At 70.5% G+C, this 56721-nt stretch carries 51 protein-coding genes; 19 read left to right on the forward strand and 32 right to left on the reverse strand.

Annotated features, from left to right (window positions below):
- The first annotated feature begins 14 nt into the window (after positions 1-14).
- Both FHG89_RS08580 and FHG89_RS08585 read left to right on the forward strand, forming a co-directional pair.
- Entirely contained in the window at positions 15-1460 is a 1446-nt protein-coding gene (locus FHG89_RS08580; RefSeq protein ID WP_139583831.1) for an alpha-amylase, read from the forward strand.
- A gap of 74 nt (positions 1461-1534) precedes the next feature.
- Positions 1535-2446 (forward strand): L,D-transpeptidase, encoded by a 912-nt coding sequence (locus FHG89_RS08585; protein WP_139583832.1) that lies wholly within the window; start codon positions 1535-1537, stop codon positions 2444-2446.
- Positions 2447-2456: 10 nt separating this feature from the next.
- On the opposite strand, the gene FHG89_RS08590 is transcribed toward FHG89_RS08585, so the two are convergent.
- Genes FHG89_RS08590 through FHG89_RS08605 form a run of 4 tightly spaced genes read right to left on the reverse strand, consistent with a single transcriptional unit; the run spans position 2457 to position 5935 of the window.
- Positions 2457-3080 (reverse strand): response regulator transcription factor, encoded by a 624-nt coding sequence (locus tag FHG89_RS08590; protein ID WP_139583833.1) that lies wholly within the window; start codon positions 3078-3080, stop codon positions 2457-2459.
- Entirely contained in the window at positions 3077-4204 is a 1128-nt protein-coding gene (locus FHG89_RS08595; protein WP_139583834.1) for a histidine kinase, read from the reverse strand. Before FHG89_RS08595 ends, FHG89_RS08590 begins: the two co-directional genes overlap by 4 nt.
- Before the next feature lie 26 nt (positions 4205-4230).
- Positions 4231-5031 (reverse strand): ABC transporter permease, encoded by an 801-nt coding sequence (locus tag FHG89_RS08600; protein ID WP_139583835.1) that lies wholly within the window; start codon positions 5029-5031, stop codon positions 4231-4233.
- A gap of 1 nt (position 5032) precedes the next feature.
- Complete coding sequence (locus FHG89_RS08605; RefSeq protein WP_139583836.1) at positions 5033-5935, reverse strand: ABC transporter ATP-binding protein; 903 nt, start codon at positions 5933-5935, stop codon at positions 5033-5035.
- Between the two features lie 267 nt (positions 5936-6202).
- Between FHG89_RS08605 and FHG89_RS08610 the strand changes: the two genes are divergently transcribed.
- Positions 6203-7057, forward strand: coding sequence for an alpha/beta hydrolase (locus FHG89_RS08610; protein WP_139583837.1), 855 nt, complete (start codon positions 6203-6205; stop codon positions 7055-7057).
- 44 nt (positions 7058-7101) lie between these two features.
- On the opposite strand, the gene FHG89_RS08615 is transcribed toward FHG89_RS08610, so the two are convergent.
- The 6 genes from FHG89_RS08615 to FHG89_RS08640 all read right to left on the reverse strand — a co-directional run bounded on the left by FHG89_RS08615 (position 7102) and on the right by FHG89_RS08640 (position 17826).
- The gene (locus FHG89_RS08615; RefSeq protein ID WP_139583838.1) at positions 7102-9201 is read right to left on the reverse strand and encodes a DEAD/DEAH box helicase; all 2100 of its coding nucleotides are present in this window, start codon (positions 9199-9201) and stop codon (positions 7102-7104) included.
- A 1-nt stretch (position 9202) separates the two neighbouring features.
- A complete protein-coding gene (gene brxD, locus FHG89_RS08620) occupies positions 9203-10507 on the reverse strand; it encodes a BREX system ATP-binding protein BrxD (protein ID WP_139583839.1) in 1305 nt (434 codons plus the stop codon).
- The gene (gene pglZ, locus FHG89_RS08625; protein WP_139583840.1) at positions 10504-13218 is read right to left on the reverse strand and encodes a BREX-2 system phosphatase PglZ; all 2715 of its coding nucleotides are present in this window, start codon (positions 13216-13218) and stop codon (positions 10504-10506) included. The genes brxD and pglZ overlap by 4 nt, the downstream gene beginning before the upstream one ends.
- Positions 13219-13297: 79 nt before the next feature.
- Positions 13298-17128: a BREX-2 system ATPase PglY family protein gene (locus tag FHG89_RS08630; RefSeq protein ID WP_139583841.1), complete on the reverse strand. Its 3831-nt coding sequence runs from the start codon at positions 17126-17128 to the stop codon at positions 13298-13300.
- Between the two features lie 126 nt (positions 17129-17254).
- The gene (locus FHG89_RS08635; protein WP_139583842.1) at positions 17255-17509 is read right to left on the reverse strand and encodes a hypothetical protein; all 255 of its coding nucleotides are present in this window, start codon (positions 17507-17509) and stop codon (positions 17255-17257) included.
- Positions 17506-17826 carry a DivIVA domain-containing protein gene (locus FHG89_RS08640; protein WP_139583843.1) on the reverse strand — a complete coding sequence of 107 codons (321 nt, stop codon included), beginning with the start codon at positions 17824-17826 and terminating at the stop codon, positions 17506-17508. The genes FHG89_RS08635 and FHG89_RS08640 overlap by 4 nt, the downstream gene beginning before the upstream one ends.
- Before the next feature lie 368 nt (positions 17827-18194).
- Here FHG89_RS08640 and FHG89_RS08645 point away from each other — a divergent pair, with 368 nt between their 5' ends.
- The 3 genes from FHG89_RS08645 to FHG89_RS08655 all read left to right on the forward strand — a co-directional run bounded on the left by FHG89_RS08645 (position 18195) and on the right by FHG89_RS08655 (position 20243).
- Positions 18195-19073, forward strand: coding sequence for a helix-turn-helix domain-containing protein (locus FHG89_RS08645; RefSeq protein ID WP_208760908.1), 879 nt, complete (start codon positions 18195-18197; stop codon positions 19071-19073).
- Positions 19066-19266 (forward strand): DUF397 domain-containing protein, encoded by a 201-nt coding sequence (locus FHG89_RS08650; protein ID WP_139583845.1) that lies wholly within the window; start codon positions 19066-19068, stop codon positions 19264-19266. The genes FHG89_RS08645 and FHG89_RS08650 overlap by 8 nt, the downstream gene beginning before the upstream one ends.
- Before the next feature lie 554 nt (positions 19267-19820).
- Positions 19821-20243 carry a hypothetical protein gene (locus FHG89_RS08655; RefSeq protein WP_139583846.1) on the forward strand — a complete coding sequence of 141 codons (423 nt, stop codon included), beginning with the start codon at positions 19821-19823 and terminating at the stop codon, positions 20241-20243.
- Positions 20244-20503: 260 nt separating this feature from the next.
- Here the strand turns inward: FHG89_RS08655 and FHG89_RS08660 are convergent, their stop codons facing one another.
- The 9 genes from FHG89_RS08660 to FHG89_RS08700 form a co-directional block, all read right to left on the reverse strand.
- Positions 20504-21175, reverse strand: a complete 672-nt coding sequence (locus tag FHG89_RS08660) for an exonuclease domain-containing protein (protein WP_139583847.1) — start codon at positions 21173-21175, stop codon at positions 20504-20506.
- Positions 21176-21673: 498 nt separating this feature from the next.
- Entirely contained in the window at positions 21674-22288 is a 615-nt protein-coding gene (locus FHG89_RS08665; RefSeq protein WP_139583848.1) for a PIN domain-containing protein, read from the reverse strand.
- A complete protein-coding gene (locus FHG89_RS08670; RefSeq protein WP_139583849.1) occupies positions 22285-23151 on the reverse strand; it encodes an ImmA/IrrE family metallo-endopeptidase in 867 nt (288 codons plus the stop codon). The genes FHG89_RS08665 and FHG89_RS08670 overlap by 4 nt, the downstream gene beginning before the upstream one ends.
- A 15-nt stretch (positions 23152-23166) precedes the next feature.
- Positions 23167-23505: a helix-turn-helix domain-containing protein gene (locus FHG89_RS08675; protein WP_139583850.1), complete on the reverse strand. Its 339-nt coding sequence runs from the start codon at positions 23503-23505 to the stop codon at positions 23167-23169.
- Between the two features lie 121 nt (positions 23506-23626).
- Entirely contained in the window at positions 23627-27139 is a 3513-nt protein-coding gene (gene pglX / locus FHG89_RS08680) for a BREX-2 system adenine-specific DNA-methyltransferase PglX (RefSeq protein ID WP_139583851.1), read from the reverse strand.
- Positions 27136-29244, reverse strand: a complete 2109-nt coding sequence (locus FHG89_RS08685) for a prolyl oligopeptidase family serine peptidase (protein ID WP_244295278.1) — start codon at positions 29242-29244, stop codon at positions 27136-27138. Before FHG89_RS08685 ends, pglX begins: the two co-directional genes overlap by 4 nt.
- A gap of 61 nt (positions 29245-29305) precedes the next feature.
- Complete coding sequence (locus tag FHG89_RS08690; protein ID WP_139583853.1) at positions 29306-29716, reverse strand: type II toxin-antitoxin system VapC family toxin; 411 nt, start codon at positions 29714-29716, stop codon at positions 29306-29308.
- Positions 29713-29994: a hypothetical protein gene (locus tag FHG89_RS08695; protein WP_139583854.1), complete on the reverse strand. Its 282-nt coding sequence runs from the start codon at positions 29992-29994 to the stop codon at positions 29713-29715. The genes FHG89_RS08690 and FHG89_RS08695 overlap by 4 nt, the downstream gene beginning before the upstream one ends.
- Positions 29995-30082: 88 nt before the next feature.
- A complete protein-coding gene (locus FHG89_RS08700; protein WP_139583855.1) occupies positions 30083-30403 on the reverse strand; it encodes a hypothetical protein in 321 nt (106 codons plus the stop codon).
- A 218-nt stretch (positions 30404-30621) separates the two neighbouring features.
- On the opposite strand from FHG89_RS08700, the gene FHG89_RS08705 reads away from it, so the two are divergent.
- Both FHG89_RS08705 and FHG89_RS08710 read left to right on the forward strand, forming a co-directional pair.
- A complete protein-coding gene (locus FHG89_RS08705; RefSeq protein WP_167517361.1) occupies positions 30622-30912 on the forward strand; it encodes a hypothetical protein in 291 nt (96 codons plus the stop codon).
- On the forward strand, positions 30909-32372 hold the full coding sequence (locus FHG89_RS08710) for a magnesium transporter MgtE N-terminal domain-containing protein (RefSeq protein ID WP_139583857.1): 1464 nt from the start codon (positions 30909-30911) through the stop codon (positions 32370-32372). Before FHG89_RS08705 ends, FHG89_RS08710 begins: the two co-directional genes overlap by 4 nt.
- Before the next feature lie 17 nt (positions 32373-32389).
- Here FHG89_RS08710 and pglW read toward each other — a convergent pair whose 3' ends face one another.
- Complete coding sequence (gene pglW / locus FHG89_RS08715) at positions 32390-36532, reverse strand: BREX system serine/threonine kinase PglW (RefSeq protein WP_139583858.1); 4143 nt, start codon at positions 36530-36532, stop codon at positions 32390-32392.
- Between the two features lie 172 nt (positions 36533-36704).
- Between pglW and FHG89_RS08720 the strand changes: the two genes are divergently transcribed.
- The 3 genes from FHG89_RS08720 to FHG89_RS08730 are packed head-to-tail and all read left to right on the forward strand — an operon-like array spanning position 36705 to position 39944.
- Positions 36705-37469 (forward strand): hypothetical protein, encoded by a 765-nt coding sequence (locus FHG89_RS08720; protein ID WP_139583859.1) that lies wholly within the window; start codon positions 36705-36707, stop codon positions 37467-37469.
- Positions 37470-37510: 41 nt separating this feature from the next.
- Positions 37511-38779 carry a 7-cyano-7-deazaguanine synthase gene (locus FHG89_RS08725; RefSeq protein ID WP_139583860.1) on the forward strand — a complete coding sequence of 423 codons (1269 nt, stop codon included), beginning with the start codon at positions 37511-37513 and terminating at the stop codon, positions 38777-38779.
- A gap of 19 nt (positions 38780-38798) precedes the next feature.
- A complete protein-coding gene (locus tag FHG89_RS08730) occupies positions 38799-39944 on the forward strand; it encodes a site-2 protease family protein (RefSeq protein WP_139583861.1) in 1146 nt (381 codons plus the stop codon).
- Here FHG89_RS08730 and FHG89_RS08735 read toward each other — a convergent pair.
- Complete coding sequence (locus tag FHG89_RS08735; protein ID WP_208760906.1) at positions 39929-41203, reverse strand: FAD-binding protein; 1275 nt, start codon at positions 41201-41203, stop codon at positions 39929-39931. The two genes, FHG89_RS08730 and FHG89_RS08735, sit on opposite strands and share 16 nt — an antisense overlap.
- The gene (locus tag FHG89_RS08740) at positions 41200-41970 is read right to left on the reverse strand and encodes a hypothetical protein (protein WP_139583862.1); all 771 of its coding nucleotides are present in this window, start codon (positions 41968-41970) and stop codon (positions 41200-41202) included. Before FHG89_RS08740 ends, FHG89_RS08735 begins: the two co-directional genes overlap by 4 nt.
- A gap of 101 nt (positions 41971-42071) precedes the next feature.
- Here FHG89_RS08740 and FHG89_RS08745 point away from each other — a divergent pair, with 101 nt between their 5' ends.
- Positions 42072-42497 carry a hypothetical protein gene (locus FHG89_RS08745; RefSeq protein ID WP_139583863.1) on the forward strand — a complete coding sequence of 142 codons (426 nt, stop codon included), beginning with the start codon at positions 42072-42074 and terminating at the stop codon, positions 42495-42497.
- Between the two features lie 9 nt (positions 42498-42506).
- Here the strand turns inward: FHG89_RS08745 and FHG89_RS08750 are convergent, their stop codons facing one another.
- Complete coding sequence (locus tag FHG89_RS08750) at positions 42507-43436, reverse strand: LLM class F420-dependent oxidoreductase (RefSeq protein ID WP_139583864.1); 930 nt, start codon at positions 43434-43436, stop codon at positions 42507-42509.
- Between the two features lie 100 nt (positions 43437-43536).
- Here FHG89_RS08750 and FHG89_RS08755 point away from each other — a divergent pair, with 100 nt between their 5' ends.
- Both FHG89_RS08755 and FHG89_RS08760 read left to right on the forward strand, forming a co-directional pair.
- Entirely contained in the window at positions 43537-43848 is a 312-nt protein-coding gene (locus FHG89_RS08755) for an ArsR/SmtB family transcription factor (protein ID WP_244295280.1), read from the forward strand.
- 1 nt (position 43849) lies between these two features.
- Positions 43850-44368: an SRPBCC family protein gene (locus tag FHG89_RS08760; RefSeq protein ID WP_139583866.1), complete on the forward strand. Its 519-nt coding sequence runs from the start codon at positions 43850-43852 to the stop codon at positions 44366-44368.
- A 38-nt stretch (positions 44369-44406) separates the two neighbouring features.
- Here FHG89_RS08760 and FHG89_RS08765 read toward each other — a convergent pair whose 3' ends face one another.
- Both FHG89_RS08765 and FHG89_RS08770 read right to left on the reverse strand, forming a co-directional pair.
- Entirely contained in the window at positions 44407-45444 is a 1038-nt protein-coding gene (locus tag FHG89_RS08765; protein WP_139583867.1) for a hypothetical protein, read from the reverse strand.
- Positions 45444-45713: a hypothetical protein gene (locus FHG89_RS08770; RefSeq protein ID WP_139583868.1), complete on the reverse strand. Its 270-nt coding sequence runs from the start codon at positions 45711-45713 to the stop codon at positions 45444-45446. The genes FHG89_RS08765 and FHG89_RS08770 overlap by 1 nt, the downstream gene beginning before the upstream one ends.
- Before the next feature lie 551 nt (positions 45714-46264).
- Here FHG89_RS08770 and FHG89_RS08775 point away from each other — a divergent pair.
- Both FHG89_RS08775 and FHG89_RS08780 read left to right on the forward strand, forming a co-directional pair.
- Positions 46265-46744 carry a hypothetical protein gene (locus FHG89_RS08775; RefSeq protein WP_139583869.1) on the forward strand — a complete coding sequence of 160 codons (480 nt, stop codon included), beginning with the start codon at positions 46265-46267 and terminating at the stop codon, positions 46742-46744.
- 78 nt (positions 46745-46822) lie between these two features.
- Positions 46823-48019 carry an MFS transporter gene (locus FHG89_RS08780; RefSeq protein ID WP_139583870.1) on the forward strand — a complete coding sequence of 399 codons (1197 nt, stop codon included), beginning with the start codon at positions 46823-46825 and terminating at the stop codon, positions 48017-48019.
- Between the two features lie 5 nt (positions 48020-48024).
- Here the strand turns inward: FHG89_RS08780 and FHG89_RS08785 are convergent, their stop codons facing one another.
- Both FHG89_RS08785 and FHG89_RS08790 read right to left on the reverse strand, forming a co-directional pair.
- Positions 48025-48357, reverse strand: coding sequence for a hypothetical protein (locus FHG89_RS08785; RefSeq protein ID WP_244295282.1), 333 nt, complete (start codon positions 48355-48357; stop codon positions 48025-48027).
- Complete coding sequence (locus FHG89_RS08790; protein ID WP_139583871.1) at positions 48318-48872, reverse strand: Uma2 family endonuclease; 555 nt, start codon at positions 48870-48872, stop codon at positions 48318-48320. The genes FHG89_RS08785 and FHG89_RS08790 overlap by 40 nt, the downstream gene beginning before the upstream one ends.
- 109 nt (positions 48873-48981) lie before the next feature.
- On the opposite strand from FHG89_RS08790, the gene FHG89_RS08795 reads away from it, so the two are divergent.
- From FHG89_RS08795 to FHG89_RS08805, 3 genes are all read left to right on the forward strand, one after another.
- Entirely contained in the window at positions 48982-49674 is a 693-nt protein-coding gene (locus tag FHG89_RS08795; protein WP_139583872.1) for a hypothetical protein, read from the forward strand.
- A 52-nt stretch (positions 49675-49726) separates the two neighbouring features.
- Positions 49727-50671, forward strand: a complete 945-nt coding sequence (locus FHG89_RS08800; RefSeq protein ID WP_139583873.1) for an RNA polymerase sigma-70 factor — start codon at positions 49727-49729, stop codon at positions 50669-50671.
- Positions 50672-50754: 83 nt separating this feature from the next.
- The gene (locus FHG89_RS08805) at positions 50755-51942 is read left to right on the forward strand and encodes an NAD(P)/FAD-dependent oxidoreductase (RefSeq protein WP_139583874.1); all 1188 of its coding nucleotides are present in this window, start codon (positions 50755-50757) and stop codon (positions 51940-51942) included.
- 125 nt (positions 51943-52067) lie between these two features.
- Here the strand turns inward: FHG89_RS08805 and FHG89_RS08810 are convergent, their stop codons facing one another.
- From FHG89_RS08810 to FHG89_RS08835, 5 genes are all read right to left on the reverse strand, one after another.
- Complete coding sequence (locus tag FHG89_RS08810; RefSeq protein ID WP_139583875.1) at positions 52068-53264, reverse strand: serine hydrolase domain-containing protein; 1197 nt, start codon at positions 53262-53264, stop codon at positions 52068-52070.
- Between the two features lie 553 nt (positions 53265-53817).
- Complete coding sequence (locus FHG89_RS08820; protein ID WP_139583877.1) at positions 53818-54114, reverse strand: hypothetical protein; 297 nt, start codon at positions 54112-54114, stop codon at positions 53818-53820.
- A 128-nt stretch (positions 54115-54242) separates the two neighbouring features.
- A complete protein-coding gene (locus FHG89_RS08825) occupies positions 54243-54884 on the reverse strand; it encodes a hypothetical protein (RefSeq protein ID WP_139583878.1) in 642 nt (213 codons plus the stop codon).
- A gap of 252 nt (positions 54885-55136) precedes the next feature.
- On the reverse strand, positions 55137-55748 hold the full coding sequence (locus FHG89_RS08830; RefSeq protein ID WP_244295283.1) for an alpha/beta hydrolase: 612 nt from the start codon (positions 55746-55748) through the stop codon (positions 55137-55139).
- 240 nt (positions 55749-55988) lie between these two features.
- Positions 55989-56639 carry a Type 1 glutamine amidotransferase-like domain-containing protein gene (locus FHG89_RS08835; protein WP_139583880.1) on the reverse strand — a complete coding sequence of 217 codons (651 nt, stop codon included), beginning with the start codon at positions 56637-56639 and terminating at the stop codon, positions 55989-55991.
- Between the last annotated feature and the right edge of the window lie 82 nt (positions 56640-56721).

Here is a 56721-nt window from a genome sequence, read left to right on the forward strand (position 1 = left end):
CGTCAGGAGTCCCGATGCACCGACGTCGACGCGGCTCAGCGATCCTCGCCCTCGGCCTGATCGCCAGCCTGCTCGTCCCCACTGCCGTGACGGCGCCCCCGGCCGTCGCCGCCCCGTCCGGCGGCAAGAAGGTCATCGTCCAGCTCTTCGAGTGGAACTGGCCCTCGGTGGCCAGCGAGTGCCAGAGCACGCTCGGCCCGAAGGGCTACGGCTACGTCCAGGTCTCGCCCCCGCAGGAGCACGTGCGGGGCAACCAGTGGTGGCTGGCGTACCAGCCGGTCAGCTACCGGATCGAGTCCCGCAAGGGCACCCGCGCCCAGTTCCAGTCGATGGTGAACACCTGCCACGCGGCCGGGGTCAAGGTGATCGTCGACGCGGTGATCAACCACATGTCCGGTCAGGACAACGGCGGCACCGGCTGGGCCGGCTCGTCCTACTCGCACTACGACTACCCGGGCATCTACCAGAACCAGGACTTCCACCACTGCGGGCGTAACGGCGGCGACGACATCGCCAACTACAACGACAGGTACGAGGTGCAGAACTGCGAACTGGTGAACCTCTCGGACCTGAAGACCGAGTCGGACTACGTCCGTACGAAGATCGCCTCGTACCTCAACGACCTGCTCTCCCTCGGCGTCGACGGCTTCCGGATGGACGCCAGCAAGCACATGCCGGCCGCCGACATCGCCGCGATCAAGAGCAAGTTGTCCCGCTCGGCGTACATCGTGCAGGAGGTCATCTACGGCGCGGGCGAGCCGGTCCAGCCGACCGAGTACACCGGAATCGGCGACGTGCACGAGTTCCGCTACGGCAAGGACCTGGCCCGGGTGTTCCGCTCCGAGCGGCTGGCGTACCTGCGCAACTTCGGCGAGGGCTGGGGCCACCTGCCCAGCGGCCCGGCCTCGGTGTTCGTCGACAACCACGACACCCAGCGCGACAGCGGCGGGGTGCTCACCTACAAGGATCGCGGGATCTACGCCCTGGCGAATGCCTTCATGCTGGCCTGGCCGTACGGCTCGCCGACGGTCATGTCCAGCTACACCTTCAGCAACCGGGACGCCGGCCCGCCGTCGGACGGCGCGAACAAGACGCTGAACTCGACCTGCTACTCCGGCTGGGAGTGCGAGCACCGCTGGCCGGTGATCGCCAACATGGTCGGGTTCCGCAACGCCACCGAGGGCGCGGGCGTGTCCAACTGGTACGACAACGGCAACAACCACATCGCGTTCAGCCGCACCGGCAAGGGCTTCATCACCGTCAACGACGAGGACTCCGCGGTGAACGGCCGCTCCTACTACACAGGCCTGCCCGCCGGCCGGTACTGCGACGTCATCCACGGCACGTACGCGGGCGGCACGTGCAGCGGCCCGGTGATCACGGTGGACGGTAACGGGTGGTTCGCCGCCAACGTTCCGGCGCACGACGCGGTGGCCGTCCACGTCGGCGCGCGAATCTGATCGTCCGGGGCCTCCGGCCGGCGGGTATCGCCGAACCGGGGGCCCCGAGCCGTTCGCCACCATAGAGTGGTTTGGTGCCGTTTGACCAGATGTCCCCGTACCGCCGCCGCGCCGGCTGGATCGCCGCCGCCATCGCCGTACCCGCGCTGCTGGTCGCCGCGCTGCTGGTCGGCCAGGCCCTCACCCCACGCTCGACGGCCCCCGACGACCGACGCGTGGTGGCCGCCGACCCGACGCCGAGCAGCGTCGAGCAGAGCCCGGAGGAGTCCGTCCCGCCGGCGGCGCCCGCCCCGGACGGGCTGCCGGTGGTCGACTACGACCCCGCGCCCAAGGGCTTCCCCGCCGACCCGGCCACGATGGACACCACGCCGCTGACCGAGGGCGTGCACCCGACCCGGCGCATCGCCGCGTACGACGCGCCCGGCGGACGCCCGCTGGCCTTCTTCGAACCGACGCTCGCCGGTGTCGAGCTGACCGTGCCGGTCGCCCAGAAGCGGGTCGGCTGGACGGCCGTCCTGCTGCCCTCGGCCAACCGGCGCCTGGCCTGGCTGCCGCCGGGCGGGTTCGACACGGTGGCGCTGCGCGACCAGATCGTGGTGGAACGCAAGGTCCACCGGCTCACCTGGTACCGCGCCGGCAAGGCGGTGCGCTCCTGGAAGACAAGCCTCGGCCAGGAGGGGCAGGAGACCCCGCTCGGCCGCACCTTCATCCTGGGTCGCACACCGCCGCCGGGGCAGGTCTACGGCGGGGTGGACATCTTCGCCCTCGGCTCGGTGCCCGACGACCCCAAGGCGGTGCCGACCGGGCTGCGCGGCGCACACATCGGCCTGCACACCTGGTACAACGACGACGAGCTGGGCGAGAACACCACAAACGGCTGCATCCGGGTGACCCGCAGCGGCCAGCGGGAACTGCTCGCCGAGGTGCGTCCCGGCAGCAGCCTGGTGGTGGTCGACCAACTGCCCACGCCGCCGCCGACCGCCTGAGCGGCGCCGCTCACTCGCCGAGCAGCCAGCCGTTGCGCTCGGCGACACGGACGGCGTCCGCCCGGTTGCGGCCCCCGGTCTTGCCGATCGCCGCCGACAGGTGGTTGCGCACCGTCCCCTCGGACAGGTGCAGCGCCGCCGCCAGATCGGCGACGGTACCCCCGCCCCGGGCCGCCCGGAGCACCTCGGTCTCCCGTTCGGTCAGCGGACTGGCGCCGGTGGCCAGGGTCTCCGCGGCCAGCGTCGGATCGACCACCCGCAGCCCGGCGTGCACCCGACGGACCGCGTCGGCGAGCTGCCGGGCCGGGGTGTCCTTGACCACGAAGCCGTTCGCGCCGGCCTCCATCGCCCGGCGCAGGTAGCCGGGCCGCCCGAAGGTGGTCACCACCAGCACCCGGCAGGTCGGCAGCGCGGCCCGCAGCGCGGCGGTCGCGGCGATCCCGTCCAGGCCGGGCATCTCGACGTCCAGCAGGGCCACGTCGGGCGTGTGCCGTAGGGCCTCGGTCACCACCTCGTCGCCCCGACCGACCTCGGCCACCACTGTCAGATCCGGCTCCAGCGACAGCAGCGCGGCCAGCGCGCCCCGGACCAGCGCCTGATCGTCGGCGAGCAGCAGCCGGATCGGCCCGCTCACCGGCCCTCCCCCGGCGCGTGCACCCGCAGCAGGAAGCCGCCGGCCGGCCGGCGACCGACGGTCACCACGGCGTCCAGCCGGCGCGCCCGCTCGCGCAGGCCCACCAGTCCGTGGCCGGTGACGTCGGGAGTGGACGGACCGCGACCGTCGTCGCTCACCTCGACCCCGTTCTGGTCCACCCGGACCGTGCAGCGCCGCGCCCCGCTGTGCCGGACCACGTTTGTCACCCCTTCCCGCACCGCCCAGCCGAACAACCGGTCCCACTCCGCCGGCAGCCGCGGCACGTCGGCCGGCAGGTCCGCCGCGATGCCCGCCGCGGCCAGCGCGGAGCGGGCGCCGGTCAGCTCCGCGGCGAGGGTCACCTCGCGGTACGCCCCGACGGTCTGCCGCACGTCGGCCAGCGCCGCCCGGGCCAGCCGCTCCACATCGGCGATCTCGGCGGCCGCCCGGTCGATGTCCACCTCGATCAGACGCCCGGCCAGCTCGGCCTTGATCGCCACCACGGTCAGCGAATGCCCGAGGATGTCGTGCAGGTCGCGGGCGGCGCGGGCCCGTTCCTCGGCGACCGCGAGCCGGCCGATCTCCTGCTGAGCGGCCCGGAGCTCGCTGTTGCGCTGGGCCAGCCGGGACACGCCGAACATGGCGAACGAGGCGAGCAGCACCGCGAAGGTGACAGTGCTCTCCCCCGTCCAGGACGGCACCAGCCCGGCCGCCACCAGGGGGATCAGCGCGCAGAGCGCAACGATGATCAACGCCTGCACCGCCGACAGTAGGAACACCGCGGCCGCGGCCACGAACACAAGCGTGGCCGTCCAGTCCCCGGCGGTGCCCGGGATGCTGGCCAGACCCAGCACGACCAACCCCACAAGCGCGATTCCGGCGCGGCGTTGAGGGATCGGCCGGAGGTGCTCGCGCAGGTTGCGGGCCCACTGGAAGAGCAGCACGTAGCCGAGGCCGAAGGCGACAAGGGTGGCGACGCCGACGATCTTCCGCCACGGCTGCGGCTGGTCCAGCGCGGTGGAGAGCGGCACGTTGAGGAAGAACAGCCACACGGCGGCCAGCAGCCAGCCGGTGAGCCGCCAACGGCGGCTCACCGGTCGGGGCCGACCCGTCAGCGAGTCCATCGGGTCCACGCTAACGGTCGCCGCCGTCAGACCCGCGCGGTGTCGCGGCGGAACAGCCGGGCCGCGCCGATGCCGAAGGCCAGCGCCCAGAAGACCATGTTCGCCACCCCGGCCGTGCTCACCCCGTCGCCGGTCAGCGGGGCGCGGGCCAGCTCGCCCATGCCGTACACCGGGGTGAACTCCGCGACCTGCTGGAGCACGTGCGGCAGCACCTCGACCGGGACGAACAGCCCACCGAACATGGCCAGCACGGCGAGGATCGGGCCGATGAACTGCATGACGTTCTCGGCCGGGACCAGGTAGCCGATGAACAGGCCGAACGCGGCGAAGACCAGCGAACCGACCCAGGCCGCCAGCCCGGACAGCAGCCAGACGTACGCCGGGATGCGGACCCCTGCCGCCGCGCCCACCGCGAACTCGACGACGACCGCGAGCAGGCCGAGGGTCATCGCGGTGGCCAGCTTCGTGGCCACGTACGCGGCCGGGCGCAGCGGGGTGAGCCGCAACTGTCGGCTCCAGCCCAGGGCGCGTTCGGTGGCCACCGCGCCGCCCGCGCTTGTCGTCGCCACCATGGCCGCGTACACGGCCAGGCTGATCATGACGTACGCGGTCACCGGGCGGCCGTTGTCCAGGCTCTGCCCGCCCTGTGGCAGGCCGAAGATGAGGAAGAAGACGCCCGGCATGATCAGCGTGAAGGCGAGGGTGCGGCGGTTGCGCAGCACCCGGCGCAGCTCGATGCCGAGCACGGCCGGTGTGAAGCCGCCCAGGGCGGGCAGCCTCCGGTCCGGCTCGACGGTACGGGTGGGGGTGGCCGGCACTGTCGTCATCTCAGGCTCCGGTCTGCTGCGCGGTGGTCAGGGCGAGGAAGGCGTCCTCGAGGTTGCGGGAGGTGATCTCCACGTCCCGGGCGTCGGTGCGGGTGAGCAGGTGCCGGGCGATCGCGTCCGAGTCGCCGGTGCGCACCAGCACGCTGTCGCCGCGTACCTCCACGGCGTCCACGCCGGGCAGCGCCGCGAGCGCGGCCTGGTCGGCGCCGGGCAGCGTGGCGCGCACCGTACGGCCGGCGGCCAGGTTCTTGATCTCGGCCGTGGTGCCGTCGGCCACCACGCGTCCCTGCCGGACCAGCACGATCCGGTCGGCGTACGCGTCCGCCTCGTCGAGGTAGTGGGTGGCGAAGATGACGGTCCGTCCGGCCCGCGCGTCCCGACGCAGGGCCTGCCAGAAGTCCCGCCGGCCCTCCACGTCCATCCCGGTGGTCGGCTCGTCGAGCACCATGAGGTCCGGGTCCGGCAGCAGGGCCAGCGCGAAACGCAGCCGCTGCTGCTGACCGCCCGAGCAGCGCCCGACCACCCGCCCGGCGAGGTCGGCGATGCCGGCCCGCTCCAACACCTCCGCCGCCGGACGGGTGTGCCGGTAGAAGTGGGCGGTCATCTCGACCGTCTCGCCCACGGTCAGGTCCTTGAGCAGCCCGCCGGTCTGGAGTACGGCTGCGACCCGGCCCCGGGCCACCGCCTCGTCCGGTGTACCACCGAGGACGCGGACGGTGCCCGCGTCCGGGCGGGCCAGCCCGAGCAGCATGTCGATGGTGGTGGTCTTGCCCGCGCCGTTCGGGCCGAGGAACGCCACCACCTCGCCGGGCTGCACCCGCAGGCTCAGCCCGTCGACCGCGGTGACCGCGCCGAAGGTCTTGGTGAGGCCGTGCAGCTCGACGGCCTGATGCGTACTGGTCATGGCATAGATGCTCCGGCGGCGCGTAGCCCGGTGCCCGGAGCGGCAGTCACGTCCCGGCCGTGACATTTGTCAGGGGCGCCCGGCTCGACGCGGAGCGTGACGGCCACGGGAGGAGACACCACCGAGAGCGATATGCCTCCGAGTCATAAATATGCCCCTGAGTCATATCGCCTGCCGACACATCCGCCCTCCGCGCGCGGCGGGAGGCATTGCCGGCGCGGCAGTGGGTAACCGCCGGGCCGGACACCGCGACACCGGGGGGACGCGATGGGTGCCACGCCGCAGGGCCGGGTCGACACGGTCGTGCTGATCCACGGACTCTGGATGACACCGCGCAGCTGGGAGGGGTGGATCGAGCGGTACACCGCGCGCGGCATGCACGTGATCGCCCCCGCCTGGCCGGGCATGGACCGGTCCGTGGAGCAGTTGCGCGACGACCCCACCCCGATCGCCGAGCAGAGCATCGCCACGATCGTCGCGCAGTACGACCGGATCATCCGAGGGCTGCCCCGCCCGCCGATCATCATGGGGCACTCGTTCGGCGGCCTGGTCACGCAGGTCCTCGTCGACCGGGGGCTCGGCGCGGCGGCGGTCGGGGTGCACCCCGCGGCCGTGAAGGGCGTGCTCAAGGTGCCGCTGAGCCAGCTGCGCTCCGGCTTCCCGATCCTGCGCAGCCCCGCCAACCGGAGCAAGGCCGTCCCGTTCACCCCTGACGACTTCGCCTACACCTTCGGCAACACGATGAGCCGCGAGGACTCCGACCGGGCCTGGCAGCGCTACGCCGTTCCGGGTGCCGGTCGGGTGTTCTTCGAGGGCGCGTTCGCCAACCTCGACCCGCGCTCACCCGCCCGCGTCGACAACGGACGCGACGACCGCGCGCCGCTACTGCTGATGGCCGGCGGACTCGACCACGTGGTGCCGGCGTCGGTGGTCCGCGCCAACGCGGGGCTCTACCAGAAGTCGCGGGCCCTCACCGCGTACGAGGAGTTCCCCGGGCGGTCGCACTTCACCGTCGGGCAGGACGGCTGGGAGGACATCGCCGACTACGCGCTGGACTGGTCGCTGCGCGCGGCGGCGCTGCCCCGGGAGGCGACGATCGCCAGCGAGGCCCCCCGCCGCTGAACCGCCCGTCGCCGATACTCATTGAGGAACCAGTGCACCCACTACTAGACGATGACGAACCGTACGGGTTCGTCCAGCACCACGGCAGCGCCCTCCAGGTCGGCCAGGCGCGCAGCCAGCGTGGCCGCGGCCAACCGTTTCGGCAGCGCGGCGCCGAACTTGAGGCCGTCCAGGGCCTTGTCGTTGACCTCTGGCAGGCACAGTCGGGTGGCGGCGTCCGCAGTGAGTGCCCGCCAGGTCGCAGGTGTGACATCTTCCCGTAGTCGGATGCTGTTGCCGTCGAACCGCTCCACCGGATCGACGACTTCGCCGAGTGTGGCGGTCAACGTGGCATTCGTCCGGAAACCCGCCCAGGTCCACCAGCGCAGGTCGCCGCTGCCCTCGCGGACGATGACAGTGCCACCGGGATGCACCAGGTGCAGTTTCTCCTCGCGCTCCCGCGCGAGGCGAGTCACCGCACGACGGGTGAGGGTGACCGGAGGCTCCGCTCCCAGCAGCACCTCACGCATCGCCCGCGTGATCTCGTGACTGCGGTACGCCCACCCGGTGCCCGTCCAACGGGCACGTCCGCCGTCGTCGGCAGGCTCGACGAAACACCGCCGTCGGCGCCAGTCGATGTAGGTAACGCGCCAACTCCGTCCGCTCAACAGCAGGCGGCGTTCGCCCCGGACCTCCTCGGTGAGCAGGCTGGGATCGATCCGACCGAGTTCGCTACGGCCCAGGAGGACGGTGAACTCGGGCGGCCCGGTGAATACGGCCGTCATCTCCATGAAGTGGCGACGGCCAAATCGCTCCTCGGCGGTGGGACCGATAAAGAGCATGCCCTCGTCCTGCTCTAGATAGCCGTGCTCGACGAGGTGTCGAACGATCGGCCGGGCATTCTTCTCAAAGGGCGGCAGCTCGTTCCAGGCCTGGATCCAGGTTTCCGCACCGATCCGATGCTCCTGAAGGCAGAGCGCGAGCACCTGTTGGGCAACGATGTGCCGAGGTTCTGGCGGCGCGGTGACCGGCTCCACCCAACCTCGCGACCAGAGCAGGAGCAGCGCGGCCGCCTCCACGAGCGGCTGGCCACCGAGCGTGAGGAACAGGCAGTTTCGGCTGCTTCCCGGACGGCGACCGGTGCGCCCGAGCCGCTGCAGGAAGGACGCCACGGTGGCTGGCGCGTCGATCTGGATCACGCGGTCCAGGTCGCCAACGTCGATGCCGAGTTCGAGTGTGCTGGTTGAAACGATGACGCAGTCCCGTGACTCGCCAAACGCCTGTTCCGCGCGGCGCCGCTCGTCCACGGACAGCGACGCATGCGACAGGAAGGTGGTGACCCCCTGCCCGCGCAACAACTGTCCGAGCTCCTCGACCGTCTGCCGGGATTCACAGAAGACCAGCCGCTTCTCGCCCGGATGCAGCGCGGCGATCACAGCTGCGGCGTTGGTGAGCGAGCCGACATAGTCCAGCTCGATCTCGCCCGCTGGTGCGCCACCCGCGATATGGACCACCTCGGGTGCGACGACCTGAGCCGGCCGGCTACCCGCGCCGGAGCCCTGGAGCCAGGTGAGCAGATGGTCGGGATTCCCGACGGTGGCGGATAGGCCGATCCGCTGCAGCGGCCGACCAGCCACCCGGGTCAAACGTTCCAAGACGGCGAGCAGGTGCCAACCTCGGTCATCTCCCGCGAAGGCGTGCACCTCGTCAACGATCACCGCTTGAAGACCGGCGAAGAACTGGCGATGGTCGACGTTGGCGCTGACCAGCATGGCTTCCAGCGACTCGGGTGTGGTCAGCAGGATGTCCGGCCGCTCGAAGAGCACGGCCCGCCGCCGCGAGGCGCCGACATCCCCGTGCCAGAGGGCCACCCGCCGCCCGAGCCAACCGGCGTACTGCTCCAGCCGAGGCGCCAGGTTGTTGAGAAGCGCCTTCAGCGGAGCGAGGTAGAGCACCGACGTACCGGTCCACTGGTGCGCGGCCATCCGGGACAGCAGAGGGAACAGTGCGGCCTCCGTCTTGCCGCCGGCCGTCGGGGCGAGCAGGAGGGCATCCAGGCCGCCCTGCACCGGGGCGATCGCAGCACGCTGCAATGGACGCAGGTCTCGCCAACCCAGAGTGTTGACCACGTGGTGCACCACGACCGGGTCGAGGTCCGGCAACACGTCAGATCGGCAGTTCGATGTCGTCGGCGCGAGCGGCGGCGTTGCGTTCCACCTCGGTCAGCTCGTCAGCCCGCAGGGTCAGTGCGTAGTGCCGCCGCGGGTCCCAGTCGGCGAACTGGTCCACCCGGTCAAAGACGTCCGCGACGAGCTTCTTGAGGTAGACGCGGGGTGCCACCCCGACCTGACCGCCCAGCGCGCCGGTGACGGCACGGGCCAGCGTGGCGAGGTAGTCGTCGTCCACCCGAGCGTCGACCTGCGCGCTGGCGTAGATGGCTCGGACCCGGCTGCCGAGTTCAACCAGGGCGTCGACAGTGAACCCGGATAGCCGCAGTTGGGTGGCGCGGGGGTTGTCCCAGCGCGGGTCGGGGCCTAGGTCGGTGGCGAGACGTTGCGCGAGCGGCGGGAGCCGCTGGACGCCCTGCGAGCCGTCGAAGAACGCGGGCGTCCCGGTGATCACGAGCAGGAGTCCAGGAAACCGGTCCGCGTGAACCTCGTCGATGAGCTGCCGGAGAGCGTTCAGTGCCTTGTCCCGCGCGTCGGAGCGCACCCGTTGCAGCGTCTCGACCTCGTCCAGCACCAGTAGCAGCCCCTGGTGGCCGCTGTCGCGCAGAACGGTGAGCAGCCCTTGCAGGAAGCTCAGCGCGCCGTAGTGGTCGAGGTCGCCCTTGACCCCGGCTGCCCGCCGCGCGGACGCGGCGACGTGCGGCTGCCCACCCAGCCAGGCTGCCAGTCCGTCGGCGGTGAGGTGGTCACCGCTGGCGCTGGCTGCTCGGTAACCGCGCAGGGCGGCGGCGAAGCCCGGCGTGCTGCGGGAAATGTCGCCCAGCCGGCGTTCCAGCAGGTCATCGACGGCCCGATCGAGCCCCGGCGCATCGTCCTCGGCGACCGTACCCGCGGCGAGCACGTCCTCCTCCAACGCGAAGATCCAACCGTCGAGTACGGGTCGGAACGCGCTGGGGGCGAACTGCTCCGTGCTGAGGTGCTCTACCAACCGCCGGTAGACGGTCTCCATTCGGTGCAGTGGTGTTTCCAGCTCGGAGATCTGCACCTCCGCGGCGGCGAAGCCGCGGCGCTTGGCGCGCTCGGCCAGCCAGCGGGTGAAGAAGGTCTTGCCGGCGCCGTACTCGCCCCGGACCGCCTTGAAGACGCTGCCGCCGCCGGCGACCCGTTCGAGGTCGTCGTCGAGGGCGGCGGTGAACCTGTCGAGCCCCACCGCGAGCGCGTCGAGTCCATTGCTCGGGACGACACCCCGACGCAGCGCGTCGATGATGTCCCGGCGCCGTCGAGCCGAGATCTCTCCGGTCACCGCTGCTCCAACCCGAACTGCTCGATCAGCAATTTCCGGTCGAGATGGACGGTGCGGCCGTCCGCGTCGACGGTGATCACGGGATAGCCCTCGACCTGAAGGAGCCGACGCAGCGCTGTGATCGTGCCGTTGATCCGGTGCGCAGGTACGCCAGACCGGGCGGCGAGGGTGTCCAAGGTTGCCCGGTCACCGCCGGCGATCAGCGTGTTCAGCAGCGCGGCGACCCGTTCGTCGGCCAGGGGCAGTCGGGGGTCGCGCCGTTGGGCGTAGCGCTCACTGGAGAGCAGGGCCGTCACCAGGTCGGGTGCGGTAGGGACAGGCTGCGGTGCGGCGGCCGGCGCGATGACGGCCGGCGCCAGGTCGAAGAGACCGTCGGTCTGCTGCTCAACGGATTTGCGCGCGCGACGCCGGGTTGCCGGCGCCGGGTCGGCCGGCGGGGGCGTGCTCTCCGTCAGCGGTTCGCGCCACCAGTCCGGGCTGGCCACCGGCGCGCCGGCCCAGCCGGGCACGGCGAGGTCGTCACCAGCGGTCAGAACGAGCAGTGGGATGACGGCTTCCGCCGGCGCAGCGCCGCCGTGATAACCCGCCTTGCGCGGCCCGTACCGCACCTCTTCCCGCCAGGGCAGGACGACGGATCCGCCGCCGAGCACCACCCGGCTGCCGGCGACGGCCACTTCGGCGTCACCGGGCGGGTCGGTAGGCGGTCGCCAACGGTTCTCACCGCTGGCGCTGGGCAGGGTGACCGACTCGGGGCCACGGTCGACGACGTGGCCGTGGTCGGAGACGATGACGACCACCCAGTCCGGGTCGCTCGCGGAGGTCAGCAGGTCGCCGACAGCGGTGATGGTGTCGTCGCCCCAGACGGTGGTACCCGGGTCGCTGCGGTCCAGAGCGTCATCGATCGTGTTGATGACCGCGGCGACCAAGCGGATCGACGGGTCGTCGAGGGCAGCGAGCACGTCCGGGTCCAGGGCCGCTCCGGCTCCGGCCCGCAACGCCGACTTGTGCAGCAGCCGCCCGGCGGCGAACCGTTGCTCGAACGCCTTCCGCTCGGCCCGCTGGCCGCCGGCAGCGATGCGCCCGCTCAGCAGGCTGCACCGGCTGGCCTCGGTGACGGTGGGCAGGGCCGCCAGCACACCCGTGCGCGGGCCGCCGTCGGGGGTGAGTTCCACCCAGGCGCCGGTCCGGGTGACGGACTCGGCCAGCTCGGTCGCGGCGGCGACACCCATGCCGTCCATGACGAGCAGCAGCACCCGGCGACCGGTGTCGAGGACCGGCTGGACCACCCGGTCGAGCACGTCTTCGACGCGCAGTAGCGCGCCGGGCTCCGCTTCGGCGCTAGTAGCGGCGGCGAGCAGCGTGGCGAACTGCTGGTCGTGCCGAGAACGGCGGGCGTCGACAGCCCGGTGCAGCAGTCGGTACGCCTCGGCGACCTGCGGGTCGGGATCCCCGGCGAAGACGTCGAGCCGGGCCCTATCGACCCAGCCGTCCTGCCGGACCTGCCGGTGCAACGCGTCGAGCAGGGTGGCCGGTGGCGGGCCGTCGGTGGTGTGCAGCCAGCGCAGCAGGCGGACGGCCATCCGGGCGGTTTCGACCCGGCGCGGCTCGGCGGCCCGGTGCTCCTCCACCGTGGCGAGGGCCGACTGTGCCCGTGCGACCGCCGCCGAGAGCGCCGACCCACCGGCCGGTACGGCGAGTCGGACGGCGTCGGCGAAGGCCCGCAGTCGCTGGACGAATCCGCTGGGCAGGACTGTCGAGGCGCCGAGCAGTGCGGTGATCTCGACCTCGGCGGCGATCGCCTCGGCCCGCCGCAGCATCCGCATCGCCTCGTCCCGGCCGTTGTCGCCCGACTCGAGCGTCCGGTAGACCCACGCCTCGGCCGCCTGGTGCAGCAGATCGGCCTGCTGCGGGCTGAGCCGAAGGCCGCCGAACCGGGGCTCCAGTCGGGTACGACCGACGGCTGCCTCCACCTGGACGGCGCCACCGGTGCCGGTGGGCCAGAGCAGCCCGGCCAGCAGCCCCAGCGGGATGACGTCGACGCCGTGTCCGGCACGTACGGCGGCCATCATCGGCACGGCGGCATGGCCGGCGGTCCCGGTCAGGTACGCGGTGATGCCGTCGGCGACGGCCTCCGGCAGCTGGGTGAAGCGCAGTTGCCGGCGGGCGTCGGTGCTCCACTGCACCAGACCGCTGTCGTCGAGTTCGGCGGGTGGCAGGTCGAGCAGTTCGGAGGTGAGGCTGCGCAGCGCATGGTCGCGGGTGAGGATCGCGCCGGGCGGCGCGGGCCAGCCGTCGGCCGGGGCGTGGTCGGTGAGCGCGTTGGCGACCCAGCGTCCGACCCGGACAAGGGTCGGGTCGAGGGCGGCCACCCCGCCGAACATCTGCCGGACCAGGTCCCACGGGTCGATCTTGCGGACGGTCTGCTTGCTGAGGTGGGCGAGGACTCCGTCACCCAGCTCGGTGTCGGTCAGCTCGGTCAACAGGACCAGCCGTTCGCCGTCGGCCCGGTCGTGCAGGGCGGCGCGAGCGGCCAGTGGAGTGGGACACGGCACCACCCGGACCCGACAGCCGTTGATGCTGAGCACCGTTTCGGCCGGCCCGTCGGGTCGAGCGGTCAGCGCGATGGCATCCGTCGAATCGCCCTCGGCCAGCCACGCCTCGACCTTGCGGCGGATCGCGTCGGGCTGGGCCACGCCGACCGGCACGCTCACGATGCCACCTCAGCACGACAGGCTGCGGATCCCGCCGCGCCGGCTTGCCAGTGGGCGAGGCGGCCGACCACCGAGGCTGTCACCGGATCTCCCAGGTGACCGTGACCCGCCGCCCGGCGGTGACGACGGCCGCGATCTCGGCGGCGACCTTCTCCCAGGTCTCCACGTCAGCAACCTCGCGATGCTGCTGGGCGACCGCGATCGGCCCGGCGCCACCGGGCAGCGCGACCGGCCCCGAGTCACCTGGCCCCTCGATCTGAGCCGTACGACCCGGTCCGGCGACGCCACCATTCGCGGGCACCTCGACAGGGTCGGACTCACGGGGCTGCTGCTGCCCCGGCACCGTGACGGTAGGGGTCGTCCCCCCGCCGTTCGGCGTACCGCCGGGGTTGTTGTCTGTGCGGCCTTGCGGCGGGTTGGTGGCGAGCAGCGCCGCCGACGCGTCGACTGCCGTCTGGAGGGCGTCCACCAGGTCCTGGCCGTGCTGCTGGTGCCGGGCGACCTCCCGGAGCTGCCCGATGATCGCCTGCGCCTGCTCGTCGTGGGCGGCCCGGGCCGAGATCGCCTGGAGCAGGGACCACTGGTGGCCTCGGGCCATGGCGGTGAGGATGGTGCCCGCCTGGCTGAGCAGTTCTCCGACGGCCTGATCGTCGACGTCACCCAGGTCGGCACGGGCAACCGTCTCAACCAGCACCACGTCGTCGCGCTCGGCGGCCAGCTCGGTCACGAGTCGGGCCGCGCGGCGGGCGGTGGCGAGCCGGCCGGTCGGCGCCGACGTGTCCAGGCCCAGCACGTCGGCGTGGGCTTCCAACGCCTTGACGAGGTCGTTCGCCGCTTTCGTGCGTGTACTCGCTGCCGTGCGCAGCGTTCCGGCGAGTTCACCGAGGTTGGCCGGCGTCCGCCAGACGGGCAGCACACCGCCGAAGATCGCCGAGCCCCGGCGGACCGCGCCTGCCCAGCTCTGCTCATCGGGCATAGGTGGGTGGCGCAGCTCCAGCTCGTCGCGCACGAGGGCGAGGTTGCCCACGTCGACCTTGCCGCCGTGTTGGTACCAGGCGAGCTGCTGCTCCAGCCCGAAGACGACGATGATCAGGTTTTGCAGCTCACGGTCGAAGCCGAACGCGGCGGGCTCGTCGATGAGCCGGCGCAGCACGTGCACCGGGAAGTGGTCGGTGTAGCCCTCGTTGGCGGCGGCCTGGAGCAGGTGTTGGCTCCACCGGCAGGTGCTCGTGTTGAGCACGTAGCGGCCGTCGACCAACTCGCCGAGGCGCAGGTTGTTGCAGACGCGCCGGAGGATGCGCTGGTCGACCGGGTTGGGCACGCTGACGCCGCGAGCAGGGTCGGCGGCGGCCAGCCGGGCGTACTCCAGGATCTTGGTCATCTCGCTGCGCGTGACGGGCTTCTCGTCGTCGGGCATGGCGGGCCGGCCCGGGTAGGACCAGGCAAGGAGTTCCCCGGTCAGGTTGTGGAACGCCTCGGCGAGGGTGCCGCCCCGGGGGTCGCCGACGTGCAGGCCCTCGGCGAGGGTGTGGAACACCCCGATGCTGTCGTCCTGCACGTCGGAGCCGCGCGACGTGGCCGACCCGTACGCCTGCATCATGGCGCTGATCAGCGTGCCGCGCAGTTGGGTCTGGCGCTGCTGGAGGTAGACCCGGCCCTGCTGGCGGTCGGCGAGGGGCCAGTCGGCGGCCAGCGAGTTGAGCCGGTCGCCGGTGCCGTTGCCCAGCAGGTAGTTGATCCTGGCGAGCTGGCCGACCTTGCCCATCAGCTCGTCGGTCAGGAAGTAGGGCAGCCAGAAGACCGTCCGGGAGCCCCGTTCCAGGCGTTCGATCCGGGCGCGGTCAGCGCTGCGTTCGTAGCCCTGCGGGTCGAACGGATAGTCGATGACGATGCGCCACGCCTCGCCGGTGGCGATCAGCGCGGAGACCGGCATGGTGTCGGGGTCGCGGACGTTGCCGAACTTGACCTGGACGGTGTGCTTCCGACCCCGCCAGTCCCGGGAGTGCAGCAGCTCACCGAGCTGCCCCTCGGCGCCGGCGATGCCCATCTCGGCGGTGACCAGTTCCCGGATGAGCTGCTGCCGGACGCCGGTGGTGGTGGCCTCGTCCTCGGGGACCAGGTCGAGGAGCTTGTCGTAGTCGACGGTGTGCAGCTTGAGCGACACCACCGGGTCGGGGGTCTTGGTCAGGTGCAGCTCGCCGGCGCCGTCGGCGACTCGGTTGAGCCGGTTGAGCACGATCTGCCGCTCGTAGCCGGGGATCGGCGAGGTGATCGAGCCGAAGTTCAGCGCGTGCAGCTTGGCGGCGGTGAGGTTGTGCAGGGCCGGCACTTCGGGGACCAGCGCGCCGAGCAGCACCGTCTTGACCAGCTTGTCGTCGAGCTGGAACTGCTGGTGGCCGGCCGCCTGATCTTCGGTGATGCCGTTGAGGTTGAGCAGGATGGGGCGCAGCTTCTGGGTGTAGAGGGTGCGGGCGGCCTGGAAGAGCTGCTTGAGTTTGGGCCGGTCGGGCAGCTCGCCGTGCAGGACAAGGGGGTCGAAGAGCGCGGCCACCCCGATCAGGTCGTTGACCTTGAGGGTGTCCCGCCGGTCGACGAGCAGCTCGGTCATCACCTTCAGCGCGGTGCGTTCGCGCTGCAACGCCTGGGAGAGCGCGACCAGGGTGGCGACCAGCGCGGGCGAGAACGGGTAGAGCTTGCGGAAGGCGGCGGCGTCGGAGCCAATGCCGGCGTCGCCGTACTGGGCGCCGAGCAGCAGGGCGTCCCAGACCTCCCGGTTGCCCTTCACGGCAGCGAAGGCGTTGTCGATGACCGCCCGGCCCTCGTCGGTGAGCGGCTTGAGCAGCCGCTTCTCGGTGATCTCGGGCAGGTTGGTGTCGGCGAGGGCGATCTCGCCGAAGCGGCCCTGGACGCTGCGCATCACGTGCGCCAGGGCCTCGCGCTCGGTGCCGCCGACCTGGGGGCCGAGGAAGTCCTCCAGGTTGCGCTGCCGGGCCACGATCGAGATCAGCGGCAGTGGCCGGGTGGCGTCGGCCGACTCGACGAGCTTGTTGAGCTTGGCACCCTCGGTGTTGACGAAGACGTGGTCGCTGATCTTGGTGGAGAGCCAGAGGATCAGCTCGTCGAGGAAGAGCACCAGGGCGTCGTACCCGAGGGCCTTGGCGTGCCGGGTGATCACGGCGAGGCCGGTGTCCAGGTCGAGGTACTCCCCGCTGCGGACCGCACCGGTGAAGAACGTGCTGGTCAGCGCACTGACCAGCCGGTCCCGCTGCTCGGTGCCGGGCGCCGCCGCCGCAGCGGCGGCGTAGCTCTGCGGGGTCCAGCCGTCGGCCTGGGCGCGCAGCGCGGCGAGTGAGAGGCCGCCGCCGGCCGCGGGTGCGCCGCCACCGTCGCGCAGCGCCGCGAAGAAGGCGTCGTCGCCCATCCGCTCGCGCAGCCGGGCGGCGTCGTCGAGCATCGCGTCCGACCGGTGTACGGCGGGGACGGGCGCCTCAGGGTGCAGCGCGGTGATCTGGTTGAGGTAGCCCTCCAGGACGGCCTGCTCGACGGAGCGCGCGTCGAGCATGTGGAAGGTGAGGGTGAGCAGCCTCCGGTCGCGCAACCAGGGGTCGGCGGCGAGGACTGGCTCGGCCAGGCCACGCACCTCGCGGGCGGCCGGGTTGTGCTGGAGGATCTCCCGCAGCACCGCCATGAAGTGCGACTTGCCGGAGCCGAACGAGCCGTGCAGGAACATTGCCTGGGAGCGACCGGTGGTGACCGCGTGGCCGATGCGGCGCAGCGCCTCGGCGAAGTTGTCCCGAAGCTGGTCGGTGACCACATAGCGGCGCAGGTCGGCGCCCTCGGCGGCGCGGACGACGAAGTCGCCGTCACCGACCGAGGTCGGAATCTCGATCACGTCCCGCAACAGAGTCATCGCCGCTCCTCGCCCCCCACCAGCTCCCCGTGACGCCGGCGTCACCGGCAACCCGCCGATCCTAAGGTGTCATCGCCGCAGGTCCCAGCCGCCGGCCGGACGATCAGGAGATCCGTTTGGCCGCGCTCACCGCCGCCGGAACCGCCGGGAGCACTCACCGTCGTGGTCGGGCCGGAGCAGACACCGCCGGCCGCCCGGCATGAGTCGGTCGCAAAAGACCCAGTGGCGTACGTTCTGGTCGTCCTCGGCCGACACAGTGGTGCCGCCTGGCTCCGTTTGCGGCAGGACGTGCGTCCAGTGCGCCACCACCCGGGCGAGCCGCTGGGCGGAGACCAGGTCGTTCACGACCACCGGCAGGTGGATGACCCAGCGCTCAGTCACTGGTCGTACCCCCGCTCGTTGCGGGCGCGGGCCTGCTCGGACTGCCAGCGGCGCAGCGCGTTCGCGTCCTTGACCCGGTCGGTCTCCCGGCGGCTCTGCGCGAGCGCGTCGTAGACGACGGCCAGGTCACCGGCGACCCGGTCGAGGAACTCCCGCACCTCCTGCGGGTCGAGCCCACGCCGCCCGAACGGGGTCGGCCGGAAGCCTCGCTCCCGCACCTGCCAGGGGCGCAACGGATGGTAGGCCGCCGAGCGGTAGCAGGTCGGCCCGCTGACCGACCGCTGACGACGCCGGGCACGCCGGAAGAAGACGCGCATGACAGGACCTGCCTCTCAACCGTCGAGATTGACCTGTGGAAGGGGCGGGCCCATCGGCCCGCCGCGCACCGACGGACCCACCCCGGCACCTGCCATCGCAGCCTTCAATGAGCAGTACGACAGCAGGGCACGCATGGCCGCTGAGCAGCGAGAACTCCACAGTGGCCGCACAGGCAGTGAAGCACTGGGCACATGCAATTGCAACATCTCAATAGCGTCGTCCGACGAGCGGCTTTGCTGATGAGAGATACTGACTGTGATGTGTCTATTGCTTGTGAGACACCACGGCGCTTCAATTGGACGGGCAGCTGTTGACGGATAACCACAGTCGGAGGCGGAGAGTGTCACAGGCAGTGACGGGCTCGACCATGTTGCGGCGGCAGATCGGACGCAAGTTCGAGTCGCTCCGTAAGGCGGCGGGACTGACGATGGAACAGGCCGCCGACCGCTTGGACCGAGCCCGCGCGACGCTGCACCGGATCGAAAACGGCGCCGAGCACGTCCGCTTCCGACAGGCTGACGTGCAGCAGATGCTCGATCTCTACGGCGCCTCCGCTGAGGACAGCGAGCTGCTGCTCGCCCTGACGGCAGCGACGCGGGAGAACAAGAACTGGTGGCATGACTACGTGGGCTCCGGCCTGCCGCGCTGGTTTCAGCTCTACATCGGTCTCGAAGCGGCGGCGTCCGGAATCCGGCAGTACGAGGCCGAGCTGGTTCCCGGCCTGCTTCAGACCCGCGCCTACGCCGAGCAGGTCTTCAAGATGCCCGGTGGCTCGATCAACGTGGGAGACACTGACGAGCAACAGCGAGCTGTCCAGCTCCGGGTCGAGCGACAGGCACTCCTTACTCGGTTTTCAGCACCGCAACTCAGCGTGATAATCAACGAGGCGGTGTTGCGCCGACCGGTCGGCAGCGCCACGATCATGGCCGAGCAACTGCACCAGATCCTGAAGGCCGCGGAGCTACCGAATGTAACCGTCCAGGTGCTGACTTTTTCTGCCGGGCTGCACGCCGGAGCGATGACCGGAGCCTTCTCGATCCTGGAGTTCCCCCGAGACAGCAGCGGCAAGGAGGTGGAGCCGCCGGTGGCGTACCTGGAGGCCGCGACCGGCGCGATCTACCTCGACAAGCCGCACGAGACCGCCGCCTACAACACCATCTGGGCCGATATGACGGGCCGCGCTCTCAACGAGTCCCGATCGAAGAGCCTGATCCAGCAAGTCGCAGAGGAGTACTCCCGTGCCTGACCTGACCGGTGCCGCCTGGCGCAAGTCGAGCCGCAGCAACAACGGCGGCAACTGCGTCGAGGTCGCCGACAACCTCCCCGGCATCGTGGGGCTGCGGGACAGCAAGGACCGGACCGGCGCGGTGCTGACCATCGAGCCAAAGGCGTGGGTCGCCTTCGTGGAGGGCGTCAAGGGCGAGACGCTGAGCGACTGATCGTCAACCCTGCCGCCTCCGAGGCACGTCGGAGGCGGCAGGATCGCCTCGGGTCGAGGACTCGACGCCGCCCGCATCGGTCGCAAGAATCGATCCGTGGGGATGAGCGATCGACGCAACGGCAGGCGCAGTGGTCAGAAGGGCAGGAAGGATGCCCAAGCCGTGCCCGTGCAACTCGAAAATCCGTGGCCACCCGGTGGGACGCGCGGCGTAGTCACCACAGGGGGGCGGACCTTCCATCGGGATACTGACTGTCCCGGCTACCGACAGGGCGTGCGACAGGCGCAGAAGAAGGGTCGCAGGGTCAACGAGGTCGAGACTGTCAGCGCTGCCGCCGCACAAGACCGAGGTAAGCCGGCCTGCCGCATCTGCTGGCCCCGCACCTGACTCGACAACATCAGCACCAACTGCAGTCTCGAACCCGGCCCGCTGCAACATAGCGCATGTGCCACGAGCTGCACTTACTCCTTGCGCGGTCGCGTCAGGCATTCAGTCAGCGCGAACAAGGCGTAGGGACAATCAATGATGGTCGTCTTTGCCAGTATCGTGCCTTCATGAGCCCCTCCCATGAGTTCACTGTTGATCAACTGAACGCGGCGCTTGACTTCGTGATCAAGAACGGCGCAGAGGATCGGGGGCAGACAGTCTCCTACTCCCGGGTCTTCGAGGCCGCTGGCCTACCAGCTCCGCAGTACCTTCACATGGGCGGCGACTCCCATCTGGTCACCGAGTTCATGGCGTCCTTTCACTACCGCTGCCAGGAACGGCAGCTGCCGCCGCTGGACGCCCTGGTCGTCCACGTCGCTGGGCAACGCAAGGGCTTCCCCGGTGCCGGCTACTTCCGGGTCAACGGTAAGGCTGATCCGCTCGGTGAGCGGATCACTGCAGAGGCTCAGGCCACCAGCACCCGGTTCTGGGAGATGCAACGGGAAGAGTGCAAGCGATGGGGCACCAAGAGCCGGCGCGGACAGCTCTAGAGCTCGCTGACGACACATCCACCCCTGGTCCAGACAGGTCACTCCATGGCGCCTTCCCCTGCCAGCCTTATGGCAGCACTCACCAGCCCGGGCGACTACGCCGTGAGGTCGGACAAGAAATTGGCGACGGCGGTACGCCGCGCCCTCTATGAGAAATCCTGGCTCGACGTCGACGTGCGACCGGAGGCGTACCGGATGGGCGTTTCACCCGCGCGGCCCGGAGGCCGCGCGGGTAGCTGGTGCGCCGCGCAGCTGGACGCTTACCGGCGTCGCTTGGTCTCCAACGGCCACTGCAGACTCACCTGCTCGTCCCGCCCCTGCCTGTCGTAGTAGGCCTGAAGCTCGCGCTTCTGCTCGGCGTACCAGGTGACCTGCGCCCGGTGGAGGTCGTCGGGTCGCATCCCGGCGATCCGTGCATGGCGGGCCGCGATTGATACCGCCATCTCGGCAGCTGCCCGCGCATCGCTCGCGGCATCGTGGGCGGTGGTCAACTCGACCTCGTAGTACCTAGAGAGGTCGCCCAGCCGCCACCCTCCGGACCAGTCGGGCTCAACCTCCCGGTGCAGGATCGACGGATCGATGATGCTGGCCCGCTCCCATTCCACCGCCGGCAGACCGTGCCGGGCCAACTCGGTGTGGAGCGCCGTGACGTCGTAGTGAGCGCAGAAGGCGACGAGCGGTGTGCCGTTCACGATCAGCTTGGCGATCTCGGTGCTGAGCTCGGCCAACGCCTCACGGGGTGCCGCCCCGGCGTCGCGCACCAGCTCGTCGGTGATGCCGTGGATGGCGATGGCGTCCGCCGGAATCGGCACCCCCGGATTGATCAGCCAGGTCCTGGCCGTGCCGTCGGCGTACACCAACGCCGCGGACACGATCCGCGTGTCCTGTGGCTCGCCGTCAGTGCCCTCAATGTCGAAACCGACGACGGGCATGTCGTGCCACCCGCGGTGATCTCCCACCGGCGGCGCGGCTTGGACCGGCGCGCAGGCCTGGTGGAACGAACTCCAACGGCCGCCGAGCCTGAGGGCCTGTCCGGCTCCGGCTGCCACCCGTTGCCCGCACCTGCCACAGCGTCCGGCGAACTTGTTGATCACGTTGAGGGGTCTCCCGGCAGTCTCGTCGCGCTGCCTCCCGCATGGAGCAGGCGAGGAAGCTACGCGTTGATCGGTACAGCTAAAGATCTTGGCTCACCGATCTTGCGTACGTGACCCCACAGGCCCCGACGATTGGCCCAGATCGTCGACCTTTGTAGACGGATACTGCGAACGCTGAGACAGCGAGCCCCGCCAACTCGGGCGTCACGACCCGCCCTGTGGTCGATAGCGCGCGCACCGGATGAGGCACATACATCAACCCGAGATAGCCCCACACGAGAAGGCTGCCGGGAACGCCGTCGTGTGGTTACGGCCCGCTGGCTCGACTGCGGCCGCTTACCGCCAGCAGGCGGTCGACATGAGGTTCGTCGTATCGACCGGCGGCAGGCCGTCATCGAGACCGCGTAGCCGCTCGTAGACGTCGCGCATCGCAGTCTTGTCCGGGATGTGCTCGCTGCCTGCTGCGCGTTCCAGGACTGTCAGCGTGTTCACCAGCCTGATCGATCCCACCGCACGGCCTTGAGCTCGAAGCCGTTGCAGTCGGCCTACTTCCGAGGTGGCGAGGCGCGCTCCTGCCCCATCGTCAATGAGCACGGTCATCGACTCGCCAGCTTCGGCAGCGACCACAGCGTGCGCCACTACCATTACCTCCCCCAGGTCTCTCGACTGCTTCAGCCGCTCGTGCATGGGTTGCCGGGTGATCCGGTGGACCACTGCGGCGAGTTCGGGTGTCTCGTCGTCGGAGAGAATCTGTAGCCAGCGCGGTGCCAGCTTTCGCCACACTGTCGCGGCAGAACGGAAGCGCGGGTCGTCCCGAGACTTGCGCATGACCTCCGACTGGACCGTCTCCGGGGCGCTGAGCGGGCCGAGAATGCCGATCAGGAGCCGCTCTCGGTTTATCGAGAGGAAATTCAGGCTGGGCCCAGCGTCAATGATCGGCCGTTCGCTCATCGTGCGTCTGTCTCGATCGTCCGGTCCGGCGGGTCGTCTGGCGCGCTCAGGTCCTCGTCCAGCGCCGCCAGGTCGATCGGAACCTCCGGCAGCTCAGCGGGATCGGCCCAGGCGATCGGACGGTCGACAGGCACCACGCCCGCTTCCCGCAGCTCCGCTTCGGCGGTCTCTGCGGCGATGCCACGCAGGTTGGCGATGGCCTGCACGGGGAGCACACCCTCCACGTAGCCCTTGGTCGCGCGGGCGAGCAGACGTTGCGGAGCCCGCCGCTTGTCGGAGTCGGCCTGCAGTGCGTGGTATTGGTCGATCCACCCGAAGCGCACCGCAAGCTGGGGTGTGGAGAGGGCCATCCACTCCGCCTTGGTGGTGACGTTGATGTACCCGCCCTGGTGCAGCGCGATGGCTGCGACGGCGGGTGAGACCAGGAATCGCTGGACGACCACGGAGAGGGTGGACCGCGTCGCTGCCTGCTCTCGGTCGCCGAGGAAATCCCGGAGGCCGTCCACGGGGAGAAGCAGGTGCCTGGCGAAGGCATCGGCCCGGATCTCGGCAGGGGACCGAGCGCTCAGGTCGCCCGCGTCGGCGTCCGCCCAGTCTCCGAACTGCACGTGGCCGAGCTCATGAGCAAGCGTGCTGCGCTGCCGAATCGGTCTCCGGGAGCGGGCAACCCCGATGAACATCGTGTTGCGCTTCGGGTCTCGCATCGTCAGGCCGTGCTCGTCCGGTCCGGCATCGAGCACGGCCACATCAATCCCAGTCGCCTGCTCGATGATCGCAATGAGATCACCCAGAGGCTGCACGCCCAAGCGGTGCTCTCTGCGGAAGAGGGTGGCAGCAGCACACCCTTCGGCTTCAGCGTTCACGGTCTTCCACCAAGGTCAGATCGTGGCCGGGATGGCCTGCTCATCGAGGTAGTCGTCCAGCTCCAGGAAGTGCAGAAGCGCCTGACGCATCTCTTCCATCCCCGAACCGTTGGTGGCCCGAGCCGCGTACTGGGCGCGGTCGGCAACCGTCTGCGCCCCGGTGAGCTGGGCCACCGTATGCCCCGTCGCCCATGCAATCGCCACAATCTCGGGGATCTTCGCCGCCCGGTCGCCGGAGATTATCCGTGACAGGGTGGCCTGGGAAATTCCCGTCCGGTCCGCAAGGGCTCGCTGACTGAGGCCGGCAGCCACCCTGGCACGCTCAATCGACACACCTACATCGACCCTGGCCATGACCTACCCCCAAGCAGTGAATCATGATCATGTCGTTTGATTCAAGTCTACACACCGCCCGCATGCGCCCGCCAACTTTGACAGGGATTGACTTGGGTATTCACGCTGGCGCTCGCCAAAGTCACGGAAGCTCCGGCACGCCGCGCAGTAGCGCCAGCGCTGAGCGGTCGGAGCTGAGCTGGGACAGCTCGGCGTTGATGAAGTCGGTGAAGAACTCGGCGGGCGACCCGGGGAACGTCGGGTGGTCCCCGGAGTGCCACTGGTGCAGCCATGGCTCGATCTCGACCAGCCCGGCGAGCAGCGGCAGTAGCCGGTGCGCCGGCCACGCCTCCTGCGTCTTCCGGTCAAGGTAGACGGTGGCGAGCGCCTGTGCCTGGGCCAGGTGATCCCACCCGGCCCAACCGAGCAGCTCACTGCCGTCGCTGTCCCGCCCCGCCTGGGGGTAGGAGATGAACCGCTCCTTCGGCACGTCGAGCTTGCCGCGCGCCCGCCAGTACGACGGCCGGACGAAGTCCGCCGAGGCGTACTTCGGCGGCACCTCGATCTCGACCTTCTCCCCCGCATCCTCCCGGCGCTGCAACGCCCAGGTCCGCTCCCACTGCGCCCGCTTGCGCAGCCCGGACGGCTTGTAGCGCTGCGCCGGCAGGTACGGCACATGCTCATCAGCGATCAGCAGGCCCAACGTCCTGGTCAGGTCGTAGTTGTCGTGTCCGACCCACAGGTCCAGCACCGCCCGGAAGTCCTGATCATGGCCGACCCGGTCCGCGAGCTGCGCCACCGACAGCGGCGTCGGCTGCCCGCCCCACAACTCCGGTGCCTCCAACCGATCGAGCAGCCAATCCTGCAACGCTGCCTTTTCCTGCTCAGCCCATCCCCATCTCTGCTTGTCCCGCTTTTGCGACCAACGCCGCTTGCACTCCGGCCGCTCGATCAGCCCGATGTATCGGTTTGACGCAATAGTGGCAATACGCTTCTCAACCAGGGATCGGTACTCCGCCGGCCAGTGCGGCTGCGGCTGGTCGATCGGCTTGGACTCGTGCCGGTCAAACCAGGCTGTTCGCGCCTCGCTTTTGCACAGGACGATCTCGAAGGCCCGCTCGCCCAGCGCCAACTTGGGCGGGTTCGCGCAAGTCAGGTCCTCGTCGATCAACCCGTACAGCCGGTAGACCTCCCAGTCCAGCTCCTCCTGATGCGCAATCATCCGCGCCCGCACGGACTGGTATTCCGCCTCAGCCTCCGCGAGCCGCTGCCGAGTAGGCACCCCCGACGCGGTAACCGCTGCCGGCGTCAGGCTGGAGAGCCGTTGCGCCAGCCCATCCAGCTCCCGCGCCCGCTCCAACGGGTACGCCGCCGGCAGCGGGAACTCTTGCAACTTCGTTCCGGTGAACTCGTAGCGCTCTTCCCATGCTTCGTCTTGCATGCCACGTCCGACGCCGCCGCCTGCCTTAGGCTGGCTAACCTGCTTCAGCCAGAAGCAAGCGGTCGAGCTGTTCAACACCCCGAGCGGCCGCAGGTGATCGTCCTCCGTCGCCCCCTCCGGCAACTTGATCACCGGAGCCGACTGCTTGAAGACCTTCCCGCCCCGATCCAGCACAAAATGGTTATGCGTAGCCACGAACGCAAAGGCGATCGACAGCGGTACTCGATACCGCTTGGCGAAGAACATGGAGTACTCAAACCAGGTGAGGCCACGTTCGAGTTGGGTTTCCCCATAAGCGACCCGCTGGGCAAGGGTGGACTTCATCGGCCAAAGCAACCTCCGCATCGACGGAGTGGCAACCGAATCGAAAGTCTCCTCGCGGTAGGGCCAGAGGGACATGACTGGATCGGAGATTGCCCAGTCGCGACTCACTTCCCCCTCGACGAGCGGGCGCTGCTGAGCTCCGGGTATACCGGCTCGCCGCAGCGGTCCGGCACCGACCATGTAGGCGCTATCTTCACGGGTCACCGCGCCGAAGCCGATCTCGTTGACCACCTCCGAAAAGCGGCTGGGCGCTCGAGTCAGGAACTCCATCAGCCCGGCGGCGCCGCCACCCGACAGGCTCCACGGATGGCTGCTCAACTGGGATCGACCGAGGTCCGCAACGGTGATCCACTCCGACTCTGACCCTGGGAGGTCGACCTGCCGGACGACCGCCTGCCACACCAAACCGTCGGCGGGAATCTCGGGCGCCGACGGCTCGCCTCGCACTCCGAGGACCGTTCGCAGCGTTGCCGCACGGCGGCGCTTGTTGGCCCGGCCGACGAGAATCACCGTCGGCGTGCCATGACCTGGAATGTAGGTGCCGGAGGTGTCGATCACCTCGGTCAGCTCGACCTCGTGGGCGAAGTAGCCTTCGATGAGCTTCTTGCCGAATTCGCGCTTCATGAAGGCGTTCCCGGTGATCTGGCCCACGTACCCTGCCCCCTCACCGTGCTCATCCGACCGCTTCGCGAGATCGAAGAAGCGCTTGGCGAACGGCACCGTCAGTGCGTACTGCCGGTGGCAGACGGTCGGGTAGATGCTGCGGTAGAGCTGGTTGCGGGCGCTGTCGGAGACGGTGATGTAGGGCGGGTTGCCGACCACCACCGTGTACTGGTTCTCGGCCAGGTAGTCCTTGAGTAGGTCGGCGTCCTCGCTCTCGTACGCGAATACCTCCCGGCCCTCCATCTCGGCGAGCAGGTCGCCCTGAGCGCGGGAGCTGAACGCCCCCCACGGCAGCAGCGTGTCGCCGGTCGCCACCCGGATTGGCCACTCCGGCGTCCGTTCCAACTTGGTCAGTCCGCACACCTTCATCCCGACGATCAGCAGCCGGAAGCGGGAGATCGCCACCGCGAACGGGTTGATGTCGACGCCGGTCACCTGGCCGAGCGCCCGCTCGGCGAGCACCTTGATATCGGTGGCCGGTTCCCGGTGCTGCCACTTGCGAACGAGCCGGTGGAACGCGCCGAGCAGGAAGTGGCCGGAGCCGCACGTCGGGTCGATCACGCTGGTCGCGGCGAGGCCGAACTCCTTGACCGCCGGCTCGAAGGTGCGGTCGAGGATGAACTCCTCCACGAACTCCGGCGTCTGCAACAGCGCGTATGTCTTCTTCGCGTGCGTCGACAGGTCCTGGTAGAGGTCGCCCAGGAAGCGGGTGTTCAGGTCATCGCGGCGCAGCGACTCCTGCCCCGCGCCCCGCCGGAAGAAGTCGCTCAGCTCCTCCGCGGCCGGGCCGGAGATGGCGAACCGCCAGACCGGGTTGTGCTGGTCGAAGATCTTGCCGGTGGCCTTGAGTTCGGCCAGGTAGCCGAACGCCTCCCGCAGCCAGTGCCGGTCGTTCTCCCGAGGGTTGGCGATCAGGTACGCCTGCCGGTGCTGCACCGCCCGCTCGGCCGGCGCGGCCGGGTCGGCACCACCGATCCACAGCTTCTCGACCAGCTCGTTGTCCTCGCAGAACCGGACGAACACACAGCCGAGCACCCAGGCCACCGCCGCCTGGTCGAGCACGTCGTCGAGCCAGGTCTCGAAGCTGCCGCCGACCCGCTCGGCGGCCTTCGCCTGGGCGTACTCCTGGCGCAGCTTCGCCCGCAGGCCCGGCGCCTCCGCGACCTGCCGGCGCAGGTCCTCCACCAGGGTCTTGACCTGCGCCTGAAGCGCCTTCAGCTCGATCACCGCCAGAGTGTACGGCCGGCCGGCTCAACCGAGTCGTCCGGCGAGACCTGGCGCGGTAGGGGCGCATGCGGTTGTCCGGTCAGCTTCCACCACAGGAGCTCCAGCGTCAGCGCCCACACGAAGGCCCGCTGCTCGTTGTTCGCCGCCGCGCCGTGCCCACCCTCGACGTTCTCGTAGTACGCCACGTCGTGGCCGTGCTCGCGCAGGCGGGCCGCCATCTTGCGAGCGTGCGCCGGATGCACCCGGTCGTCGCGGGTCGATGTGACGAGCAGGACCGGCGGGTACGGCCGTCCGCCGCGGATCTTGTGGTACGGCGAGTACTCCCGCAGGTAGGCCCAGTCGGCCGGGTCGTCCGGGTCGCCGTACTCGGCCATCCACGAGGCTCCGGCCAGCAGCCGGTGGTAGCGCCGCATGTCCAGCACCGGCACGTGCGCGACGACCGCCCCAAACAGCTTCGGGTAGCGGGTCAGCATCACCCCCGTCAGCAGCCCGCCGTTGCTGCCGCCCTCGATGCCGAACCGCTCCGGCGTGGTGATCCCACGCGTCACCAGGTCGGCCGCCACCGCCGCGAAGTCCTCGTACGCCCGGGGCCGGTTCTCCCGCAGCGCGGCGCGGTGCCACTCGGGGCCGTACTCGCCGCCGCCGCGGATGTTCGCCACCACGTAGCTGCCGCCCCTGGCCAGCCAGCCCTGCCCGATGATCCCGCTGTAGTGCGGGGTCAGCGAGACCTCGTAGCCGCCGTACCCGGTGAGCAGCGTCGGCCCGCCGGGCGCAGCCGGGTCGCCCACCACGAAGTACGGCACTCGGGTTCCGTCGGCCGAGGTGGCGAAGAACTGGCGTACCGCCAGGCCGTCCGCGTCGAAGAACGCCGGCTCCCGCTTCAGCGTCTCGACCGTGCCGCAGACCTGGCCGAGCCGCAGCGTCGCCGGTTGCAGGAACCCTTCGGAGGTGAGCAGGTAGGCGTCGTCGTGGTCCGGGTCGGTCTCCACGATCCGGCTGTGGTCGAAATCCGGCACCCCCGCGAGCGGCTCCCGCCGCCAACCCGTCTCGCCGGGCGTCAGCACCTCCAGCCGGCTCCGCACGTCGACGAGGGTGGCCAGGATCAGATGGTTCCGGGTCCAGACGTAAGAGCTCAGCGCCGTGCGAGCGTCGGGCCGGAAGAGCACCGCCAGCTCCCGCTGGCCAGCGAGGAACGCCTCGAATCGGGTCGCCAGCAGAACGCCGGCGGGATGGGTCACCCCACCGACCGGCCACGGCGAGCGCAGCCGGATCAAAAGCCACTCCCGGTGTACGTCCCACCAGGCGTCCTCCGGCACCTCGATCCGGGTCAGTTCGCCCGCCCCGGCCAGCAGGTAGCTCTGGGTGCGATAGAAGTCCAGGCTGCGAACGACGAAGTCGCGCTCGAACCCAGGGGTTGGATCGTGCGAGGCGAACACCGCGACGTCCTCCGGCCGCCCCTCATGCACCGTGTCGGCCGCCGACAGCGGCGTGCCTCGCCGCCAGCGTTTCGCGACCCGTGGGTACCCGGAGGAGGTTAGCGACCCCGGCCCGAAGTCGGTGCCGACGTAGATGTTGTCCGCGTCGATCCAGCAGACCCGGGTCTTCGCCTCCGGCAGCGTGAAGCCGTCCTCGACGAAAGCCCGGCGGAGCAGGTCGAACTCGCGCACCACGACGGCGTCGGCGCCGCCCCGGGACAGGCTGATCAGGCAGCGCTCATAGCCGGGCCGCAGCACCGTCACCCCGCTCCAGACCCAGTTCTCGCCCTCCTCCGCCGCCAACGCGTCGACGTCGAGCAGCATGTCCCACTCCGGCTCAGGCCGGCGGTACTCATCGAGCGTCGTCCGCCGCCAGACCCCACGCGGGCGCGACGCGTCCTTCCAGAAGTCGTAGTAGAGGTGATCCCCGCGCCACCCCGGATAGGGAATACGGTCCTCGGCATCGAGCACCTGCCGGATCTCGGCCCGCAACCCGGCGAACGCCTCGCCTCCGGTCAACGCGGCGGTGGTCTCCGCGTTGCGGTCCCGCACCCACCCGACGGCGTCCGCGCCATCAAGATCTTCCAGCCAGAGGTACGGGTCATCGCCCTCGTCGATCAACCTCGCCACCCTCGCCACTATCCCCGACGAGTGACCACCATCCACGCCATGTCGGCATGCCGCCTGAGCGTTAGTCCCAGGTCTGACTGATGTCGAGGATTTCCAGCCCCGGGGGCATCACCGGCGACACGATCTTCGGGTCTCGGGTGACCAGATAGCAGCGGTAGAGTGCGGCGGTCGCGACAGCGTGCGCGACATCCAGCGACACGTGTGAACGCGCGGCGATACGGGCAACCCGTCGGCTCGTGGCCGCGTCGTAGACCGCTACCTGGGTGTCGCGGTCCTCCGTGAACAACAGGTCAAGCATGGTGGCGGCTGCAGTGCCCGCCAGTTCGAGCTGCGCCTGCCCCAGGCAAAGGGCGGGGACCCACACCTGCTGCTCCGGGTCTTCCTCCGCGAGGGTCAGCATGGCACCAGGTTCGACGCTGGTCCCCGAGGCGTAGGCGAGAAGAGCAGAGGTGTCGAGGACCAGGCCGTTCACGCGGCTGCAGTCCCCTCATCGTCGAACTGGCGAAGCCACTCGAGATTGCGGGCATGCTGCTCGTCACTGATCGGCGGGAGAGCCGCCAGGCGAGCCCGGGTCCTTTCGACGTCCTCGTCGGTGACCACGTAGCCAAGCTGCGCCCACCTCGCACGGAGACTGTCGGCGCGCATCTTCCGACGGAGGATCCCGGCGATGAAACCGGACGTGTTGCCCTGGGTGCGCTCGACGTAAGCAGCCACGTCGTCGGGCAGGCTGATCGTGATGCGGCGAGTCATACTCTGAGCATACCTGCTGCATACTGACTGAGCGCCCCCCGGCGGTCACGCCACGCGGTTACTCGCCGCGCCGGCCGCTTCGATCCAGTCACTGGCGAGCCACAGCGACTGGCTGGCCCGGCGAGGTCAGCGGCAACTGCACCCCGTCCAGCACCGCCGGGTCGGGACGCCGCGCCGGCACCAGCAGCAGCCGGGCCGCCGGCCGGGGCCGGGTCGGGTCGGCCAGTTCCTGGAGCAGCCCGAGCTGACCGTACCGGGCCAGCGGCGCCGCCTCGGTGATCAGCACCGGCCCGTCGGCGGCGGCGATCGCCGCGCTGACCGCCGGGACCACCTGATGCCGAACCAGGTCCACCAGGCTGCGGAAATCGGCGTCCAGCGGCGAGCCGTTTGTCAGCCGCGACGAGGCCAAGCGGCCCTGATGGATTCTGTTGACTTACCGCTCTATCCTCTGTGGATGTCGGCAAAACAGATCACTCGGTTGGGGTTGAGGTGGACGCGGAACTGTTGACCCTTGCGAACACCGCAGGAGCCACCCTCGTGGGGCTCCTGGCCACCGATGCTTGGGATCGCGTGAAGTCGGCTGTCGGCTCTCTCTGGCGCCGGTCGCGCCCCGACCACGCCGAGGTCGTGGAGGCCGAGTTGATCGAGGCGCACCAGGAGGCCGTCGCTGCTCGGGCCGCAGGGGACGATTCGGCGCACGGTGAGCTGGTCGCCGAGTGGCAGCTGAAGCTGCGCCGCCTGCTGGCGGCCGACCCGACCGTGGCGACCGAGCTACGCCGCCTGCTGGACGAGTTCACCCCTCGGCTTCCGGAAGGTGGCCAGACCTGGTCCGGCTCCGTGACGATGACCGGCACCGCGTCGGGCCGGGGCAGGGTCTTCCAGATCGCCCAGGGGCACATGACCATCACTGAGTCATGAGCGACGACCGGCCGCCCGTCACCGGCGGCGTCCACCTGCATGCCGAGGCGACCGAGCACGGCCACGTGTACCAGATCGCGCATGGCAACATGTACATCGGCGCCGATGGCATGGCCACCACCAGGGAGATCCTCTCTCTGTCCATCGCCGAGGCGGCGCGGCGCCTGTCCGACCTGCCGACGAACGAGGCGGTCGCCGTCCTGGCGACCATCGATCCGTTCGCCGCCGCCAACCGACTGAGCGCCATGCGCCCGGACCGGGCCGCGGACGTCCTGGCCAACATGGACGAGGTGGCAGCAGGTGTTCGCCTGGCCCACATGAACAGCGCCTCTGCCGGGGAAGTCCTACCGCAGATGCCGACCGACCGGGCGCGGCTCCTGCTGGCGGCGCTGCCCCACGAATACGCCCTGAAGATCCTCGCTACCGAACACTTTCTCGCGATCCTTCCCCTGCTTCCCGTCGCCGTGGCGGCCCAGGCGATCTCGGGCAACCAACCTCAGGTGATTGCGCAGATCCTTCAGGCTCTGCCCGAAGACCAGCGCTTCGAGACGTGGCGGGCACTGCCGGACAAGGCCGCCGAGGTCTTCCGGTTGATGCCACCGGAGTGGCTCGGGTCGGTTGTCGCCCAGTTACCGCCGGACCAGGCGGGCAGGCTGTGCAGGGTGCTCGAAGACGCCCAGGCGGCGGCGCTTATGTGCCGCCTGCCCCGGGCGCCCGAGGTGCTTTCGCACTACTGGGGGTACGCCCTTCAGGACGGGCGGTTCATTCCGCTGATGGTCGACAACCTGGCCGCGGACGTTCTGGGGGACGTGCTGAAACTCCTGCCCCCAGCAAACGCGCAGCGGCTCCTGGTGGCGGCCTACCAAGACACCAGTGCTGATTACTGGAACGTTCGGATGCGCAACGAACGGGTCGGTGAGGCGCTGACGAAACTTCCCGACCCGCTGGCTCGGTGGCTCACCGCCGCCCTACCTCCCAAGGTCGCCGCCGAGATCACGGAGAAACGGAACGGCTGCCTGCGGGCTGGGCATCCGGATCCGCGCGCCGAAGCCATCACCGCCATGCTGTCGTGGCCCGACGACCAGCTTCGGGCCGCCTTGGAGAGGATGCCGGACAAGGAGACGGCGGCGTTACTGGTCATGGTGCCACCCGAGCGTGGGGCGTGGCTTCTCGCCAACGCCTCTGGCAGCAGGCTTCGCGCGCTGGCCTGGGCCGCACCCCGCGGTGACCGCTTCAATGAACTCGTCGCGGCGATGCCGGCCCGGCAGGTCAGGGACATGTTGACGTGGGTGCACCCGTGGCTCATGTGGTGCTTCTTCGAGGGCCCGCTCGACGGGACGAAGCGGTCACTGCTCGAAAAGCTGCCACCGGTACGGCGCTGGGCCTGGCGTACCTGGGCCCTCGCTCTGATGGAGAGCCTCCACGAATATCGCACCCGGGGACAGTCGTATTTTCGATAGCGTACGGGCGATTGGCGTCACGATCCTGGCCGCGCGGACGTCCGAACCGGCGGGACAGCCGCCTCGATCCAGTCGTTGGCAAGCCACAGCGACTGGCTGGCCGGTGAGGTCAGTGGCAACTGCACCCCGTCCAGCACCGCCGGCTCGGGGCGGCGCGCCGGCACCAGCAGCAGCCGGGCCGCCGGCCGGGGCCGGGTCGGGTCGGCCAGCTCCTGAAGCAACGCGAGCTGCCCGTACCGGGCCAGCGGCGCCGCCTCGGTGAGGAGCACCGGCCCGTCGGCGGCGGCGATCGCCGCGCCGACCGCCGGGACCACCTGATGCCGGACCAGGTCCACCAGACTGCGGAAGTCCGCGTCCAGCGTCGAGCCGTTGTCGGCCGCCACGATCGCCTCCCACGGGAAGCCCAGCGCACGCAGCCGGTCCAGCAGGATCGCCGTGACGTCCACTTCGGTCAGCGACAGCCGGGCCAGCAGCGCCCGCCGGGCCGGGCCGAGCCGGCGCAGTGGCGCCAGCACCGCGAGGAAGGCCCGCCGGTCGATGGCAGAGGCGAGCTTGTCTCCCACCTCGTCGGCGGCGGTGAGCCCGAGCAGCGGTGCGTGGGTGGTGGCCAGCCGGGTGCCTGTCACCGACGCCGTCGTGGTCGCCGGCCCGTACACCCGGTCGTGCGGGTGCCAGGTCAGCGGTACCTCGGCTGCGGCGAGCAGGGCGTTCAGTGCGGGCCGCTTCGGCAGCCGCTCCGCGCGGGGGAAGCGGCTCTGCACCCGGTCGCGGATCTGCTCCTCGCTGAGCCGCTGCCCGATCAGGCTGCCCACCGACAGCCGCAGCGCCCGCTCCGCCGGCATCCCCACCGGGTAGAGCTGCCCCTGCGCGTTGACGTCGACCCGATCGTTGCGGGCGGCCGCCGCGAGCTGCAACAGCCGCAGGTCGGCCACGGCCGGCATCCCGGCCGGCACGGGCAGCCGGCGCAGCTCCTCGACGGCACGTTGCCGGGTCGGCAGCGGATCGGCGCCGGCCAGCTCGGCGGCCCGGCCACCCAGCTCCACCACGTACCCCAGGAAGTCGGCGGCGGTGACGTCGGACGCCGGATCGTCCGGTTCCCGGCCGACCAGGACGGTGCCGGAGGTGCGGAACCGGTGGATGGCCACCCGGGCGTCCCCGCCGGTGCTCAGCTCGGCCTCGACGGCGGCGCGGACCAGCCCGATCGCCTGTGGCAGCCGCTTCGGCTCGGGCGTGTAGGAGCCGCGGGCGGCGATCAGCGCCTGCGCCAACTCCTCGGCGGACATCACCGCGCCACGGGCGTCGAGCAGCGCCACGATCTCGTTGCGCACCGCCTCCAGCGCCGGCTCCCCCAGCCAGTTCCTAGCCTGGGCAGCGAGCAGCTTGGAGATCTGTGGCTGGCTCCGGCCGGTGGCCCGGGCCGCCTCACTCTGCGCCGGCCAGCACAGGAACTCACCGTCGTCGGTGGGCGTCTGCCCGAGCAGCACGGCCAGCGTCCGGTGGTTGCGGGACGTCGAGGCGGGAAGCAGAGTCGCGCAGAGTGCCTCCACGCCCTGCGCCAGCGGCTGCTCGTCGACGGCGGCCGACTCGCTGCCGCCGGGCAGCACGGCGCGCAGCGCCCGCGCCTGGGCAAGGATCTCCTTGCGGGTGGCGTCCGGCACTCCCTTGGCCCGGGTCAACGCCGACGGTTCCGCGTCCAGCAGCTCGCCGACGGTGTGCAGGCCGAGCCGTTCCAGCGCCGAGCGCGCCCTGGCGGTCAGCTCGGTGACCTCCAGCGGTGACTCACGAGTCAACCCCACCGCCGCCGGCACCGGGCCGACCGGCGTCACCGCCGGCTGCGGGACCTGCTGGAAGATGGCCCTCCAGGCGTCGGTCATCTCGTCGACCGTGTCGAACCGGGCCGCCGCGTCCCTCGCCAGCGCCCGGCCGAAGAACTCCACCAGCCGGTCGGCGACCGCCGGGTCGAACACCGCCGGGTCGAGGGCCACCTCGTCGCTGACCACGGCCGGGTTGGCGTTGTCACCCCAGCGGGGCAGCACGCCGGTCGCCATCTCATAGAGCACGACGGCCGCCGCGAACCGCTCGGCAGCCGCGTCGTAGCGCAGCCGGCGCGGCGGACCGAGGAACGGATCGAGGTACCCGATGGTGCCCGCGCCGAGCTGGTCCGCGGGGGCGGACGAGAGCGAAAAGTCGAAGACGCACAGGTGCGGCTGCTTGTCCTTCGGCCGCGGCCGGGCCGCCAGGTTGGCCGGCTTCAGGTCGCGGTGCCAGACGCCCTGGCCGTCGAGGTAGTTGACGATGTCGAGCAGGTCCCGGCCGTACCGCTCCAGCAGGTCCAGCGCCAGCCGGCCGCCGCGCAGCTCCTCGGCGAGGGTCCGCTGCCCGGCGCTCTCCATCAGCAGGGCGGTCCGGCCGCCGACCCGCACCGGGCCGTCGACCAGCGCGGCCACCTGGGGGTGTTTCAACCGCGCGAGGGTACGCGCCTCCGCCGTCAGCCGTTCCTCGTGCTGCTCGTCGCGGGCGACTTTCAGCACCAGGTCACGCGACTCCCCGTCGCGAGTGACGAGGAAGGCGACGGCGGTGGCACCGGAGCCGAGCCGGTCCTTCACCTCCAGGCCGCCGTCGAGCACGTCACCCCGGTGGGCGGACAGCGGGTCGGCGACCGGCTCGGGCTCAGGCGCGGTCAGCTCCTCCCAGACCTTCTCCAGGTCCTTGTGGAACCGGGAGACGCTGGGCAGCCGTTGCGCCGGATCGCCCCGGGTCGCGTCGTAGACCAGGGTGACCAGCGTGTGCGGCATGCCGTCGACCGCGGCATCGAGGTGCAGGCCGCTGTCGCGGACCGCGTTGACGAGTTCCTCCGGCGTGGCGGCCGGTACCGCCCCGGCGAAGATCCGGTACGCCAGCGCGCCGAGGGAGAACACGTCGAGCTGGTGGCCCGGCAGCCGGGTGGCGTTCTCGGCCTCCGGCGCCTGGTAGCGGCGGACCTCATCGTCGAAGAACAGCTCCAGGCTGGCGGGGTCGCTCGACGGGCCGAGCCGGGTGAGCTGGGTCGTGCCGGCCAACCGGCCGCCGGTCTGCCAGTCGGTTACCACCAGCGTCGGGCGCGGCCCGTCCGGGTTACCGACGTAGATCGCCCGAGGCGAGAGCGCCCGGTGGGCCAGCCTGCGGGAGTGCGCGTAGTCGATGATCTCGGCGAGATCCTGCACCAGCTGCAATCGCTGGGCCAGGGTCAACGCATCGCCGCGTCGCAGCAGCCACTGGTCGAGGCGTACCCACTCCTCCTGGTGGTCGAAGATGACCGCAGGGCCCCACGAGTGCTCGACCAGGTCGTGCGCCCGCGCTACCCCGGGATGGTGAATGCCCTGCAGCAGGCGGAACTCCCGCTCCGCCGCCCTGCGGATCGCCGGGATTTCATGCTCGGCGGCCCGGCTGGTCAGGTAGAACCGCACCCGACGCACCAGCGAGGTGTCCAGCGCGTGCCCGGCGAGGAAGTCCTGCCAGCCGAGCCCTTCGGCGAACGGTTTCGGATGCAGCAGCAGTTGACCGACCTTGCGGTCGGCCACCGAGGGGCGGATCTTCGCGCCGCGCACCAGCTCGACGATGTCCCGGCCGCGCGCCTCGTCCACCAGATGGTCCGGGTTTCGCGGCAGGGCGAGCAGCAGCTTCTTCAGACCGGGCAAGCCGGAATCGTGCTGCTCCAGCCCGTAGATGTGCTGGCCGCCGATCGCGTCCAGGTCGGCCCGCATCGCCTTCGCGTGCATGAAGACCGCCGCCCCGACATAGGGCGTCTCACGCTGCCGCCCGTGTTGCTTGGCGTAGTAGCGGATCAGGCTGGCCAGCCGCTTCGCCTTCCGATTGGCCAGAATGTACGGGTTGTCTTCGGGGATCAGCCGAGAATTCGGCGCCCGGCGGAGCCACTGGGTTCCGTCACCGCGGATCTCCCCCTGCCAGTGCTTCAGCTCCAGCACGTAGAGCCCGCTCGGGGTCAACACCAGGGCGTCGACCTCGTTGATCGAGCCGTCGGCGCCGACGAACTCGACGTTCGTCCAAACGTGGTACGGGTCGGCGTCGGGCAGATAGCCGGCCAGCTCGCGCAGACCGTCCTGCTCCCAGATGTACGAGCTGGAGTTGATCTGCTCCCAGCGCGGTGAATCCTCCCGCATGCGCCGACCCTTCCGCCCCGGCCGTCATGTTCCGGCTCAGGCTGCGCACTTTACCGTTTCGGTGCTTGATCAGCGGAGACCACCGCTCCGCACACGTAGTGCATCTGGCCAAACACCCTGTGTATCAATAGACTTCGCTCGACGTCCTTCCCAACCCCTCCGGGAGGTCGCCATGGGCACGTCGACCCGTCTACCAGGTCCGAAGAACGACAGCTGGACCGGTGCCAAGGTCCGGTTGGGTAGCTGGATACCGGACGCCGCGAGCCGGCCTGATCAACTACTCGGGCATGACCAACAGCGCGCCGAGGCGATCGCGGCCCAGTACCAGCGAGCGTTGCGAGACGCCCTGAACGCAGATCCGGAGGCGTTCGGCATCCGTGCGGCAGCGGAGCAGGCCGGCGGACGGCTGATCGAGCTGCTCGATGGCCTCGGGCGAGCGGATCTTCCGCTGGTGGGGGACTTGACCGCGGGGGATGACGCCGACGAGTTTGTCCGGCGGTTCGTCGGGCAGGTCGCCGGCGATGGCCAACTCATCGTGGATGCCGCCGTCCGCCGGGCCGCCCGACGCGTCGCGGAACACCTGGTGACGCAGGAAGGACCACTCGCCGATCCTGGCCGTCCAAGACCGGTCACCGGCGAGCTGTTCTGCGCGTTGTATCGTGCGTTCTTCGGTGAGGTGGTCGGCGAATTCGTACACATTCTCATCGCGGAGAACATCAAGATCGCCGCACCGGCACTGGTCATCCTCGATCCGACCGATGTGGTGGCTGGCTTCGTTGCCGATCAGGTCGTCAAGGTGCTGCCCAACCCCTGCGCCGAGGCGGTCAACCGTGGGCCTGAGCCACCACGGCTCGCCGATGTCGCCAAGGACCTGCTGACCAGCACCGTGACCCAGGCCCTCGGGCTCGGCGACAACGGGCTGGAGCTGGCGGCGTGAGCCGGGCCAGCTTCGCGTATCACTACGCGGCCCGGGGTGGAGTGTCCACCGACCGCAAGCGGGAGATGATCGGATGGCCGCTGCTTGAGCACGCCGACCAGCGGTTGCAGAAATTGGCCGAGGTACCCCAGGACCGCCCGGACTGGGCCCAGGACCTGTTGCAGATCGCCCGAGCCGTGTACCTGGCCGACAAGCTGTCGCTGCGCGAGTACGCAGTCGACGGCTGGACCCGAAGGATCGACCTGTCCGTGGAGGTGGTCGACCCCTCCGTCTGGAGCCCGCCGACGCTGCGGCTGCTGTCCCACCTCGCGGAGACGTTAAGCGCGGATCAATGGACGATCAACGTCCGGGTCGGCGGGCAGCGGTGGCCCCAGCAGGGACGGACCACCTACGCCGATGTGGGAGAGGTGGCCCTGTTCTCCGGAGGCCTCGATTCCACCGCGTGGGTGGCAGAGCGTGCCAAGGTCGCGGCCGGCCCCCTCCTGCTCGTCTCCTACTTCGAACCCCAGTGGGGCAGCCAACAGGACCAGACTCTCAGCGCGATCGAGAGCTCGGCCCGTCGCGACATCGAGCAACTCAAGGCGTCGCAGCAGGTCCGTCTCACCAGAAAGCTGGAAAAATCTGCGCGTACCCGCGGGCTGCTCTATCTCGCCACCGCCATCTACCTCGCCGCCGCCCACGGGGTGCCACAGGTGGTCGTACCAGAGAACGGGCAACTCGCCGTCAATCCCCCGCTCACACCGGCCCGGGTGGCCGCCTGCTCCACGAAATCTGTACATCCCGGAACACTGCACCTGCTCAACTCGTTGATCGATGCTCTCGGCGGCGCGGTGACCGTCGTCAACCCATACCTGCACCTCACGAAGGGAGAGGTCTGCCGGCAGGCCCTGGACGCTGGTCTGGCTCCGGCGACCCTCACCCATGCCACCATCAGCTGTGGGCGCCCACCACGGGACCGACCGGGTGCCGAGCACTATCACTGCGGGACCTGTTACCCCTGTCTGGTACGCCATTCTGGTCTCCTTACCGCGCTCGGAAGCGACAGCACCCCGTACAAGACGGATGTGTGGATGCTCGGCGACCGGGAAAGGGCTGCCATCGATCGGCGAGCGCTGCACCGATGGTTGTGCCGCCCCATCTCGATTCGGGACCTGACCATTGACACCCCGCTGCCGGACACCGTCGCTTCCGGTCCGCTGCTCGACGTGGTGGAGCGTGGTCGGAGGGAACTTGTACAGATGTTCGCTCGACACGGCCAACCGATCACACCAACCGAGACGCCACCTCGTCGATTGGCATGGGCAGGCTGAGCAGGGGTATGAGCCCGGGATGAGGGCGAGTTTCCGGCTTGGGCGGATCGCGGGGGTGCCGGTCGGCGTCAACTGGAGCGTTCTGGTCATCTTCGCGCTGATCGCGTGGGGCCTGGCCGCGAACCAGTTCCCCCGCTCGTACCCGGACCGCTCGCCGGTGGCGTACGCCCTCGCGGGCCTGGCCGCGGCGGTGGTCTTCTTCGTCGGGCTGCTGGCCCACGAGGTGTCGCACGCGGTGGTGGCGAAGCGCAACGGGCTGGAGGTCGACGGCATCACGCTCTGGTTGTTCGGCGGGGTGGCCGAGCTGCGGGGCGAGCCGCGCGACCCGGGCGCGGAGCTGCGGATCTCCGGGGTGGGCCCGCTGGTCAGCCTGCTGCTCGGGGCGTTCTTCGGTGCCATCGCGTTGCTGCTGGCGCTGGTCGGGCAGGGCGGGCTGCTCTTCGGCGCGGTGGCATGGCTGGCCGGCATCAACGTGCTGCTGGCCGTCTTCAACGTGCTGCCGGCCGCGCCGCTGGACGGCGGTCGGCTGCTGCGCGCCGCCGTGTGGAAGGCCACCGGCGACCGGACCCGGGGGTCCGTCGTCGCGGCCCGGGCCGGCTGGGTGCTGGGCGTGCTGCTGATCGGTCTCGGGCTGTGGCAGTTCCTGTCCGGGGTCGGGTTCGGTGGCCTCTGGCTGGTGCTGATCGGCTGGTTCCTGATCGGGGCGGCCGGCATGGAGGAGCGGCAGGTGCGCACCGGCAGCGCTCTGCGCGGGATCCGGGTCGGCGAGGTGATGACCCCGCAGCCGCAGACCGCCTCGGCGGACATGACGGTCGCCGACTTCGTCGATCACTACCTGTTCGCGTACCGGCATTCGGCGTTGCCGCTGACCGAGGAGGGCCGGCCGACCGGGCTGGTCACCCTGGACCGGGTGCGGGGCGTACCGGCCGACAGGCGGGCGTCGACCACGCTGGCCGAGGTGGCCTGCCGGGCCGACCAGCTGGTCCTCGCCGAGCCGGACGAACAGCTCAACGACCTGCTGCCCCGGCTCAGTGAGTGCGCCGACGGCCGAGCCCTCGTGGTGGACGACGACGGCCGCCTGGCCGGCATCGTCTCCCCCAGCGACATCAGCCGCGCCGTCCAGCGGGGCACCCTGCGCACCCCGACCGGTCAGCGGGGGACGTAGCGGTCCAGCAGGTCGGTGCGGAACTTTCCGGTCGGGTCCAGGTGCGTGAGCAGGGCGGTGAAGTCGTCGTACCTCGGGTAGCGGGCGGCCAGCTCCGCCGGGTCGGTGACGAAGACCTTGCCCCAGTGCGGGCGGGGCGCGAACGGCGCCAGCCGCTCCTCCACGGCGGCCAGGACCGGGAGCACCGCGGTGGCGTCGTCGATCCAGGTGAAGTGCACGACGAAGCTGTCCCGCCGGTGGTTCGGGCTGAGCCACAGCTCGTCCGCCGCGACCGTCCGCAACTCGCACACCTGCAACACCGGGGCGATCAGGTGCGCCACCTCGTCCAGCGCGGCCAGCGCCTCGGTGGCCGCCGAGCGGGGCAGGTGGTATTCGGACTGGAGCTCGTCGCCGCTGCTGGGCGTGAAGCCGAGCTTGAAGTGCGGCAGCCGCTCGTGCCACGGGCCGGGCACACCGAGCTGCGGGGTGCAGTTCTCCGCCGGCATCCCGAGCACGGGGTGCCGGGGCTCGTCGGCGGCCGTGGTGCCGAGCCAGCCCGCCTCCGGTGGCGTCTGGTCCACCGCCTGCTTGCGCCACACCTCCCGCAGCCGGGGCGTACGCCAGTCGGTGAAGACGCTCACGCTGTACGCCGAGCCGAGCGCGTCGTCCAGCGCCTCCCGGGCCAGGTCGAGGCGGACGTACTGGCGCAGCTCGAAGGCCGGCACCAGGTCCAGGGTGACCCGGGTGACCAGGCCGAGCGCGCCGAGCCCGACCACCATGCCGTGGAACGTGTCCCCGTCGGTGTCGCGGTCCACGTTCAGCAGGTCACCGCCGGCGGTGACCAGTTCCAGGGCGGCGACGGAGGTGGCCAGGTTGCCGTGGGTCTGCCCGGAGCCGTGGGTGGCGGTGGCCACCGCGCCGGCCACCGAGATGTGCGGCAGCGAGGCGAGGTTCGCCAGCGCGTACCCCTGGGTGTGCAGGTGTCGGGCGACGTCGCCGTAGCGCAGCGCGGCGGCGACGGTGACCCGCCGGCGCCGCGGGTCCACGTCGATCTCCGGCGGCAGACCGGCCAGGGTGACCAGGTCCCCGTCGGTGTCGCCGAAGCGGTTGAAGGAGTGCCCGGTGCCGACCGCCCGGATCCGGTCGCTGGCGGCGACGAGCCGGCGCAGGTCGTCGGTGGACGTGGGCCGGTGGAACGCCCGCGCGCCGTAGCGGACGTTTCCGGCCCAGTTGCGGCGCGGCACGTCGGCCGCCGTGGCGTCCTGTCCCTGCACGGTCATGTGGCGGTCTCCCGGTCGGTGGACTGGTGGTCGGCCAGCGCGGCGGCGAGGGCGTCCAGGGCGGCGTCGGTCGGATGGGTGCCGTACCCCCGCTGGGCGATCGGCAGGCCGGCGGCGCGGACGCGTTCGATCTCGGTGCGGGCCGCCCGGCGGGCCGACGTGTCCCCGGACACCAGGGCGTCCTGGCCGCGCCGGATCAACCGGTCCACCTGGTCCATCCGGTATCCGCGCAGGCCGGTGGGGAGGTCCGGGTCGGCGAAGGCGGCGCGGCGCAACGCCTGCAGGTCCACGAAACGGTCGCCGGCGTAGCGGGTGAGCGCGGCGGAGACCTGTTCGGGCTGTTCGCGGACCTGGTCGAGGACGAGCAGTTCGATGGCGGGCCGGCCGTCGAGCGGATGACGGGCGGTCGCCGGCCCGATCGTCACGTCCGGCGCGGGTACCAGCAGCAGGCGCGGCGGCTCCGGTCGGCCGTCACGCCGGGGCGGCTCGTCGAGGACCAGCGCGTCGACCTCGGCCCACGGCAGCGACCGGCGCAGGCCCGGCCGTCGGACGGTGAGCCCGTCCGCGCCGATCCCGAACCGGAACGGCCGCAGCGCGCTGACCAGCGCAACGCCGCCGAGGGCGATGGCACCGATCGCGACGATCGTCCGGAGCAGGGCCCCGTCGCGGGGCAGGGCCAGCAGAACCACCCCACCGAGTACGCAGACCAGGGCGAGCACGCGGGCGCCCCGACTCCGGCGCAGTTCCACGCTCGGACCCCCGTTCATGACCGTGGCGTCGGTCCCCGCATCCTCCGCCAGACCGGGCGCCACGGACACCGGACGATCGGGCACGGTTGTTCTCGCCATCGTCGGGGAACCCTACGCCCATGAGCAGCTACCGTGATCCGGCCCCACGGGGCGACGTCTTCCCCTCCGAGGAGGAGCTGGACCCGACGGGCAGCGAGGTCGAGCAGGCCAGCAACCCGCCGGCCAGCGGCCTGCCGAGTCATCCGGCGCCCACACCTGGGCCGCGACCCACACCGGCGCCCGCGCCGGCCCCGACGCCGGTGCCGTCGCCCGGGCCGCCGCCGCGCGTCTCCGGCGCCGGGTCGCAGTCCATCGTGACCCGTCACCTGGACGGGTCGGTGGAGGTGGTCACCGACCTCGACGGCGACGGTGTCGCCGACATCGTCCAGATCGACGTGGACGGCGACGGCGTTCCGGACATCACCTACGTGGACAGTGACCGCGACGGCCGGCTGGACACCGTGCTGCGCGACCCGGGCGCGGTCGGCGCCCGGCGGGGCTACTGACCGACCGGCTCAGAGCTTCGCCATCACCTCGCTGGCCACCAGTTCCAGGTGCGCCAGGTCGGAGAGGTCCAGCACCTGGAAATAGATGCGCTGGCTGCCGGCCTCCGCGTACCGGCCGATGGTGTCGAGAACCTCGGCGGGCGTACCGGCGACGCCGTTGGCGCGCAGTTCGTCCGGCTCGCGGCCGATGGCGGCGGCCCGGCGGGCCACCTCGGCGTCGTCCCGCCCGCAGCAGAGCACCAGCGCGTTGGACCAGATCATCTGGGCCGGGTCACGCCCGATCTCGGTGCACGCCGCGCGGACCCGGTCGAACTGGGCCACCGTGTCCGGCACGGACGCGAACGGCAGGTTGAACTCGTCGGCGTAGCGGGCGGCCAGCCGGGGGGTGCGCTTCGGTCCCATCCCGCCGAGCAGGATCGGCGGGTGGGGCTGCTGGACCGGCTTGGGCAGAGCGGGTGAGTCGACGATCGGGTAGTACCGGCCGTCGTAGCGGAACCGCTCCCCCGCCGGCGTGTCCCAGAGACCCGTGATGACGGCGAGCTGCTCCTCCAGGCGGTCGAACCGCTCCCCCAGCGCCGGGAACGGGATGCCGTACGCGCTGTGCTCGTCGGCGTACCAGCCGGTGCCGATGCCCAGCTCCACCCGACCGCCGCTCATCTGGTCGACCTGCGCCACGGTGATCGCCAGTGGGCCGGGCAGCCGGAAGGTGGCCGCCGTCATCAGCGTGCCGAGCCGGATCCGGCTGGTGTCCCGGGCCAGCCCGGCCAGGGTGGTCCAGGCGTCGGTGGGGCCGGGGTCGCCGCTGACGTCGCCCATCTTGAGGTAGTGGTCGGATCGGAAGAACGCCCCGTAGCCGGCGTCCTCCGCGCAGCGGGCCACGGCGAGCAACTGGTCGTAGCTCGCGCCCTGCTGGGGTTCGGTGAAGATCCGCAGTTCCATGATCCCGAGCATAGGTAGCCGACCGGGCGTGCCGCTCCCGGATGGGAGGCAGCGCTCATATACCTTGACGGTCATATGAATGGTGAGGCATATTGGGCAGGTGTCCACCGACGCCTTCACCGTCCTCGCCGAACCCACCCGGCGCCGGATCCTCGACCAGCTCCGCGACGCCGAGCGCAGCGTCGGCGAGCTGGTCGACGGGCTCGGAGTCAGCCAGCCGGCCGTCTCCAAACACCTACGGGTGCTCCGCGAGGCCGGCTTCGTCACCTGCCGGACGGCCGCCCGACAACGGATCTACCGCCTCGACCCGGGCCCGCTGCGGGCCGTCGACGGCTGGCTCGACCCGTACCGCCGGCTCTGGACCCGGCACCTGGACGCCCTCGAACGGCACCTCGACAGTCAGGAGCAGTGACATGGACCGCGACGCGTTCCGCCCGAGCCCACCCGCCGACGCGCGCGCCGACGGCACCACCCTGGTCTTCGTCCGCGACCTCCGGCATCCGCCGACCACGGTGTGGACGGCACTGACCGACCCGGCGCAGCTCGCGCGGTGGGCGCCGTTCCTCGCCGACCGTGACCTCGGACGCCCCGGCGCCGCCGTGCTCACCCTCGTCGATGGCGAGACGACCCAGCAGCACCCGGCGACGGTACGCCGGGCCGAGCCGCCACATCTGCTGGAGTACACCTGGGGCGACGACCTGCTGCGCTGGGAGCTGAGCCCTCTGGGCACCGGCACCCGGCTCACCCTGCGGCACACCGTCGACGACCCAGGCATGCTGCCGATGGTCGCGGCGGGTTGGCACCTCTGCCTCGACGTGGCCGACCGGCTGCTCGACGGCCATCCGGTCGGCCCGATCCGTGGCGCCGAGGCCAAGGACTTCGGCTGGCCCGAGCTGCGCGACACGTACGCCGAACGCCTCGGCGAGGTCTGACCCGGCGGCCCCGGGCGAACCGGGGCCGCCGGGACCGCTCAGACGTACGGTCGGGTGGCGTACGCGGTGCGCAGCGCGGCCAACCCGGCCGACTTGGGTGAGAGGGTGCCCCACCCGGAGTTGAAGTAGTTGGTCCGGGCGATCCGTGGCCCACGCTCGGCGTTGAGCTGGGCGATGGCCGCCGGGACGGTGGCGATCCAGGCCGGCTGGTCGGGGATCTCGGCGGACCGCACCCCCCACTCGGCGATGATCGCGGGTCGGGACAGCGCCACCGGCCCGAGGTCCGCCGCCGCCCAGTCCTTGGTGCGGCGGAACCGGGACAGCGCGGTCTGCCCGACAGCCGTGGCGTAGACGTTCCACTGCAGGAAGTCCAACCGGGACATCAGCGGCTCCGGGTGGGTGCGCTGGAAGCAGGCCCGGTCGAAGCCGGCGACCCCGACCGAGAAGGTGGTGTTGGGAGGCAGCGTCCGAGCCTTGAACCAGGTGAGGATGTAGTTCATCGCCTGCACGGCCCGCGCGTCCGACTCGGCCCAGGTGTACGCCTTGCCGTCCTCGGTGGTGCCGAACTCGTGATCGGTGTCCAACTCCGAGGCGAGCTGGATGTTCACCCCGAAGCCGAGGAACCGGTACTGCGCCAGGGCGCGGTGCAGCAACCCGTCACACTGGCCCCTGAGCACCTGGCCGTACCCGTACGCCTTGGGCCAGGTGGTGCCGGGCCGCTGCTGGATGGTCATCGACGGCGCCGGCACGGTGTAGTCGGTGACATCCACCCGGAAGCTCTGCGGCCCGGCGTTCGGAGCACCGTAGTGCTTCAGCTCCAGCACCATGTTCATCTGCACCCCGGCCTTACCGAGGTCGATGAGCCAGGGCCGGTTGTAGCCGGGGAAGACGTACCCGTCGGCGAAACTGCGGTACTGGGTGAGCGAGCGGAAGTTGCCGCCGGCCATGTCGGCGGTCGGGTCGGCGCCACCGGAGAGGTAGTAGCCGCCGAGCACCGGCTGACGCAGCTCGTAGTCGGCGGTGGCGGTCGCGGTGTGTCCGGCGGCGTCACGGACCTGGACGGTGACGCGGGGCATCACGCCACCGCCCGGTACACGGCTACGGCGCCGTTGTCGGAAACCCGGTTCCAGGTACGCCCGGAGTCGTCTGTGACGGTCACGGTCAGCGGGTCGATGACGGCGGCGACCTTGACCGGTGCGCTGCTGTTGCCCTGCGCGTCGGTGACCACGATGGTGACGGTCAACGGTTTGGTGTCGGCGTCGGAATAGGTGATGGTCAGCAGCATCTGGTCACCCGGGGCGTACACGGATGCGCTCAGGGCTGCGGTCGCGATGGGAGTGGCCATGTCGGACCCTCTCTGCTCGGGTCCCGCCGTGGGTCGGGCGTACGGAAGCGACACCGACCCCACGCGGAGTCCTCGGTGGCGAAAGGCCGGCGGGCGCGGATGCGGCGCCTGACTGCCGGCGGTGAATGACGTCCTTGTCCCGGGTGGGCGTCGACACCGCTGCGGGCGCCCGCAGCGGTGGGGCGGGGTGGGCGAGGGCGACACCGTCGCGGACGATGCTGTCCGCGCCGGGCCGGAGGAATGGGATGTGGCCCGACATCCGTCCGCCTCTTCCCCTGCCCTCTACAGTGCTCTACCTGGGGCTTTACCGTCTTGTCCAGTTTGCGACAGTGCTGCCGACTTGCCACCAAAGAGCCGGCCTGCGACGCCGAGTCAACGGGCGCGGCAGCTAGGTGATCATGGTGGACCGGGAGCCTCGACCCGCCAGCCGCGACGCTGGCCTTGATCACTTCGTGCTGAGTAGTTGGCGAGCGCCGTCGACGACTACTCAGCACGAAGTGATCAAGCCGCGCGCACGTCGGCCACGGAGCTTGTCAATGTAACGTTGACACGTGACGGCGGAGCTGGATCAGTTGGCCGACGTTCGCGTCACCCGCGCCGGGCTGGACGAGCGGGAGTTGGACCTCATCGACCGGGCGCGCCACGGTGGTGCGACGTGGGCGCAGATCGCCACGGCGTTGGGCCTCGGCAGCCGGCAGGCCGCCGAGCAGCGACGTCAACGCCTGCTCGCCGCTCGGTGGGCGCGGCGGCAGCACCTCGATCTCCGCCTCCCGCCGCAGATCGTGACGCTGCGCAGCGCCGTGGCCGATCTCGATCGGTGGATCGCGGCGGACCGACGGTGGGACACCCGGTTCCGTCGGGCGCCCCTCGTACGGAGCACGGTGGACGCCGCGCTGGATGCCGCCCCGGGCTCCCTGTACGCGTTGGCCCTGCACCTCCTCGCCGATCTGGCCGACGCGGGCGAGCGGCTGCCACCAGCGGTCCGGGCCGTCGAGGCGAAGCTGGCCACCACCCTGTCAACGAATCATTGACACAACTTCACCGATATTGCTCTCGCATGACTCAAGAACCAAGGTATGAATCAGTCCGGCTCAACCCTTGGAGGGCTCATGCGCCGCAACGCGGGGCTGTTCGTGGTGATCTCACTCCTGTCCGGCTTCGGTAGCAGCGCCATGTCCCTGGTCGCCGGCATCTGGATCCTGGACCTGACCGGTTCCACCGGCCTCGCCGCACTGGCCGGCCTGTGCGTGTACGCACCGGTGCTCGCCGGCCCGTGGCTGGGCGGTGTGCTGGACCGGGCGCCCCGGAGACCGCTGGTCATCGCCGTCAACCTCATGTTGGCCGCCGTCCTGCTGGCACTGTTCGCGGTTCGCGGCCCGGAGCAGACCTGGCTGATCTTCACCGTCTCGTGCGCCTACGGCGTCAGCTACGTCCTGATCGACGCCGGCGAGTCCGCGCTGCTGCCGTCCGCGCTGTCGCCGTCGGAACTCGGCGACGTCAACGGGTGGCGGTCGAGCGCGCAGGAAGGCATGAAGCTCGTCGCTCCGCTGGCCGGCGCGGGCCTCTACGCCTGGCGCGGCGGTCACGCGGTCGTCGTGCTCAGCGCCGCGACGCCGGTCCTGGTCGCCCTTCTGTACGCGGCGGTTCGCCTGCACCGGATGCCACCTGACCAGCCAACCCTGCCCGCCTGCGGCCTGCGGGCCGGGATCTCCGTCCTGTTCCGGCAGCGGGCGACGCGGGTCCCGGTGGCGCTCGCCGCCGTGTCGATTGCCATGTCCGGCTTCACGACCGCGGCGATGTACGCGATCGTCGTCTCGGAACTGCGCCTACCGACGACGTTCCTCGGGGTGCTGTCCAGCGCGCAGGGCGCCGGTTCCATCATCGGTGGTCTGCTCGTCGGGCGGCTCATCGGCCGGTGGGGGGCCGTCGGTGTCGGCGTCGGCGGGACGGCGCTGTTCGCAATCGGCTGCCTGGCGCGTTCCCTACCGTGGTGGCCGGTGACGGTCGGCGGCGCGGTCCTCGCCGGTGTCGGCCTGCCCTGGACCCTGGTGGCCGCGGTGACCGCCGTGCAGACGCACACGCCGACATCGCTGCTGGGTCGGGTCTCCGCAACCGCCAACACGGCGATGTTCGGACCTCTCGTGGTGGCGATCCCGCTCGGCTCCGCGGCCGTACACCTCGGCGCCCGCCCACCGCTCATGGCCGCCGTCGTGCTCTGCCTGACCGCCGTGGCCGTCACGTCCCACCGGCCGCTGTCCCGACCGACCACACCCCTGCTCGCTGGGCGGGACCGCGCGATTCGGTAACGGAGTCAGTGGCGTACCGGATGGGTTGCCTGGAAGGCGAGCCAGCGATCCGCGTCGGCGGCGAGCCGGTCGAGGATGTCGTCCAGGTCCAGGAACACCGACCACCGCTCGCGGCCGGTGACCTCGGCCAGGCGGTCCACGAGCAGCGCTTCCAGGTCGGTGACCCGCTTGCCCTTCCACACCTTGTCGGCCACGCTGACCAGCAGGTCGTCAACGTCGATGCCGTCCTGACCGACGAGACGTGGCCGCAGCGCGCCCGCCCTGACGACGGTCGTCGACCAGTGACCGGCCCCGGCGCTCAGTCGAGGTGGTCGACGGGGGCCGTCTGGAGCAGCCACGCCAGCGGCATCCGTGCCCGCTCCTCGTAGGCGCCGGTCCCCGCTAGTCGATGCAGAGTGACCGTCTGCGCGCCGTCCCGGTCCACAACCCAGTACTGCGGGATGCCCGCCGACGCGTACTCGCGGACCTTGGTCACCGAATCCATCGCCTCCGAGCCGGGCGAGACGATCTCCACCACGAGCACGACATCGATCACTGCGGCCCAGACACTGCGGACCGGCGGTTTCCGCCACACGGTGAGATCGGGGATCCGGCCACCGGCGCCGTTCGGCCCGGAGATCCGGACACCGGCGGCTTGAAGCACCTGGTCGGCGGGCCAACCAGCCATGATCAGCCAGGCGAAGAGCCGACTGGCGATCATGGCGTGTTCCGAATCGGGCGGCGGCATGACCGACAGGACCCCCTCGGGGCTGGTCTCGTAGCGGTGGCCGTTCGGATCGGCGGCATTCATCGCCGCCACGTCGTCGAGCGTCACGACAGCGGGCATGTGCATCCCGACGGCCTCAGCGCTCATGGGCCTCATACTAGGCGACCAGCGGTGTCAGCTCCGGCAGGACGACGTCTCCTGGCACATGGGCCGCGCACCCTTGGCACGGTTGCCGTGGGTCGGCACACTGCCTCTCGTGACGACACAGACCCTGCCTACGGAGAAGGTCCACGCGTGGCCTCGCGCCCTCGTGGTGGCCGCGATCCTGGCCGGCATCCTTTTCGCCGGTTGGCGGTATCAGACGTGGGGCGACACCGCGGCCTTCCGGGTCTCGTGGATCCCGGTCGCGATAACCGCCGTGCCTCTGCTCTTTCTCCGGCGTCGGCAGTTCAGCTACGCCTGCGTGGTCGTCGGCGTTGTGGTGCTCGCCCTGGCTCTCCAGGGTGTGTTCATCTGGGTCCTGCCGGCCGTGCTGATCCTGCTGGCCACGACGGCGGATCCGCGCCGCTCGCCGTGGCGGGCTCGGCTGTCGGTGCTCGTCGCCACGGCGCTGGCCGTCGTCGCGACCGCGGGGTCGGCCGGAGCCGTGCACCGCTCGCTGACGTCCCCGTCGGCGGGGTTCGTCGTGCACAGCGACGCCGATTTCACGACGGCCCAGTCGGCGGTGGACCGCGTCCTCACCGACGCCTCTGGCCGGGCGGACGATCGGGTGCTCGGTGTCAGCATCACGCACGCGGACGACGGCAGGGGCACGACCATAGTCGTCCAGTTCGAGCCCGACCTCTCGACGAACGAGCAGGAAGGGCTGCGCCGCCAGTTGGCGGAGGTGCCCGGGGTGGCGAAGGTCTGCCCGTGGTACCGGGACAACCACCTCCGTTCCGCCTGCTGAGCCTCCACATGTCGCCGGCAGACCGCGCGACACACGCGGATACTGTCGAGTCATGCCGCTCAGTCCGGACGACGTCGAGGTGTTCGAGCGCTCCCGGGCCCGCCTGGGTGCGATCGCCTACCGGCTGCTGGGCTCGACGAGCGACGCCGAGGACGCGGTCCAGGACACGTTCCTGCGCTGGCAGGCCGCCGACCGCGAGCACGTCGAGACGCCGGAGGCGTGGCTCACGAGGGTGCTCACCAACCTGTGCCTCAACCAGCTCACCTCGGCGCGGGCCCGGCGGGAGACCTACGTGGGCACGTGGCTGCCCGAGCCGGTCCTGGCGGGCGACCCGATGCTCGGCCCGGTCGACACCGTCGAGCAACGCGAGTCGGTGTCGATGGCGGTGCTCACCCTCATGGAGCGGCTGTCCGCCAACGAACGTGTGGTGTACGTGCTGCGTGAGGCGTTCGGTTACGCACACGGCGAGATCGCCGGGATCCTCGGCATCACCGAGTCCAACTGCCAGCAGATCTACCGGCGGGCCAGGCAGCACGTCGCCACCGACCGGACCCGCACCGAGGTCGACGAGGCCGCCACGCGGAAGATCGTCGCGGAGTTCCTCGCAGCGGCCAACAGCGGCGAGACCCAGCGGCTGATCGAGCTGCTGACCGACGGCGTGACGAGCGTCGGCGACGGCGGCGGCAAGATCCCGGCCCGGACCACGCCGATCTCCGGCGCGCTGGCGGTGGCGAAGTTCCTGCGCGGCCTGTTCAAACCCAGCGGCGTCAAACGGGACCTGGTGGGCGGCAGCCCCGCCCTCCACCTCGAGGACGTCAACGGCGGCCCGGCGGTGGTGGTCGTGATCGACGACCGGGTCGTCGGCGTCATGTCGCTGGAGGTGACGTCCGACGGCGTGACGGCCATCCACACCCAGGTCAACCCCGACAAACTCGAACGCGCCACCCGCCGGTGGGCCGCGTCGGAGCACGGGGAGCCCTTGCTCGAAGTCTGGTGACCCAGGTCATAGCCGTCCCCTGTCAGGGATCGCGTCGCTGTCCGGTTCAGGAGGTGACCACCCACCGAGACAGGAGTGCCACCATGAAGCACCGCATCGTCGTCCTCGGGGCCGGATACGCCGGAGCCATCGCCGCCGGACGTCTCGCCAGGCGGCTGCACCCGGACGACACCGAGATCACCGTCGTCAACGCCGACTCCGACTTCGTCGAGCGGGTCCGCATGCACCAGCTCGCCACCGGGCAGGGTCTCAAGCGCCACGAGCTGAGCAGGGTGTACGCGGGCACCGGCGTGCGTGTCCGCCAGGCCTGGGTCACCGCCGTCGACGTCGACCGCCGGACCGTCGCGCTCGTCGACGACAAGGGCACCGACGAGTTGGCGTACGACACCCTGGTCTACGCCCTGGGCAGCGCCGCCGCCGACCACGGCGTGGCGGGCGTCGCCGAGCACGCGTACGACATCTCAGGACGGGCGTCGGCGCTGCGGCTGCGCGACCGCCTCGCCCACCTCGACGCCGGCGGGCGCGTGCTCGTCGTCGGCGGCGGCCTCACCGGCCTGGAAGCGGTCACCGAGATCGCGGAGGCCCGACCCGACCTCGACGTCGCGCTCGCCGCCCGTGACGGCCTCGGCGACTGGCTCACCGGGAAGGCGCGGCAGCACCTGCGTGGCGTCTGCGACCGGCTCGGCATCACCGTCCACGAGCACACCGACATCGCCCGGGTCGACGGGACCGGCGCGGTCACCGCCGACGGCCGGGTGATCCCGGCCGAGGTGACCGTGTGGACGACCGGCTTCGCCGTCCACCCCATCGCCGCCGCCACGACCCTGACCGTCGCGGACACCGGACAGATCGTCGTGGACGACACGATGCGCTCCGTCTCCCACCCCGACGTGTACGCCGTCGGCGACGCCGGACTCGCCGAGGGACCGGGTGGCAAGCCACTGCGGATGTCCTGCGCCTCGGGCGTCCCGATGGCCTGGCAGGCCGCCGACGCCATCGCCGCGCGCCTGACCGGGCAGCGCAGGTACGCCAAGGCGCCGCTGCGCTACTTCAACCAGTGCATCAGCCTCGGCCGCCGCGACGGCATCATCCAGTACGTGACCGCCGACGACCGGGCCAAGGCGTCCTTCCTCGCCGGCAGGCTGGCGGCCCGCTACAAGGAGGTCGTCTGCAAGGGCGCCGCCTGGGGTGTCGCCCACCCGGTGCTGTACCCGGTGCGCCGCCGCCGCATCGTCGTGACCCGGACGGAGACCGTCGCGACGATGTCGTGACGGTGTCAGGAGAACGCGCCCACGTACCGACGACGCGCTTCACCACGGACGCCGCAGCGACCCGTGGTGGCTACCGGAGCGGATGACCCACCCTGGATCATCCGCTCCGGCCTGGCGGGGGCGTGTCAGCGATCGGTGGCGCACAGCGCCGTCTCGACGCTCCGGTTCACCGCGCCGAGCATCTGCTCGCCGGTCGGCAGGCCGGTCACGGCGACGACGGCGCTCCGGCCGTCCCGGGTGGCGAGGTTGCGGGTCTCGAAGCCCTGGATGTCACCGCCGTGGCCCCAGGCGTAGCCGCCGCAGGGCAGCTCGTACCGGGCGACACCCAGGCCGTACGCGTACTCCCCGTTCGGTTCGAACCCGGGCGCGGGCACGGTCGTCGTCAGGGCCGCCTGCTGCGCGGGCTTGAGCAGCCTGCCGCCCACCAGCGCGTCGAAGAAGGTCCGCAGCTCGTCCGGGGTCGACACGAGTTGACCGGCGGACCAGCCGAGGGACGGGTCCATCTCGGTGACGTCCACCCATGGTGCGCCCGGCGCCACGGCGACGTAGCCGTGCGGGTGGGTGCCGCGGAGCCGCTGTTCCCCGACGCCCGGCCAGTAGGTGTCGCGCAGACCGAGCGGCCTGATGATGCGGTTGGTGATCTCCTCACCGATGGGGCGTTCGGTGACCTGCTCGACGATGAGCCCGGCGAGGAGGTAGTTGGTGTTGCTGTACTCCCACTTCTGCCCCGGCGCGAAGTGTGGTGCGCCGGTGAGCGCCGCGTCCACCAGCCGGCGCGGCTCGTAGTACGAGTGACTCTTGTCGATCAGGTCCTGCGGCCTGGTGAACAGCACGTCGTCGTAGTCGGGCAGGCCGCTGGTCTGTTGCAGCAGCTGTCGTACGGTGATGCCGCTGCCGTCGTTGCCGTTGCCGCGCACGACCCCGGGCAGGTGGTGCTCGACGGTGGCGTCCAGGTCGATGCGGCCCTCGCCCACCAGTTGCAGGACGACCACCGCGGTGAAGGTCTTGGTGTTGCTGCCGATGCGGACCTGGCCGTCCCGGGGGACCGGGCGGCGCGTCTGGAGGTCGGCGACCCCTGCGGTGTAGTCGCGGACCCGCCCGCCGGTCCCCCGCACGGAGGCGAGCACGCCGGGGAAGCCGCTCCCGCTGACCAGGCCGTCCAGTTGCCGCTGCACGACGTCCCGCGGGCCGTCGGGCCGGCTGGAGCCGGCGAACGCTGCAGGGCCGGTCAGTGCGGCGCCGACGGTGACGGCGGCCAACGCGGCGGCGGCCATCCGCACGGTTGGGCGGCGGCGGGTGGGATCGTTCGGTGTCACGGGCATGATGACTCCTCGGTATCGGTGACGCTTGACACCATCAATGGTTCAAGAAGTCCGATACCTGGACGATCCCCCCTGCTGCCGTCCTTCGGTACAGCCTGCGCTACCCCGGCCGGTCGGTGATCAGTACCTGACCGCGTCGAGGGTGAGCCAGGGCGACGCGCCGCTCGGCTGGTCGTCCACTGTCGCGCCCGGGAAGGACGCGGCCCGCCTCGCCCGGCTCGATCCGGCGCAGACGTGTGAGGGTGCGGAGCGTCCGACCCTACCGTTCACCGCTTGCGCCCCGGATCTTCGCCAGCGCCGCGGCGTACTCGGCGTCGGTGAGCGCGCCACGCTGATGTTGCCGGGTCAGCGTGTGGATGTCCTGCCGCTGATCAGCGGTGGGGCCACCGCGGGTGATGCGAGGTCGGCCGAATCCGGCAAATGGCCTCGGCGTCCCGACACCGCTCGCGCCCGGCCGCGCGCGAAGCCCGTCGCGGCGTCGAGAGAGTACGGGCGTTGCCATCTACCCATGCCGCCATGGTGACCAGGGCTGTCCAGGTAAGGGGATCCTCGACTACCCGCCCGTGGACGGCCCTTCGGACTGGGCCTGGTGCCTGGCTTGCCAGATCGCGTGCCCCTTCAGCAGATACCCGAGCCAGTAGATCGTGAACAGGATCAGGAAGCAGGTGAAGAACACCCCCGAAACCATGATCGCGAGAACGAGCGCCGTCCCACCGTCCACCATTCCGTATATCGCGAAGCCAACCAGGCCGAGCAGGAAGAAGAAGACCATGTACAGCGGCATCGTCGAACTGTCGGCCGGATGAGACACGCGAGGCGGCCCGGGTACACCGGGGTCGTTGTCGATCACGCCGCGAGTATCCGGGACGCCTCTGAGTAAAGCCAGTGGTTCATGGGCGACGGCAGCGTTCCGGTCCACCGGGCTGCCGGCGACGACCACCTCCACCGGCCCGAGCAGCCTGACGCGGACGGTTGGCGCTACCCCTCCGCCGGCAGGTCGTGAAACCACCGCCGGGACGATGCGGGCACCAGCAACAGGCCGACGATGACCGACGCACCAACGATCTGCAGCAGCCCTGACGCGTCAGCCTGGGTGATCGCGTAGATGCCGTACGCAACGCTTAATGTCGAGAAAACGGTTGTCCAGAACCGGGCCCGCCCGCTGCCACGCCACAGGCCGAAAGCCAACGCCAGGAGAAGAAGCACCCCGATCAACCCGGTGGCCATGAATGGACCACCCGTGAAGATCGTCGTCGCCGAAAGCGCGGCTGCCACGAGCACAGTCATCGAGGCGGCGGCGACTGGCAGAGGAACGCGTCGCTGGCTCTGCTCGATCATCGGCTCATGGTAGGCATCGTCCGCCCGATCCACTGCCCCACGTGCCGCCCGCTTCGACCAGTCGCCTGTCACTGCTGCGGACTGAGAGCGTTGGTCGGTGACCTCGACGCGATTCGCCCAGCCGGTCCACCACCACAACCAGCAACCGGACCAGTGCCCGTTCAGCGCCGGGCGTCGAACTCCGGCGTGGTCATGGTCGTCGGGCAGAAAGTCGCGCTCGGCCGAACCCACGCCGGCAAGACCGTCACGATCGAGGTCACCGACACCGACCTGACCATCCACACCGACTCCGGACCCCGCACCGTCAGACGCACCAACGACCAACCCGTCCGTAGCATCAAAGCTCACCGGCCCCGCAAGGTCAGCAACAAAACCTAGACCAACCGTCAAGCAACACCTGGGACGGATCCGTCAAGCATCAGGTGGGACTAGACAGTTCACCCCCGTGCCTGTCCTCCGTCGACTGGTGCGCGACACTCGTCCGCCAGCTGGTCTGCGACACCTGCGCGCTGATCGTGGCATGAGCGTGCGTGGTCAGCCGGCTGGCGAGCACCATCCATCGGCCATGGCGATGATGCGAGCGGTCACCGTGTCCGGATCCACGAGTTGATGCAGGTGAAGCCCTGGAACATGGTCGAAGTCCCAGCCGCGTTCCCGCGCGTCCTGCGCGGCTTGTTCGTACGGCGGACCGAACAGCAGATACCCACATGCCGCGTTGTCCCAGCCGTCCGGAACGGGAACCTTCTCCTCGTAGTAGCTCAACGGCAGGCGCGGCTGCTCCGCCGAGACAACACGCCGGGTCTGCGGATCCGGAAACATCGGCGCGACATCGGACTCGTCCCACCACGCCGTCCATTGCGGCAGCCTGCCACCGGTCGCTTTGGGCCGCAGGAAATCCAGCAGCTCAGGCTGTGCCATCGCCGTCGGCCCGCTGCGAGCGGGCAACGCCGCGTCGACGAACAAACAGCCGGCCACCGGACGCCGGGCAGCCTCGACGATGACCGGGACAAAGAGACCGGCGTTGCTGTGCGCGATCAGGACGACCGGGATGTCCAGCGGCAACTGGCCGGTGGATCTGCCGACGGTCTCTGCGACGGACGGCCAGAACGGCGGTCCTGCATCCGCCACGCCGAGCAGCGAAGGCACCACCGTAACCGCACCCGCGGCCTTCAGCCTCGTCGCCACAGGCGCCCAAGTCAGAGGACCCACCGATGGGCTGTGCACAAGAACAATTGCGGCATCCACCGGTTCACCGTGCCTGACGTCGCCCGCTGGCCGCCACCCCATCCGTCACGCCAACGGCGAACACGGCACCCGTAGATCCGCACGCTCACGCATCACCGGCCACCGCACGCTCATCGCAGATCCGGACGGCCGCCCGGGGCCTCACCCGAACGTCGTCCATTGCCCTTCGGAGACCACCTCGACGGTGCCGTCGGTCACCTTGATGGCCGTCTGATCGTCGATTGCGTACGCCGGACCCGCGATCTCGGCCGCCCATTGCTCGGCACCAGCCATGGTGTTGTCCGGCTCGAGACCTAGGTGCGGGAAGATCGAGAAGTCGACGACCCCCAGTGTGCGGTCGTCGGGCGCGGACTGCCACTTGACGAAGTCCGCACCGATCCGGGGGGTCAGCACCATGCTCCCAGCACTCAACCCCACCCATACGGTGTCCCGCAGCGACGGCAGGAGGTCCGCCAGCCCGGACTGCCGCATCCAGTGGCACAGGTACGTCGCATCGCCGCCGGCCACGAGCATGACGTCAGCCTCCCGGACCCAGGGGACCCACCGCTCCTCGCCGATGCTGGGCAGCGCTGTCAGCTCAAGGACGCCCAGCGACTTCCAGCCCAGGCCGCACATGGGTAGCGGCGTCTGACCGGTGATGAAGCGCCAGGCCGAGGCTGGCCCGCCCGTGGGGTGGGCCGCCGTGGGGATGCAGAGGGCACTGGAGTCGGCGATCGGCTTGCCCAGCAGGTCGACCAGCGCATCGCGGATGCTCGGGTTCTGGACGCCCGCGGAAGTGAGGAGAAGCTTCACGCTTGCCTCCTGTGCGTAGAGGTGATGAAACGCTCTCCCCGAGAGTCCGGAGATGGGTGCATGAGTACAGACTGGACACCAT

Origin of the sequence: Micromonospora orduensis (assembly GCF_006228125.1) — a bacterium.
GTDB classification, from domain to species: Bacteria; Actinomycetota; Actinomycetes; order Mycobacteriales; family Micromonosporaceae; genus Micromonospora; species Micromonospora orduensis.

Excerpts from the sequence above, each read along its gene's own strand:
- FHG89_RS08580 (WP_139583831.1), top strand. The coding sequence starts at position 15 with ATGCACCGACGTCGACGCGGCTCAGCGATCCTCGCCCTCGGCCTGATC.
- FHG89_RS08595 (WP_139583834.1), bottom strand. The coding sequence starts at position 4,204 with ATGGACTCGCTGACGGGTCGGCCCCGACCGGTGAGCCGCCGTTGGCGG.
- FHG89_RS08600 (WP_139583835.1), bottom strand. The coding sequence starts at position 5,031 with ATGACGACAGTGCCGGCCACCCCCACCCGTACCGTCGAGCCGGACCGG.
- FHG89_RS08605 (WP_139583836.1), bottom strand. The coding sequence starts at position 5,935 with ATGACCAGTACGCATCAGGCCGTCGAGCTGCACGGCCTCACCAAGACC.
- FHG89_RS08610 (WP_139583837.1), top strand. The coding sequence starts at position 6,203 with ATGGGTGCCACGCCGCAGGGCCGGGTCGACACGGTCGTGCTGATCCAC.
- FHG89_RS08630 (WP_139583841.1), bottom strand. The coding sequence starts at position 17,128 with ATGACTCTGTTGCGGGACGTGATCGAGATTCCGACCTCGGTCGGTGAC.
- FHG89_RS08640 (WP_139583843.1), bottom strand. The coding sequence starts at position 17,826 with ATGCGCGTCTTCTTCCGGCGTGCCCGGCGTCGTCAGCGGTCGGTCAGC.
- FHG89_RS08645 (WP_208760908.1), top strand. The coding sequence starts at position 18,195 with ATGTTGCGGCGGCAGATCGGACGCAAGTTCGAGTCGCTCCGTAAGGCG.
- FHG89_RS08655 (WP_139583846.1), top strand. The coding sequence starts at position 19,821 with ATGAGCCCCTCCCATGAGTTCACTGTTGATCAACTGAACGCGGCGCTT.
- FHG89_RS08660 (WP_139583847.1), bottom strand. The coding sequence starts at position 21,175 with ATGCCCGTCGTCGGTTTCGACATTGAGGGCACTGACGGCGAGCCACAG.
- FHG89_RS08665 (WP_139583848.1), bottom strand. The coding sequence starts at position 22,288 with ATGAGCGAACGGCCGATCATTGACGCTGGGCCCAGCCTGAATTTCCTC.
- FHG89_RS08675 (WP_139583850.1), bottom strand. The coding sequence starts at position 23,505 with ATGGCCAGGGTCGATGTAGGTGTGTCGATTGAGCGTGCCAGGGTGGCT.
- FHG89_RS08695 (WP_139583854.1), bottom strand. The coding sequence starts at position 29,994 with ATGACTCGCCGCATCACGATCAGCCTGCCCGACGACGTGGCTGCTTAC.
- FHG89_RS08710 (WP_139583857.1), top strand. The coding sequence starts at position 30,909 with ATGAGCGACGACCGGCCGCCCGTCACCGGCGGCGTCCACCTGCATGCC.
- pglW (WP_139583858.1), bottom strand. The coding sequence starts at position 36,532 with ATGCGGGAGGATTCACCGCGCTGGGAGCAGATCAACTCCAGCTCGTAC.
- FHG89_RS08720 (WP_139583859.1), top strand. The coding sequence starts at position 36,705 with ATGGGCACGTCGACCCGTCTACCAGGTCCGAAGAACGACAGCTGGACC.
- FHG89_RS08730 (WP_139583861.1), top strand. The coding sequence starts at position 38,799 with ATGAGGGCGAGTTTCCGGCTTGGGCGGATCGCGGGGGTGCCGGTCGGC.
- FHG89_RS08735 (WP_208760906.1), bottom strand. The coding sequence starts at position 41,203 with ATGACCGTGCAGGGACAGGACGCCACGGCGGCCGACGTGCCGCGCCGC.
- FHG89_RS08740 (WP_139583862.1), bottom strand. The coding sequence starts at position 41,970 with ATGAACGGGGGTCCGAGCGTGGAACTGCGCCGGAGTCGGGGCGCCCGC.
- FHG89_RS08745 (WP_139583863.1), top strand. The coding sequence starts at position 42,072 with ATGAGCAGCTACCGTGATCCGGCCCCACGGGGCGACGTCTTCCCCTCC.
- FHG89_RS08750 (WP_139583864.1), bottom strand. The coding sequence starts at position 43,436 with ATGGAACTGCGGATCTTCACCGAACCCCAGCAGGGCGCGAGCTACGAC.
- FHG89_RS08760 (WP_139583866.1), top strand. The coding sequence starts at position 43,850 with ATGGACCGCGACGCGTTCCGCCCGAGCCCACCCGCCGACGCGCGCGCC.
- FHG89_RS08765 (WP_139583867.1), bottom strand. The coding sequence starts at position 45,444 with ATGCCCCGCGTCACCGTCCAGGTCCGTGACGCCGCCGGACACACCGCG.
- FHG89_RS08770 (WP_139583868.1), bottom strand. The coding sequence starts at position 45,713 with ATGGCCACTCCCATCGCGACCGCAGCCCTGAGCGCATCCGTGTACGCC.
- FHG89_RS08780 (WP_139583870.1), top strand. The coding sequence starts at position 46,823 with ATGCGCCGCAACGCGGGGCTGTTCGTGGTGATCTCACTCCTGTCCGGC.
- FHG89_RS08790 (WP_139583871.1), bottom strand. The coding sequence starts at position 48,872 with ATGAGCGCTGAGGCCGTCGGGATGCACATGCCCGCTGTCGTGACGCTC.
- FHG89_RS08800 (WP_139583873.1), top strand. The coding sequence starts at position 49,727 with ATGCCGCTCAGTCCGGACGACGTCGAGGTGTTCGAGCGCTCCCGGGCC.
- FHG89_RS08805 (WP_139583874.1), top strand. The coding sequence starts at position 50,755 with ATGAAGCACCGCATCGTCGTCCTCGGGGCCGGATACGCCGGAGCCATC.
- FHG89_RS08810 (WP_139583875.1), bottom strand. The coding sequence starts at position 53,264 with ATGCCCGTGACACCGAACGATCCCACCCGCCGCCGCCCAACCGTGCGG.